Raw genomic sequence first — 57,671 nt, 5'->3', positions numbered from 1 at the left:
TTTGTTACCTATGGGCGCAGCCATTTGGTCGTCAGGTTTGGCCGATATGCCGTCTTTTCCATTGCGGTTTTTTCTGCAGTTTTTCAAAAATCATGGTTTACTGAATGTGGCAGACCGACCGCAGTGGTCGGTCATTAAAGGTGGCTCACGAGAATACGTGCGTGCTTTATTAAATACTCTGGACTCAGAGCAGGTAAAACTTAATAGTCCGGTTACGTCTGTCAGCCGTGATGCTGAAGGGGTTACTTTGGAGTTTACCGATGGGCGCAGTGAACGCTTTGATCAGGTGATCTTTGCTTGCCATAGCGACCAGGCGTTGGCGCTGTTAAAAGACCCGACAGAGGCTGAGCGTCAGGTTTTAGGCGGTATTGCATATCAAAAGAACGAAGTGATTCTGCATACAGACCAACGCATTTTACCCAAACGTAAAGCGGCGTGGGCTGCCTGGAATTATCATCTGGCAGATGCAGAATCTAGTCACGCTACACTAAGCTATAACATGAATATTCTGCAGGGTATTGAAGCACCTGTAACTTTTGTGGTGACGCTGAACCATGGTTGGGCTATCGATCAGAGCAAAATTTTGAAGCGTTTTCAGTACGATCATCCGGTGTTTAACCACTGCACTATTGCGGCGCAGCAACGCCGTACTGAAATTAATGGCGTCAATAACAGCTGGTTCTGTGGTGCCTATTGGTACAATGGTTTTCATGAAGATGGCGTACGAAGTGCAGTCGATATAGCCAGAGCCATGGGAGTGGAGTTTTGATCGGTCATGCGTTATTAACGGGTGAGGTAGGGCATAAGCGCTATCTGCCCAAAGTACATGGCTTTGACTATCAGGTGCACTATTTTTGGCTGGATCTGGATGAACTAGACAGCATCCCGGTTAAAGGTTGGTTATGGTCACAAGCACGATTTGCGGCCTGTAGTTATCGCCGCAACGACTATTTGCCTGGAGCCGCAGATTTAACCGAAGCTGTGCGGCAAAAGGTGCGGGATTTAGGTTTTACAGACACTGTAGCTAAAGTCTGCATGATGAGTCCGCTGGCAAACTGGGGCTATTATTTTAGTCCGCTGACCTTGTACTACTGTTTTAATGCTGCAACGCAGCTGGTAGCTTTGTTGGCTGAAGTTAGCAATACGCCCTGGAATGAGCGACATTATTACCTTGTGCCTGTAGAAGACACAGAAAATTCGCATTATCAGCATGATAAGGCTTTTCATGTCTCACCTTTTAATCCAATGGATATGCAATACCACTGGACAGTGATCACTAATTCAGAAAAACTAGAATTAGCGATCACTAATTTTAAAGGTGGGAACAAGGTGTTCGGCGCCTGGTTTCATTTGGTGCTACAGCCTTTTAGTCTAACGGGACTTAAGGACTTATTGATCCGCCGTCCATGGCAAAACGTACAAGTAATGACACGAATTTATTGGCATGCAGTAAAACTGCTAATCAAAGCAGTACCTGTGTATGGCCACCCTAAGTCAAAGGAAACACCAAGATGACGGTTTCGATCACCGAACAATGCCCTTTTCAGAATTTAAGCTGGTTTGATAAAACCTGCCGCAAGCTGGTGCTGACGCATTTAAACCAGTTGCACCATGGTGCTATTTTATTGGTCGAAGGCCAGGAAAAAACCCTGCTGGGTGATGCCAAAGGTGAATTACAATGCACGCTGACTGTGTTAGACCCGGATTTTTATCAGAAGATGATGTTTGCAGGTTCCGTCGGTGCCGGTGAATCTTATACGTTAGGGCAGTGGCGCTGTGACAATTTAACTGTGCTGGTGCAATTGATTGCCCGTAATGCCTCCTTGTTGGATAAATTGGAATCAGCATGGGCACGTTTAAGTAAACCGGCACTGAAATTACTGGACTGGCGCAATCGTAATACCAAAGAGCAATCACGCAAAAATATCTCTGCGCATTACGATTTAGGCAATGCCATGTATCAGCTGTTTCTAGACCCAAGCATGATGTATTCCAGTGCGGTTTATGAGACTGAAAGCTGTACACTGGAGCAAGCTCAGCTGAATAAACTGAAATCTATTTGTGACAAGCTGCAGTTAAAAGAGTCAGATCATCTGATTGAAATTGGCACCGGCTGGGGCAGTATGGCTATTTTTGCCGCCCGTAACTACGGCTGCAAAGTCACCACCACCACCATTTCGCGTGAACAGCATGACTATGCAGCACAACAAATCCGGGAAGCCGGCCTGGAGTCGCAAATCACGTTGTTATTTCAGGATTACCGCGATTTAACAGGTACTTACGACAAACTGGTATCTATTGAGATGATTGAGGCTGTAGGTGATGAGTTTTTAGATCAATACTTTGCTAAATGCTCCAGCTTATTAAAAGAAGATGGTTTGATGGTGTTGCAAGCCATCACCATAGCCGATCAGCGTTACAGTCACTATGTCAAAGAAGTCGACTTTATTAAGCGCTATATTTTCCCTGGCGGTTGTTTGCCGTCCATACAGCGCATGAGCAATGCAGTGGCAAACTACACTGATTTAGTGCTGCGTCAGGTGCAGGATATCGGTCTGGATTACGCCCGTACCTTGCAGGACTGGTGTCATAATTTTATGGCGTCACGTGATAAATTACACCAACTGGGTTATGACGATCAGTTTATCCGGCTCTGGCACTTTTACTTGTGTTACTGCGAAGGTGGCTTTTTGGAAAGAGCCACAAGCGCAGTACATTTAGTCTTCACTAAACCAATGAACAGGAACAAAATCTAACTTTTCGTTGCTTAATAAAGCACGGTCGTTTATAACTTTCTACGGATTAATCTAGTAGAGTCTGTATGACGACCGTGACCACTCCCCAGCCCCAAACTGATATCAGTGTCCTTCACGCTCAACTTCAGCTGTTACAGCAAGAAAATGCCAGACTAAGCTTAATTAATCAGTTTGCCATTGATCTGCATGAGTTGACGGGCGCGGATGACATTCTTAATTATGCTGCGAAGCATGTCGTGGCAGGCTTAGGTTTTGTCGATTGTGCCATTTTTATTTTGGCGACTGATCGGCAAACCCTGGTGCGCAGAGCCGGTACCGGGACCCGCGACTTACCCTCCCATTTAGGTATTGCTGAACTGAAAGTAGGCCATGGTTTGGTGGGGTATGCTGCCAGTACAAAAAACTCTGTATTGGTCTCTGATACCCGGAATGATCCGCACTATATCGCTGACTTAGTTCCCAGCTTATCTGAGCTGGTGGTGCCTATCCTGGATGGGGATGAGTTACTGGGCGTGATTGACTGTGAACATTCTCACATTAATTATTTTACCGTTGAACATCAGCAAATTCTGGAAGTTGTGGCCTCCATTCTGGCCAGTAAACTCCGAAAATCGCAGATGCTGGACACCTTAGAGTCGTCGGTCAGTAAACTTGAATACGCAGAAAGATTACAAAAAGCCTTATACGAAATTGCCTCCTTCTCTTATTTTGCCAATGACTTCTCCAGCTTCTACAAAAGAATGCATCAGATTGTAAATTCGCTGATTTATGCACCCAACTTCTTTATTGCTTTGTTTGATGATGAAACCGAATTATTGCAGTTTCCATACTTTGCCGACACCGAAGACACCTTGCATCCGGATCAGGTGTTTGGCAAAGATGTGTTGGAACACAGCCTGACCGGGCATGTATTTCGGACCAATAAACCGCTGCTGATCCTGCGTGAACAAATAGCCGACTTTGAACGCGAGTATGATGTCAATGCGTATGGTTCTGAGCCCGAGGCCTGGTTGGGTGTGCCTTTTCAGTCCAGTGACACTGTGCGTGGTGTGGTGGTAGTGCAAAGCTATGTCGCTAATATTCAGTACACTGAACGTGATCTGGAATTGATGAATTTTGTCTCCCAACATATCTCCAATGCGCTGGAGCGGGTCTTTTCCGAAAAACGTCTGCAGCATCAGGCGCTGCATGATGCGTTAACCGCTTTGCCCAACCGCAGTCTGTTGATGGACAGAATTGGTCAGGCCTTTAAACGTATGCAACGATTTCCAGCCAATCATCTGGCAGTGATGTATCTGGATTTAGATCGTTTTAAAACAGTGAATGACACTTTAGGTCATCAAGTCGGCGATGATTTTCTGATCCAGGTTGGACGGGTGCTGAAACAATGTATGCGTCAGACCGATACGCTGGCCCGTTTAGGTGGCGATGAATTTGCTGTTGTTTTGGAGGATGTGGCAGGACTTTGTGATGTAACAGATGTGGCTCAACGTATTATTCAGGCGCTGCAGCAACCTTTGCTGGTGGGTGAACATACGTTGCTGACCTCTTGCAGTATTGGTATAGCGTTAGCCAATTCCGGAGATCAACTGCAGTCTGCGGACGAGCTGATTCGCCGCGCTGATATCGCCATGTACCAGGCCAAACAGGATGGTCGTGGTGTGTACCGTATTTATTCTGCGGATATGCAGGCACAGGAGAGCCAGGAGTTCAGGCTAGGACTGGAGATCAAAGCCGCTTTGGCGCAGCAGCATTTTGTGCTGAATTATCAGCCCATTATCAGTCTTGAAACCGATGACACTCTGGGATTTGAAGCTTTAATTCGCTGGACTCACCAGACTCAGGGCCTGATCACGCCGGATCAATTTATTCCTTTTGCGGAAAAAAATGGTTTGATAGGTCTGATTGACCATTATGTGCTTAGGCAAAGTATCGAACAGATCCGTCTGTGGAAAGAAAATTACGCCACGCCTTTTTATGTCAGCGTCAATGTGTCAGGTTTGGCATTTTCAGAGCCGGATTTCGCAACAGCTGTGATCCAGAAACTGGCCGAAGCGGATGTTCCTGCCCGTTATCTGGCGATTGAAATCACTGAACGGGCACTGATTGAAAATATTGAACAAGCGCGTTTGTGTTTAAAACAGTTGCGCCAGCATGGTGTAAAGGTACTGCTAGATGACTTTGGCACCGGGTATTCCAGTTTAAGTTATCTAAACGAATTTAAGCTGGACGTGCTGAAAATCGACCGCTCTTTTATTGCCAATATGAAACCCCGAATTCAGGACAACCCTGTGGTGAATACTGTGATTGCTTTGGCAAAAACCTTGAATTTAAAAGTAGTGGCAGAAGGGGTGGAAACCAGTTTACAGCGGCAGTTATTAAAAGAACTAGGTTGTGACGCCGGACAGGGCTATTGGTTTGCTAAGGCGTTGCCTGCTAATGATGCAGTGAAGTGGCTACGTTAAACCTAGCCGAAATGTAGGGGCGGGGTTTATCCCCGCCCGTATCCGGTTAAAATTCGATTTCAAGCAGGCCACATCAAACCAGACGAATAGCGTCTGCTTCAATAACGATTTTTCCCGCTTTGTACAAAGCGCCTATGGCTTGTTTGAACATTTTTTTACTGACACCAAACTCACCGTAAATCTGCTCCGGCGTGCTTTTATCCGATATCGGCAAGCTGCCGCCTTTGTGCTTTAAGCGCTCTAAAATCACATCAGTAAAAGCCTGAGCTTTTTCATAACCAGGTTTATCCAGCATCAAATCAATACGGAAGTCGTCACGCATTTTTTGCACATAAGCTGTGCCTTTGTAGCCGATACGCAGTGGTTTAAACACCTGATTTTTATACAATAAGCCCCAGTGCTGATGATCCACTACTACTTTGTAGCCAAGGTCAGTCTGAGAAGCGACATAAAACTGTACTTCATCGCCTGGTTGATAATCCGGCGTATCTTTGCCTATGTATCTGTCCAGCTTGGCTGAGGCGACAATACGGTTACTTTTATCAACATAACAGTACACCAGGTAATATTTATCCAGCTGCATCGGAATTTGTTGTTCGCTAAAAGGCACCAGCAGATCTTTTTTCAGGCCCCAGTTTAAAAAGGCGCCTACCTTGGTGATAGCCACAGCTTTGAGCTGTGCTACTTGACCGACCATCACATAAGGTTTTTCTGTAGTGGCAATCAGCTGATCTTCAGAATCCAGATACAGCAGTACTTCAAGCACTGTACCAATCTCTGTGCCGGCAGGCACATAACGTTTAGGTAATAAAATATCACCCCAGCTTAGGCCATCTAAGTACACGCCAAATTCGACCTGCTTTTTGACTGCCAGTTTGTTCAGTTTGCCTAAAGCGAGTTGGGTCATGTGATTACTCCGATGCCAGCAAAGCTGGGTTTGACTGTTGAATAAATTGTAATTGAACCTGCACGCTCTGGGCTGCATTGCCAAACCAGACCTGGCCTTCATTAATAGTGCATTGCAACTGCATAGTGCGGTCGCATAATTTTGCCAGCTCTGCTGTATCTCCCGGGGAGACGGCTACTATGGTCAGGTTTTTTAACTGACTCAGGGCTTTTTGTTCAGAGCTGTACCATTTATCCACTGCAGTGCCGCCGTAAGCGACTAAAAGCAACTGCTCTGTTTTATGGCTGGCGCGACGTAAACGTTTTTCTTCCGGCAAACCCAGTTCAATCCACAACTGATAATCACCTGTCAGGTTTTGACGATAAACAGCTGCTTCATCGTCATCGGAAATACCTTTACCGAAGGTTAAATCTTCATGGGCACACAAAGCGAAGGCCAGCAGACGTAACATCATACGCTCTGTGGTTTCAGAAGGGTGCTGGGCTAACGTCAGGTTATAGTCCTGATAATGATGGCGCGACATGTCGGCCACAGCAAGGCTTGCTTTAAAAATGGTTGCCTTTAAGGCCATAACAAATCCGCGGAACAAATCAAAAGGGCGCTAGTGTACCTTGTTCGTCGGAATAATGCAGCTTGTGTGAATAGCCTGAGATGGAACGACTCAGGCTTGTAGTTGATGATGCTGCTTTTGCCGCAGTGCGATACGGTTCCATGCTTTCTCATGAAAAAAGTAAGCGACAGTATTGATGGCTGGCTCTATGGTCGCGACTAAACCACCCACCAACAGATCTCCGGTTAATACATAGGTGACGCTAAACGCGACGGTAAAATGCAATACAGCAAAAGTCATAGTTTTTAACATGATGTGGCTCCAGATGCCTTAATATGTAATGAGCTTAGCCTGCTGTACTATTCATCGAAAACGAATTAATCCAATCATCGCTATCGTTTTTTATGTTCAGCCGATCCTGAAGTGATATACGAACGTATTGTGTGAGACAACAGGAGCATAGGATGAATTCACTAGAAGTTTTTTATGATGGCGGTTGCCCCTTGTGCCGGCGCGAAATTAATTACTTTCGTGCACTGAAAAGTAGGGTGCCTATTATCTGGTCGGATTTAACCGATTTACATGCACAGCTGCCACCAGAATTGGACAGATGCAGCGCACTTGCGCGTATGCATGTGCGGGTAAACGGCCAGGTCTATTATAAAGGCGCGGCCGCTTTTGCTATGCTCTGGTCGCAATTTGCTTATTGGCGTATGCTTGGACTCTTACTCAAAGTACCGCCCGTTACCTGGTGCGCTGACCGGCTGTATAGCTTGTTTTTGAAACTAAGGCCGTACCTCCAGCGCTGGGTGCAAAAACAGGAGAAACCCTGATGGGGTTAGATTGTCGTGAACTTTTGGATGTCAAAGAGTATGAGTTTTTAATCAACTGGTTTATGCGTCAGCAAAAGCAGCACCAGTTGGCTGAATTGAACGAACCATACAGTTATGATGGCTATTCTTTGTATGATCAAAAAGTGAATCAACTGATTGCTGAAGCCAGCATCGCCTTTGTGGAGACGTTCCAGCGGGAAGCACCTGCTTTGGTCTTTACTAATTTATTTCATTTGGCTGAGCTTGAGTTGCAGGGCAAACGTGATCGATTGATCAAAGCGCCAAAAAGGCTTCAATAGGTGTAGGCAATAAAAAACCACCGCTCGGTGGTTTTTTAAAAGCTTGTTTTGCAGTTACTGCTGTTGCACCCGTTTTAATGCGTCGGTCAACTGAGGGATATCCAGTTTTTCATTCAGTGGCACCAGAGTGCCTGCAGACCAAACACCGTAACTGCCATCATCCCGCACTAAAATCATTTTGTCCTTTTTAAAACTGACCATCTGGTGAGGTAATAAATTCAGCTTTGGATAAGCAGAAGGTTTGAACCAATTATCACCAGGCCAGTTGCTGTGGCAGCCGACCTGAGCCAACAGAGTCGGGATCAAATCCAGATGTTGGGTCACTGTATTGGATATAGCCCGATGTAAAGCAGGCCAACGGCTGTAAAGCTGAGCGGGTGCCAGATCAAATTGTGAATCTGCTGCTTGTTGAGTCAAGACTAACAGATGTTGCCCTTGATCGGACTGAACTAAGTCTGTTGCTAAATCGCTGCTGAATTTTATCTGCACTGGAGCAGCTGCATCTGGGGTTAAGGCTAACCAAGGCAGTAGTTGTTGGAATTGTGCATCACTGGCGCTGATACTCAGTTGTCCGGCTGGCACTTGCGCCATCCAGGCTGGAGCTTGTTGTAAAACGCTCATCATGTCTTTATTCAACTGCATGCTGCCATAAAGTAAATTCAGCAATGCACTGGGTGCTTCGACCGGCGCAAAATGTTGTTGATGTGCTTTAAAGTTCTGTTGCTCTAAAAGTGCAATGTCAGCAGCAGATAAAGCGGGCACAATCAGTACTGTAACCGCGTCCCTTTGTTGATTTGTACATAGCAAAGCTTCTGGTTCACGCCAGTTGGTAGGGCGCTGCAACTGTTCTGCTTTATTTTCTTGTAAGCGGGATAAATCCAGCACTTTGTACTTAGCTAAAAAAGTATTGGCTGTCGCCGGATAAGTAAAAGGCAACACATTGTCCTGTTTCAGCACATCCAGATCCAGCTGGGCATCGGCCCAGATATGCAGGCTGTGGCTGGTCACAAAACAGCCTAAAAACAGATAAAGTGCGGGTTGACCTATACCAGATGCTTGCAGTCGCGGCACTTTTTTCCAGCATAAGTTACTCAGCACCAGTTCTATGGCTAATAACAAAGCAGCGACTACAGAAGTGATCAGAATAAAATTACGTAGATTGGTCACCACCTGCTGACGTAATAAATCTATGGTTTGTTCGCTGGAGGCGCTGCCGACATGGTAGCCAAGGGCGTGATACACATAAGCATCAAAAATGAGCGCAACCAGACCTAAGGTGGCTAAAGCAGCTGCTATACCGCGCACATGGCGCTGGTATGGAAAAATCAGAGTGACAGGGAATATCGTCAGAATAAAAAATAAAAAACACAAAAAGGCGGTGTGGCCCAGCCAGTTGGTCACCAGATACAACCAGCCGGTGATACTTTGTGGCAAAGGTTCTGCCCACCAGTAGGCTGATGTGATCACCAGCGCCAGCAGGATATTAAAAAAAGTAAACCAGTGACCCCAGTTCAGCAGGCGGTTTACTTTATTGACCAATGACAGGTTTTGTTCCAGCACCATAGAGTTATTGTTTCTTGCTGTTGACGGCGTCTTTGAGCGCCTGACCAAAATGAGTCACCACATCCATACGCTGAGCAGCAGGAACACTGGTATTGATAATATGACTGATGGTATTGCCTAAACACATCAGGCTTAATTCTGTCGTCGCATCTTCTGAGCGTAATTGCTCCAGCAGAGTGTTAACGATCTTTTCAATTTGGTCGGTCGAATACTTTGATACAATAGGCATGAAGGTCTCTGCTCGAAATAAAATGGAACAGCGGGGAATACTAGCAGAATTAGCTGAGAACAGGAAAATATATGTCCGTCGATGTGTTACATCTGGCAATAAATTTTATCGAAAGTACTGAAAGTGAGCAGTTGCAGGCGCAATTTCGTCAGGAGTTGGTGCCGGTATCGCAATCTGTGGCGCATTTAATCGAGCAACTGCATTTAGCCTATAACGGCAAACCAGCCAAGGGCTATGCCACTTTTGCTGACGACTTACAGGACAGAATGGCGTTGCCTTTAGCCCAGTGGCAAGCTCAGGAGCGCAGCTTTTTGCAACTGGCGGAACAAGCCACCAGCCAGTTGGTGGTGCAACTGGTGCAGCATCAAATTCAGGAAACCGGTTATTTTATGCTCTGTCATTATCGGTATCTGGCGACGGAATATGTGCTGGTCACTTTATTAGGCAGCAAAGATCATTTCAGTGTCACGCCTGAGTTATTGCTCAGCACCGATCAGCATCTGGATATAGCCCGGATGCAACTGGCAGCCCGTATCGATTTAACCGAATACCAAACCAGTCCGGAGCAAAACAAGTACATTTCCTTTATACGTGGCAGAGCAGGGCGTAAAGTCGCTGACTTTTTCCTCGACTTTTTAGGTTGTGCTGAAGGCATGGTCGCCAAAGAGCAAAGCAAAGTGGTGCTCTCTTCTGTTGAAGAGTATTTATCGGCCTCTGATTATGATGCCAGTGAAAAGTCCGCAGTGCGTAAACAAGTCTATGACTACTGTGAAGAGCAAACCAAACAAGGTTTGGATGTGCATTTACAGGAACTGTCGGCCACTATCGACAGCAGTGATGCCCGTGCTTTTACTGATTATTGTGCAGAGCAGAATATTGAAGTACCAGACCAATTCCCTGTGGATGTAAAAGAGTTAAAAACCCTGGTGAAGTTTTCAGGTGCTGGTGGTGGCGTCAGTATCAGCTTTGAACAAAAGCATTTAGGCGATCGTATCCGCTACGATATAGAAAAAGATCTGCTGATTATTCAGGGCGTGCCGCCGAACCTAAAAGATCAGCTGCAACGCTTTTTAAAAGGTTTTTCCAGCTTTGACAACAAAGGCTAAAATGCCAGCTGAAAAATGCTAGTCAGTGCCACCACCGCCATCAGAGCCACCCTCTGATGAGTTGTGGTGGTCAGTATCAAGCTGTTTGTTCTTGTGTACTTCTGTACCGCTGCCCGCCACTATAGTTCCGGTGACACCACCTTCAGTGGTTTTTTTCTGTTTGATTTCTTTTCTTGGTTTTACCTGCTGGCGTTTTTTATTCAGGCGCAGCAACCACAAATTACCCAGCACCAGGCCAAAAATAATAAGCAGCATCCACCATAGGTTTAGGGTCATATTTAATCCTTACAAATAGTGCAGACATAACGCTGAAAAATCAGCGGCAGATGTTCAAGCAACAATGCTTTATCCGGCAGTTCACTTTGAGTGATAGCGTGAGCCAGCATGCTGTGCTCAAAGGAGTTTAAAAAAACCTCGGCCAAAGGACGATAGCTTAAATGCCAGGCTTCTTTTGCCACGCCGCCTTGATCGTATAAATAAGGCCGGAAAAAGCCAAAGTCGGCAGCACGTTGCTGTAACCATTGGTCCAAAGCGTAAAAAGGACCACCTTGCTGATACTCAGCATCCAGTAATTGCACTTGATAATCAGCTGCTACTGCTGCCTTGTCAAATACATCCAGATCCGTGCCCCAGTGATGACGACTGGCGCCGGGCAAAGCTGAGTACAACAAAATAGCTTCTACTTTGGCAAAGCCAGTTAAGTTATGGATATCAACTTGTTGTTGGGCTTTGTTATAAACAGCGCGCTCACCGCTATATTTAGCTGTCCAAATGCGCGCTTGTTGAGCAAAAGAGCGATAAGACGATACGAGGGCTAACTCGATACCATCCAAAGCCGCAGCCTGTTGCATCTTCTGATATGCGGCTTTGACGTCCGGCAATAAACGATGTCGCTGCTCCAGTTCAACCAGAGCAGTTTCATCAAAACCTGTCAGAAGCCTGGCCAGACTCATTTGGCGACCAGTTGTTGCAAAATATGCTGGTACATATCGGCTAGAGGCTCTAAATCAGCGACTGCTACAGATTCGTTAATTTTATGGATGGTGGCGTTGCAAGGCCCTAATTCCAGCACCTGCGCACCAGTAGGCGCGATAAAACGACCATCAGAGGTACCACCAGTTGTTTCCAGTGATGGCGCATAACCTTTGACTTGTTGCACTGCGTGCACGGCAGCAGCCACCAGTTCACCGCTATCAGTCAGGAAGGGCAGGCCGTTGAGGATCCAGTCGATGCTGTAGTTCAGGCCATGTTTTTCTAAAATCGCCAGAACCCGCTGTTGCAACTGTTCTGCTGTCACTTCAGTGCTGTAACGGAAGTTAAAGGTCAGTTGCACATCGCCAGGTACCACATTAGTGGCACCAGTACCTGCATGAATATTGGAGATCTGAAAACTGGTGGCAGGGAAATAAGCATTGCCTTGATCCCAGACCGTTTGAGCTAATTCTGCTAGCGCAGGAGCTGCTTTGTGAATAGGGTTATCCACCAGGTGTGGATAAGCCACATGGCCCTGAATACCTTTAACGGTCAGATAACCTGTTAAAGACCCCCGACGACCATTTTTAATCACGTCGCCCAATTGCTGGCTGCTGGATGGCTCACCCACTAAACACCATGTTATTTTTTCCTGACGGCTCTCCAGCACTTCGATCACTCGTTTAGTGCCATTGATAAATGGGCCTTCTTCATCGCTGGTAATTAAAAATGCGATATCAGCTGTAAGCTCTGGATTGGTCGCTAAAAAACGCTCTGTTGCCACCACCATAGCAGCCAGACTGCCTTTCATATCTGCAGCACCACGGCCATACAGCATGCCATCCCGAATTTCAGGCGCAAATGGCGGGCTGGTCCACTGATCCAGTGGTCCTGTTGGCACTACGTCGGTATGACCGGCAAAACAGAACAAAGCTTTGCCCTGACCTCTGCGAGCCCATAAATTGAGGGTGTCTTCAAAGAACATTGATTCGATAGTGAAACCTAAAGCTTCAAGGCGCTTTGCCATTAATTGCTGGCAACCTGCGTCTTCCGGCGTGACCGACTGGCGGCTGATCAAGTCTTTGGTCAGATCTAATACTGCTGTACTCATGCGGAGATCCCAAAAATTGTCTGATAATTTTGTTCTGAAAAACCAAGATGATACTGGCCATTGTGTTCAAGCACAGGTCGTTTAATCAGCGCAGGTTGCGCCAGCATCAGTGCTACAGCTTTTTCTGCCGTCATGTCTTGTTTGTCTGCATCCGGCAAAGCTCTGTAGGTGGTACCTTTGGTGTTCAGCAGCTGTTGCCACTGCAACTGCTGCATAAATTCTGCTAAAAGTGCCGCATCAATTCCATCCTGACGGTAATCAATATACTGGTGCGATAGCTGCTGCTGGTCCAGCCATTTGCGGGCTTTTTTAATAGTGTCACAATTTTTAATACCATAAATACGGGTCATGAAGCTATAAGTCCTAAGCGCTAACCAATTGAATAGCCAGCAAGTCATCTTGTAGCGCCTGATGATAACCTGCACGGCAATGAATACTATGAATTTTAGAATGAGGTGCAATACGTAAAAACAATCCAAAGCTCTGGCCAAGTTGACTCAGCAGCGCCTTGTCATAATGCAGCAGTGCTTGTCCTGCCTGAACATTGGCTTGTTCGCCTACCAGCCAATGAAATCCCAGGCCCTGTTTATCCTGACAGTAGAGAGGAAAATCCAGTACCAGTTTCAACCCGCTGGTGTGAATAAACTGCAGATGTTGACCTGTATGGTTTTTCCGGCTGAATAGAGCGGTAAAAGGGCTGTATAAAGTGGTTCCGCGCAACTCAAGCCAAAGTCCGTCGCCTTGTAAGCCTGACGCCATCAGGGTATCGGGGCTTGCCATACGATTGTGGCTGAACGCGTCGACCGGACTTCTGACCCGTAATTTTAACTGTGGGTCCAGACTGGTATGCCAGTGCAACAGACTAAAAGGGCTGAACATGGGCAAAAACATTTAAAGGAGCGTGGCTTGATAGTAACGAAAAAAACAGAATTTGGCGAAGACTTCCTGAAATAGGTGATCTAATTATTTTTCCGGGCATTTAGTCAGTTGGCAGAACTTGTGCGGAGCAGGGTAGTCAAACAAAACTGCGTGTTTCTTTGATTTGAACATAAAAATGTCATGAAAAGCTGATAACTGCAGGTCATTTTTAATGACAAAACGATGTAAGCCTTATGCATTCTTCATTACGGTTGTCCACAGATTCTGTGGATAACTTTGTGTGTTGTTATGTTTAACTGTTTTAAGTTTATGAATTTATTGATTAAATACTAATGGCACAAAATTTGTTTAGTTTAGCCTTCAGCAAATAGTTGAGCAAAGGCAGGAAAGTGATAGTTTTCATCTTCAATCTGAAACTTTCAGCGTAAAACATTTGGACTATGTTTGTTTTAAAAATGTTGCCATTTACGCGATTTAATCTCCTAACCAGAGAATATTTCAAAGGCAGGTCGATTTTTCCTTTAGTTTCAGCCAAAGCTGGACGATAGTAAGTACAGGGGGTAGACTCAGAACTAACGACCTTGTGGTAAATACACCGATCATCAAGAGGAGTGCCTGCGATGTCAGCTACGTTTTCGACACTCAAAGCGGGGATGCAGTACAGCCGCGACTGGCCTGTAGTACCTCAATTAAATGCAGTTTTTCCGGAAAACAAAATTATCCGCATGACTGTATTTGCGCAAAAAACACTACCTGTTATAGCTGTGCTTGGCGCTGTAGTGCAGTTTAATCAGCTTGGATCAAGCCAATTGCCGCTGATCCTGACCATGATGCTGTTTATTTTATCTATGCCGTTTCAGGGCTGGTACTGGCTGGGGAAAAGAGCTCAGACCGAATTACCGCCTGGCCTGAGTAGCTGGTATGGTGAAATTAAACAAAAGATGCAGGCGCAAGGGCTGCAAACTCAAAATCCTCAACACAAGTTGCGTTATGCTGATTTGGCATTGTTGCTAAAACAGGCATTTGGTCAACTAGACAAAACCTTTCTTCGCGACTGGCTTTAAGCCAGTCGTCTGCTTTATTTCCCAGACAAATAAATCCGCTGATAGTAGGTATAAACCCACTCTGGTTTGTAAATCACCAGCAGGGTCATTGCCATGCCATTGAGCAAGGCTTCCGGCAAAGCCGCCAGTGGAATAAAAATTAAGTAACTGTCGTAGAGCTGATGCGCACTGTATTGATCAGCCTGATACCAGGCCTGCAGCAGCATAAAGAGCACTAAACCCAAAGCGCTGTTTAAAAAGGCCCCGATAAATAAATAGATAAACAGATGTCGCTGCACATAGTGGAAACAGAAAAGGTAAACGCCATAATTCAGCGCCAGTACGAGCCAACCACAAACTAAAGCCCATAGCAATTGATCCAGGCTTTGTGTGCTCATCAGCCACTGCAGTGCCATTACCAGCACAAAAAGCAGGCAACTTAAGCGCAAACCAAATAACAACATCAAAGTAGTCAGTGCCAGAAAATGAATAGGTAACGCATCCAGCACAACAGCATCTGTTTGCCATAACAAGGCAAGCACGCAAACACTGGCCCCGGCCACAGGCTAGGGCACGGATTTGTGCGGCAATTCGCGCCAGAAGTCGCGGCTGAATACCAACCCTGCAAACAACAACAGGCAAAATGCCGCCAGCATCAGTTAGCTCAGATCAAAAGTCGACCAGACAGGCGCATGATCAGAAGGACGCTCTGAAGCGCGCAGTTCATAATCTACGTCACTTTCTGTGCACAAAGCGGCCAAAGGTGGAGTCGCCATTACCACGTCGATACGCAGGCCTCTGTTGTCATCAAAACCTTTAGAACGGTAATCAAACCAGCTGTATTTTTCAGTGGCATCCGGATGCAAAGCACGGAAGGTATCTATTAAACCCCAGCCTTTTAATGTCGCTAGCATTTCACGTTCTTCCGGTAAAAATGAACATTTGCCTTCTTTTAACCAGCGTTTGGCATTGGCGGCACCTATGCCGATATCCAGATCTTCAGGGGAGATATTAATGTCACCAATAACAGCAACATAATCATCCGGGCTGTGGTGGTTGATTAAATACTGCTGCAGGTCGGCATAAAACTTTTGTTTGGCTGGGAATTTAGTTTCATGGCTGCGGTTTTCACCTTGCGGGAAATAGCCATTTAATAAAGTCAGGGTTTTGCCGTTGTCCAGCGCAAAAGTGCCAATCAGCATACGGCGCTGAGCATCTGGCGCATCTGTTGGAAAACCATACAACATCGACAGTGCAGGTTTTTTACTCAGAATAGCCACACCGTAATGGCCTTTTTGGCCAAAATAATACAAGTGGTAGCCAAATTTCTGCATATCTTCCAGCGGGAATTCATCATCATGCACTTTAATTTCCTGCAAGCCGACAAAATCAGGAGAATGTTTGGCCAGTAAGGCTTCGATTTGGTGAGGTCTGGCGCGTAAGCCATTTATATTAAAAGAGATAATTTTCATGATGATGCTCTGGTCCACATAAGAGTAATAGCGTTTGAGCTCTATACTAGCATTTTGTCTGCCCTGACGTGAACCGCTGCTTGCTCAGTGCGCCGACAAACTTTAAGCTATGCCTTTGCCTTGATGAGTCTGATGTTGTGAGTTCTGAATTACCAGCCTATCAGTTAAAGTTTTCCGCCAGAAGACGCAGTATTCAACTGAAAATTCAGTCAGGACAGCTATGGGTGTCCGCCCCAACAGGCTGCGATCTGCAATTTATTCAGCAGCTTATTCAGCAGAAAAAAGACTGGATTGATAAACATCTGGGTCAGCAGCAACACACTTCAGAACCGGGCTGGCTGGTGCAGCGGCGAATTCCTTTATTCGACGATAAACTAGAGCTAAAAATTGTACAGGATACTGTGAACCAATTTAGTCTGGACGGCGATTGTTTATGGCTGCAGTTATCAAGCCGAAACAAAAACCAAAGCCAGAGTAAATGGATAGAAAAGTTGGTGACTGAATTTTATCTGCAGCAGGCGAAGCTCTGGTTTGAGCAAGAGGTGCAGTTTCAGCAGCAACGGATGTCACTTTCCTGTCGCGACGTGCGGGTTTGTAATTTTAAAGCGAAATGGGGCAGTTGTGATTCATCCGGTGTACTGAGTTTTAACTGGCGCTTGCTGATGGCACCGGCCTGGGTGGCTCAGTATGTGGTGGTGCATGAACTGGCACATCTGGTCCATATGAACCACAGTAAAAGTTTTTGGGCTTTAGTTAGCCAATTTAACCAGGACGCGGCCAAAGCCCGGCTTTGGTTAAAACAAAATCAACACTGGATGCAGTTGTAGAACTCAAATCATCGCAGTGTTCGCCAAAATAATGCACGAAAAGTACAGTAGTGAGCGTAAAAAAAAGAAAGCCGACCCATAAGGCCGGCAAAGTTTACATCTTGGGAGAATAGAATGGGATGATTCACCAGGTCAGACTCTGGCAGTTACAAAAGATTCCATTTTATTTTCGTTTTTTTGATCTTTGTGCTTTTCTTTGCAGTTTGTTGGCTTTAATGCCCAACAGAAGCTTTCCAGCAGCCCGTGTTTTCTGTTTTAATTCGCAGCACAACCTCACTTCGCAGTGAAACCAATCAACAGCAAATTGGCCAATCAGAGCCGATATTTTCTTTTCAGGACCACAACATGACGAACCCTCTACGTATACAACAGCTGATGAAGCTGGTCGATTTAACCCGTTTAACGGATCAGGATAATGCTGATGCTATGCAGCAATGGCTGGAACAGGATGTGGCCGGTGCAGCAGTTCTGCCAGCAGCTGTTTGTGTCTATCCGGATTATCTGGCACAGGTAAAAAGCTTTTTGCAGCAGCGCCAGCTTGCAGTACAGCTGGCTACTGTGGTTAATTTCCCAGCCGGTACTTTGCCTTTATCAGAAGTACTGGAACAAATTCAGCAGGCCCTGCCCGCTGGTGCTGATGAAATTGACTGCGTATTGCCTTACCAGACTTTATTATCTGGTCAGACAGAGCAGGTTCGACATTTTTTAGCTGAAGTACGCCAAGCCACAGCTGGCGTTTGTTTAAAAATTATTATTGAATCCGGTGAATTAGTCACTTGTCAGCAAATCAGCAAGGCCACAGAGCTGGTGGTGGAGTCGGGGGCCGATTTTGTTAAAACCTCGACTGGCAAAGTCAAAGTTGGAGTTACTGAAGAAGCGGCCCGTATTATGTTGGCTGTTATTGCTGCCGCTGACCGTCCTGTTGGCTTCAAAGCCTCTGGTGGTGTGCGTTCAGTGGAGTTTGCTTTAAAGCTGGTGGGATTGTTTGAAGAGCTGACAGGTAATCTGGCCACCCCAGCCTATATGCGTTTAGGCGCCAGTGCGTTGCTAAATGATTTAAGTCAGCGATTGGATTATTAAAATCTGCTTGTTTTCAGCCGCTGAATTCTGTTCTAGCGGCTGTAACGTTTTTCTTCTTTGAGTTTATTAAACTGTTGCAATAACTCCTGATGGCGCACTCTGTGGTGTTCCGGTAGCGGCATATTGTCGACAATTCTGAAGGTTTTCCGGCATTTTTCCGCCAGTTCCAGCGGTTTTTTCCGTTTTGGATCCGCCATCATCTGTATAGCAGTCTGAATATAGTTCAGCGCACTGCCAGTGTTCATTGGGGCAACTTCCAGTGCTTGTTCAAAGCGGATCAAAGCCTGCTCGTAATTGCTTTCTTTGTAGAACTGAATACCTTGTTTATTGAGTTCGTTAAAGCTGGCCTGACGGCTCAATGAGCGGCTTTGTTGTTCGCTGAACAGTTTTTCCAGTATAGGATCGATAGCGCCGGACAAGTTTTGTAGCTTCTGCGTCAAGGCTGATGCCTGTTCAAACTCACCAATCTGGTTCAGCAACAATACAGCATCTGCAGCACAGTGCGGTATAGGTGGAAGTTCATCCGGTTTTTCCGGGTCGATCTCTGGGTTCATTTGCGAGGTAACACGATCAGACACAGTGGCAAAGGTTTTTTTCGCCAGATATTGTTGGCCGCTTAAAGACTCTAAACGAGCCTGACATATGGTTTCAAACAAATCAAAGTCAAAGTCACGAATGACGGTATCTTCACGTTTTGCTCTGTGAATAGCCATCAGCGCTTCTTGCTGGTACTTGTTGCGTTGATTCAGCTCTTCAGACCGCGAAGCCGCATCAATCACAGTACGGATGTAGTTCAGCAGGTGTACCACTTCCTGACGGGCAGAACGTCTGGTGATTTCGTAAATTTGTTTACTGGCCTGCACCAGATTGGCCAAATCGTCCATTTCCCTGGCGATGTCCATTAGCAAATTTTGCCGACTGACAGAAAAAGGCGAAATAACGATAGCCTGAGTGATCACCACCATGGCCTCTTCCATCAAACCCTGAGCTATCAAATTGCGGGCTTTCAGATCATAAGCTTCGGCAAAGTATCTGTTGGTATCAATAGCTTCATTACAAAGCTCCAGGCTTTCTTCATAACGTTCTTGTTCAAAACACAAGCGAGCCTGCAGCAATAAAGCCCAATTCGTGCGACTAAAGGCCAGTGTTTCTGAAAGCAAAGCTTCTGCTTCCTGATACTGTTTGAGTTTTAAATGAGTTTCGGCCTGAATACGGCCACACAAAGAATGATAACGGCTGGCTTGTTCACGTTCTTGCTTACAGGCTTCGATCACCAGTTCGGGTTGTTCATCAAACATGGCCTGATAAATAGGTGCAAGCTGCTTTTTCTTATTTTGAATTTTAACCAGACGAGTGCGTAATACACTTTGCGAAAAGGGTTTGATGATGTAGTCGTCTGGTTCTGCTTCTACAGCGCCTACTACCATAGGCACCTGATTTTCACCTGTCACTATCATATATACAGCAGCAGGATGCAGCAGTTTTTTCTCGCGCAAATCTTCTAGTAACTGACGGCCGTTTTTGCCTGAACCTAAGTTGTAGTCCACAAATAGCACGTCGTAAGAGCCATGCATGCACTTCCACAAGGCCTGTTCGCCGGTCAGAACAAAGGCAATATTGGTTGCACCCATCGAGTACAGTATGCCTTTGAGCAATAGCTGGAAGGGGCGTTGGTCATCAACAATCAGGACTCGAAGATTTTCGAGAGTTTTGTACGACATTCAGCAAACCTATCGATTCAATTATCGCAAGTGTTGATAATATGTTTGATTTTAGCAAGGAAAATTTAGAGACTTATTTTTGAACTGTAATGCAGAAGGAAAATGGTGGAGGGGGAAGGATTCGAACCTTCGAAGGCAGTGCCGGCAGATTTACAGTCTGATCCCTTTGGCCACTCGGGAACCCCTCCACAAGTGTGGTGCGCATCTTATCAAAAAACATTTTGATGTAAAGAAAATTACTCAACTTTTTTGTCTGACTGCCGATAAAGCAAACAATATGATGTTTTTGTGCAGATTTTATGCTGATAAATGAGTGGCAAACCGGTATTCGGTTAAACGAGGCAATACAGCAACACCGGTTCAGTGATTTTTCGCTGTGGCTGGCTTTTCTGTCGCCTGCTGTCGATGAATCTGCTCAGTTTTATACTCCAGATACACAAAGTGCCAGATTCCAACCGGATCTGTACCAGCAACTGGGTATACAGCAGGCCAGACCTTTTAGTTTTCAACCACAAGACGAACAGCATTTAAAGCAACAGGCGACCGCCTTCCAGCAAGGTGGAGCTGTCGCTTTGCGTTTAATGCACTCGTTACAAGGTGCACCTTTGGTGATGGAAGACAATAAACACAAGCTGCCGGATGAGGTGAAGTCAGGTTTAAGTTTGCATGCAAGACGTCATGTGGTGCAGCAAAAGCCAGAGATGATGCAGGCCGATCCTACCGCTTTGTATGAGATTTTAAATCAGCTGCACGCCTGATACTGAGTTAAATCCGATGTTGGCATTTCTTAAATTTAAGGCCACTGCCACAAGGGCAAGGATCGTTGCGGGATACTCTGACTGAAGGATGTTCTGTTAATACACCACTGCAATACACCCAGCGGCCTTGTTCCAGTTCAAAATCTGATACTTCATCCAGCAGTTCTAATTTATCGCCTGCCAGATAAGAGGCAATAAAATGCACCTGGTTGCTTGTTAATGTCTGCTCGGGTTGTGGCGGATCAGATAGAATTTTTAGCCCAATAAAATGCACTGCGTTGGCGAAGTCGGCAATATCTGCCTCATTGTGTAACGAGCGGGCAGTGGAATGGTAAGTCTGCACTATATAACTGTAGCACTGCGGATCTTTGGCATGATGGCAATAGGCGCTGTACCGTGAACGCATTAGTTGCTCCGGGCTTTTTGCCACAACCTGGCCACAGATCAGCGGTTCACAACAGCTGGAAAACTTTTTACCTGAACCGCAATAACATGGAAAAGACAACACATCCGTCACTTTGTTTACTCACTCTGCTTTTGATACTTCCACAAAGCCTCAATAAACAGCTTCAATGAAATACATCAATTAATCACTTTCATCAGAGCTTAGTGTAAGCAAAACGGTTGTCAGGGCCAAGCCGGTTATTTGTTATATCCGGCTTCAGGACTGTATTAATGACTAACAGCAATACGCTGATTCATGCGCTGAGCTTGTGTGGCGTCGCTGCTTAACTGGTAAAAACAGGTTTGGTGCTGTTCTGCCAGTTGCTGATAATGCTGCAGTGAGCTTTCGCTGAACTGATCCTGCCATACCACTACGGCACTACAAGTGCTGCTGCTTAAGGCGTCACTCAAGACTGTATGAATATTGCTGATTTGTTTTTGCTGGATCATCAGCACTTTGGACATATCTAGATCAAAACCACTGAAGGTCGATTTATCCGGCAACTGATTGGGTGCCAGTAACAACACCCAGCCTGAGTGTTGTTGATGCTGCTGAATAATAAACAGCAATTCAGGCAAGGCCAGCTGACCCGCAGTCACCTGCAGTTTTTGATAAAAAGCCGTTTGACCGGTTTTATGCTGTGACTGATTTGGGTTCAGTGAAGAGTAAGTCTGAACTGCCTTATTTAAATTCAACATAGTGATGCTCCAGTACTGTTTGTATTTACAGTGTATGGATATACAGTAGTTTTCTGTTGTTTAAAAAGCAAGCTCTTTTTACAAAGTTTTTGCTGGTTTTTTGCTCTTTTTGAAAAGATTCCTTGTTACTTATTGTTTTGTAAGATAATTTTTTCAAATCGTTCAGCAGCTAATTGTTGAGCCTGCTGTTGGTCCACTGCAGTTAAGTGTTTACACAGTACTGTACAGGCCTGTTCAGCTGTATTGTCTTGCTGTAAAGCCGCCAAAATAAACCAGCTGTAAGCCAATACGGCAGACTTAGGTACACCAGCGCCTTTTAAGTAACAGTGACCTAACTGAACCTGCGCCTGTAAATGACCTGCATAAGCAGCACGACAGTAGAAAGTAGCAGCCTGATACCCATGCTGTTGTTGTGATAAAGCGACAGCCTGCTGAAAAAGTTGTTCTGCGTCTTGTTGTGTTGTGTGCTGAGCGTCAGTCTGAATGACCAAAGCCGAGTCATTTTGCGGTAAATACGACAACATGCTGCCAGGTGATTGCAACAAAACCTGCAGTAGCTGCTGATGTTCTTTTAACTTGGCGTCCACTTCAGCCAAAGTTAAATCATCAATACCTGTAAATTCTGGGCTTAAAAGCTGTGGTGTTGTCATAAATACAAAATCCGGTTTTGAAAAGCGCGCTATTAGACCCAAGGCATAGGGCAGGGTCAAGTTATTGAGTCTGCTTTATACTGCCTTCTGTCAATTTTCTGACGATAAAGCCAGCCGTGACCTATTGTCTTGCCAGAATCGCGCCAAATCTGTGGTTTGTATCTTGTCGCAGGAGAAGACCATAGTCATATGGTTGTCACACAGGCTTCTTACACTTCACATATTGAAGTTGTATGAGCGCAGTACCATGTGGACAGATGAAAGTTACAGGCAAGAACTGGTCAGTATTTTACAGCAGCGTAAGTTGCAGCCGCTGTTTCAGCCTGTACTGGATTTTAATACCGGCCATATTCAGGGCTATGAAGCGCTGATCCGTGGGCCATCAGACAGTCCACTACATTCTCCTCTGGTGTTATTTAAAGTGGCGCATCAATGCCAGCTTTTGCCTGAATTAGAAATGCTTTGTCGTGAACTGAGCATTGCGGCTTTTTCCGCAGCTGCTGTGCCAGGCGATTTGTATTTAAACGTCAACCCACTGTTATTACTGTCGAATGATCATCCATCCGGGTTAACCCTGGCTCTGCTGAAACAGTATCAATTGGACCCTAGCCGGGTGGTGATTGAACTGTCGGAGCAATATCAGGTAGATGACTCCTCAGTGCTGGTGAATGCAGTGCATCATTACCGTGAACTGGGTTTTCGTATCGCTATCGACGATTTAGGCAGTGGCTTTTCCGGTTTAAAACTCTGGTCTGAGCTTAAACCCGATCTGATTAAAATTGACCGCTACTTTATCAGTCAGGTGCATGCCGACCCGACCAAAAAAGAATTTGTCCGCAGTATTATTGCTTTGGCAAAAAGCACAGGCTCAGCTGTAGTAGCCGAAGGTATTGAAACCCGCGAAGAGTTGCTGCTGTGTCAGGAACTGGGGGCCGATTATGGTCAGGGCTATTTATTAGGCCGCCCTCATGCGGTGATGAGTGCTGTGGTCACGGGTAGTTATCAGCTCAATCCTAATCAGGGCAGTGCGCCAGCTAATTCAACTGAGCAGGTTGGCGCTTTACTATTAACAGTGCCTGCGGTCGCCAGTGTCACCACTGTGGCACAGCTGTTTGATATATTCAGTAAAAACCCACAGTGGTCCAGTCTGGCCGTGGTTGAAGACGAACAGCCTGTGGGTATTATTCAGAAGTCCGTATTGTTTGAACTGTTCTCAAGCCCTTATGGCCGTGCTTTGTATGAAAAGAAAACGGTCAAAGCCCTGATGGATCAGGATGCGGTGATCGTAGACGAGCATTGCAGCCTGGATCAATTGAGTCAGCAGGTGACCGATCAGGATGATGAAGGTAGCTGGTATTTTATTGTCACCCGCGATCAAAAGTATCTGGGGTTAGGTTCGGTGCGGGCTTTATTAAAACGCATCACAGAGAGCAAATTACAAAATGCACGGTACGCTAATCCTCTGACTTTATTGCCAGGTAACGTACCCATTTATCGTGAAATCGATGGGCTATTGCAGCGGCGTAAAAGTTTTCATATCGCCTATTTTGATTTAAACGACTTTAAACCCTACAACGATACCTATGGTTACAGCAGAGGCGATTTAGTGATCCAACTGGTGGCTGAGCTGCTGACCAGTATAGCCGGGGCAGGTGGTCATTTTGTTGGGCATGTGGGTGGAGATGATTTTGTCGTCATTTTCACCAGCGAAAACTGGCAGGAGTTATGTCAGCAGGTTCTGAATGAGTTTGCCGAGCGGGTGCTGTTTTATTATGAAACTGCTCATGTGCAGGCTGGAGGCATTCGCAGTCAGAATCGCAGTGGCGAGCAGGTGTTTTATCCTTTACTCAGTCTGGCGGTTGGGGTAGTGTCTCCCGACCCGAGGTTATGTGTCTGTCATCATGATGTGGCTGCTTTGGCCAGTGATGCCAAAACACAGGCGAAAAAACCACAGGGCAATTTTTTGTTTATCTCACGCCGACGCGGGCCTGGCCAGAATGCCTTAGTCAACTAATGACTGGCTAGACCAATTTGAATCGTTGTCTGAGGTACACTGCACCACTTCGATAGTCGTCAGGACGGGGATCCATGTTTTTACAGCAGTTTATTAGTGAGCATAACCACGAAGTCAGTTTTAGCCGTCAGCAGGCCTGCCGTTTTGCCAAGGAAGTGGCGACAGATTTTAACCCTATCCACGACGCCGACAGTAAAAGATTCTGTGTGCCTGGTGATTTGTTGTTTGCTCATATGGTCAGCAAACACGGTTTAGCGCAAAAATTACATTGCACCTTCGCCGGTATGGTCAGCTCAGATGTGCTGTTGCACTCAGAGCAGCAAGGTGATGAATGGCGTTTGTGTGATCAGCAGCAAAAGAATTATTTGATTTTGCGCCAGCAAGGTGAAATTCATCATGATTTGGGCTACATCGAATCCTTAGTCAAAGACTATGTGCGTTTCTCAGGCCAAAACTTCCCACATATCCTGCAGCCTTTAATGCAGCAGCATCAGGTGATGATTAACCCACAACGTCCGCTGGTGATTTACGAAAGCATGACGCTGGAATTTGACCGTTTTTCAGCACAATCGCCTGAATTACGTTTAGCCCACAATGGCTTAACAGTCGAAGGCAAACGGGGTTTAGCCCGCTTAGGTTTTGAGCTGGTCGAAAATGGTGAAGTGATAGGCCGTGGCGAAAAGCGTATGATTTTAAGCAGTCTGCAGCCTTATGAAGAAACAGTGATGCAGCAAATGGTCGATTTTTACAACGAACGTAAAACTCAGTTTCAGCACGCGGTTTAAGGCTGTGAATCTGGCGCAGCTGGCTTGGATTGCATCAGCGCTTCTGCTAATGTGCCGCGAAATAACCCCTTTTAGTTGAGGTCGCTGATGTATTACATGATTTGTTCGGAAGATGTGCCAAATAGCCTGCCATTACGTAAGCAAGTACGTGAACAGCATTTAGCCCGTTTGCAGGAATTAAAAGCCCAGGACCGTTTATTAATTGCAGGCCCATTGCCAGCAGTTGACCTGGAAGACCCGGCTGAAGCAGGTTTTACCGGCTCTTTAGTGGTAGCGCAGTTTGAGTCTTTAGAACAGGCCAAGGCCTGGGCAGCTGCAGATCCATACATAGCAGCAGGAGTGTACGCCAACTCAGTAGTGAAGCCATTTAAAAAGGTGTTGCCTTAAGTATTGAAGGCGCTGACTGCTTAGCCAAATAGCTCCCAAAAATCCCCGACATGTTCGGGGATTTTTTGCTTGTAGCTCTTTGCTGCTTATTTTGCAGTTAGAAAGGCGATAACAGAGAGGCTGGCGCTGGCAAGCTAAATTGATACTCCGCCGTTTGGTAGCGCTGAACTATACGGCTTAGCTCGCCATTGTCGTATAAAAGTTGCCAGGCTTTTGCCAGTTGCTCTAATTGCTGCGGGCTTAGTGTGTGGCGGTTAAAGCCAAAATACACAGGGCTTTGATACACCTCAAACAAGGGTTCTAAGCCAACTGTTGACAAGCCAGCCTGCTTTTTCCAGTAGTGATAAGCCACAATATCTTCCAGCACGCCATGCACACGACCATTGAGCAGCAACGCCTGTTTATCCTCATTACCTCGAATAAACACAAAACGAGTGCGATTTTTTGCATCGTTTAAAATGCTGTCCAGCTCATCGCCGTAATAAGCGCCGTTAAGTAACGCAATAATGCCCGATGTGCCAGTGCGTTTTAGCTCGGTCAGATTGGTTAACCCCGGAAAAGCCTTTGCTATTCCCACCAGATAGATAATTTCTTGCTGATGCGGGCCAATAAATACAAAGTGTTTGCTGCGTTCGGCGTTGTAACTTAAGTGGCTTAACACATCCAGTTCGCCCTGTTCAATCAGCTTTAACGAGCGTAACCAAGGGCTATGAATAAACTCCAGAGTACAATCCACTTCCTTTGCCAGACGGGTCAGCAACTCAACATTCAGGCCGCTCCAGCTTTTACCCTGCTGAATAATATAAGGCGCAAAGCTGGTTTCAATGCCCATACGCAAGGTGCAGCTTTGTGAGCGAAAACTCATCAGTAAACAGACTATGGCGGCAAGAAAAAGCTTCATAAAGCCCTTATCAAGGCAGCGAAGGTATAACTGAACTATATACGCAGCAGCGCAAGCTTGCCTTTGGGCTCTAACATTTTTGCGAAAGACGGGCAGATTGCCGCGATAAAGCCAGGCGAAAGAGCTAGATCAGGGAGTATGCCGCATTCAGCAGACAGCGCCGAACTTTAGATGTTTCAAGATTAGAAAAACTATATAAATTAATCGGTTATATACCATCACTATTTTTCTACTGTAATCAACTTGTAAGCCAAATGTAGTTGGATTGTCATTTAGAGTCATTACTTTAATCCGCTGTTCCCTTCACTCAGATGGATTTTAGTCATGACGTATTCCAGACAAAAACAATTTAAAAAGAAGATGTTAAGCTCGTTAGTGCTGGCGAATTTGGCCAGTGGCGCATGTACAGTTATGGCGGCAGAAGGCGATGAAGCCGCGATAGAGCGTATGACAGTGACCACACAAAAGCGCGTGCAGTCGATTCAGGATGTGCCTGTGACTGTGTCGGCTTTTAGCGGTGAAATGCTGGAGCACTTAGGTATTGCTGATCTGGATGTGTTGTCCGATATCACTCCGGGTTTAGTGATTCAGGAGCAAAGCCCAAACAACCCGGGTTTTGTCATTCGAGGTATTACCTCAGACAGCGGCTCTGCTCAGGCTTCCCCGCGTGTTTCTGTCTATTACAACGGCACTGATATTTCCCGCTCACGGGGTTCTTACTTCGAGCTCTTTGATATTGAACGGGTTGAAGTAGTGAAGGGGCCACAAGCGACTTTATTTGGTACAGCTGCTTCTGTGGGGGCTTTAAGTGTCACCACCCGTAAACCTCAGGAAGAGTTCGAAGCTGGTGTGACTTTAGGTGCAGGCAATTTTTCTGCAAAAAATGTGAATGGTTTTATCACGGGCGGCGAGCAAAAAGTACAAGGTCGTCTGGCTTTTACTTATAAAGAACGTGATGGTTATGTCGACAACATTGCTCAAAACCAGCCGGATTTACATGGCATTGAACGTACCGGTATTCGCCCTTCATTGCGTATTACCCCGAATGAAGATTTAACTGTTGATCTGGTGTACAACTATGAAAAAAATAACGACACAGGCACAGCCTTTAAAAGTCGTCGTTTTGCGCCAACAGGGGGCGATACCAGCCCGTATAGCTTCGTAGAGGCCAGTGGCAGCCCTTTAGCACAACAAGTATTTGGCAAATCTGATTTGGGCGTAGAGCGCACTGTCAAAGACTTAAATATGACAGTGAACTGGGATTTAAACGAGCAGTGGCAGTTAACCAGTATCAGCGCTAAACGTAGTTTTGATTCACTGGAAGTTTTTGATGCAGACGGCACCCAAGCCTGGTTTTTAGAATTTGCTGAAGATGCGGTTGGCGATCAATTCAGTCAGGAATTACGCCTGAACTACAGCGGCGACAAGCTCAATAGCTTTTTTGGTGTCAGTTACTTTGACGAAGATGGTTCTCAGTTAGTGCCTTTTAGTACAGAGGAATCCGTTTATTTGAACTGTGTCGGAGTTTTGGCCGCTTATAATCAGCCTTGTATTAACCCTGACGGCACAGTGAATATTTTGACTCCACTGCTAACTCAAGGCCAGTTGCAGTTATTGCCTTATCAGGGCAGCTATCAGAATTTTGGTGAAAATAAAGCCTTTTCGGTTTTTGCTGATTTCAGTTATGCAGTGACAAAAGAGTTAGAGCTGACTGCAGGTTTACGTTATGTCGATGAAGATAAAACCAGCCGTTACGCGTCAAACTTTGCTAATTCGTTCCTGACAAAAGCACCGCTATTGCCCGTAGTTTCAACCAATGGTCAAATTTTTATTGCCGAAGGCAGCTTTGACGCCTGGTTACCACGTTTTAACGTACTGTATCGTCTAAACGAACAACTGAACGTCTACGCTACTGTTTCAAAAGGCCGTCGTTCAGAAGTGATGGATGTAGGTTCTGCCAATAGCGCGGCTGGCGTAGTACCACGAGTGACCGAGATTCCGGCCGAGTATATCTGGAACTACGAAGCAGGTATCAAAGGCAGCACGGCAAACAACGAGCTGCGTTATGCGGTATCGATGTTCTATCAGGATTATCAGAACTTCCAGGTCAGCCTGCGTGATGATGCGGGTAACACCTATACAGCCAACGCCGGTAATGCGAAAAATATCGGTATAGAGACCGAGCTGAGCGTTACATTAACCGACAACCTGGACTGGTTTGCCAATCTAGCCTGGATTGACGCAAAAATTGATGATGACAGCAGCAACGGTAACTTAGCGGGCAACAGATTCCGCCTGCAGCCGGAATACACGGCAGGCACAGGCCTGATGCATAGCTACGAACTGGGCGGCGAATATCAACTGAACAGCTCGTTGATCTACAGTTTTCGCAGCGATATTTTCTTTGAAGAAGCTAACGCTCCAGTTGCAGGTTTTGATATCAGCCAGGGCGCAGTGCAGCTCACCAGCTTGCGTGTAGGGCTGGAGAACACTCAGCAACACTGGTCTGTAACTCTGTATTCCAGCAACTTATTTGATAAAGAATATCTGGTGGATGCAGGCAACACAGGTGGTGCTTTTGGTTTCCCAAGCTTTATCCCGGGTGCGCCAGCATTTTTTGGTATTGAGTTCACCAAAAGCTTTATGTAGCAGCTGTTAAAAACCAAAGCTGCGGTGGGAGAGGGCCATAAAATTCAGGCTTTCCCTGCCGCAGCTTTTATTCTTTCTGACTCAGACACTCTGTGATTTTTTAAGGAGCCTTAAATGCGCCTCTTTCCTATATCCTTTTTAACCTTAGCGTTATCCATCACTGGCGGCAGCTTGTTGTCTGGCCATGCCACTGCGAATACTGTTGCTATAACAGCCGCGGAGCAGTTGTACCAGCCACAACCTGCACAAATGCAACCGCAACTGGCTGCGACAGGTGAACATAGGGTAGGTGTGACTAGTTTAGGTATCACCAACCCGGCGCAATTAAACCTGTTGACCCAACAAAAACAAGACCGTGAAATGCTGCTGGAGCTGTGGTACCCGGCAGAAAAAACTCTGCCAACTGGTGCTTTAGCGCCGCAAGCGACTTATGACAATGTCACCAAAAGCCATCAGCCTTTTAGTATTCAGGCCAATGCACTGCGGGACGCCAAAGCCAAAACCGGGCAAAACTACCCGCTGGTGGTGTTGTCGCATGGTTATGTGGGTTACAGAACCTTGATGTTTTATCTGGCCGAGCATTTAGCCTCACACGGTTATGTGGTGGCCGCTATTGACCACCCACAATCGACCAATGCCGAAGTGGATGCCATCAAAGCGCCTTATGCTGGTTTTCCTGCTACTTTGTACCATCGCTCCCGTGATCAGCAGTTTGTATTGTCTTACTTTCGCGAGCATCCAAAGGCGTTAGAAGGTGTGATCAATACTGATGCAGCAGCTGTGATTGGTTACTCAATGGGCGGTTATGGCGCTATCAATACAGTAGGTGGCTGCTTTAACTTTACCGAGCAAAGTGTGCAGGCTTTTACCGGCAGTAAAGATCAGGCAACTAACGCGGCATTAAAGCAATTGCTGAATAGTTGCGCTGGTGGGCAATACCCTAAAACTTTGGACCAGCTAAAAGTAGACCCAGCCTGGAAAGCGGCTATCGCCATAGCGCCATGGGGAGGTCAGCATAAGTTGTTTTCAGCCGATGCGCTGGCTGCTATTAAAGTGCCTATGCTGTACTTTGCTGGTGATCAGGATGATGTGTCAGGTTATGAAGGCATGCAGTGGCTGTATAACCAAACGGGCCGCCAAGGCAGTAACAGTAAATATATGCTGACCTATCACAATGCCCGTCACAATATTGCCCCTCATCCGGCTCCTGCTGTTGCACGGCAAAACAAAATGGACTTTGGTCATTACCACGACGCCAGCTGGTCGGCGCAAAGCATCAACGACATCAATAAACATTTTGCGTTGGCGATGCTGGACTGCCATGTTAAAGCCATCAGCGCGCAATGTGAGTACTTGAAATTAGCACCAACTCCTAACGATGCCGCCGCTAAAGCGACGGAAAACAGCAGCGGTTGGTTAGGTTTTCCAGCACGTTATGACACAGGCTTGTCCTGGCAGTATCAGTTACAAAAGTAGCTTGCACTGGTCGCAAAGCGGCAGTGCAACAGGACGTTAAAATCTGTCGGGCCACAGGGCAGGGCTGCTGTGCCTCGACAGATTAATGCTGAGCTTTGTTAGCCTTTTGCAGTTAAATAGCTTTCAAAAACAACGAAATACCTTTACCTTTTATTCAGAGCTTGTTGACAAAAATAAAGGGTAAAAGGAATTGGATATGCTAGCTAAAGTATTAGGTGTGACTGTGTTTCTGCTGCTCAGTCAAAACAGTTTTGCCACCACTGTTGATGCTGGCATCAGTATCAGTAAGGCTTTGCAACATGAAGCCCGCACAGCAGAAAATAAAAAACGCGACGTTGCAAGAAAACCCGAACAGACATTAGCGTTTTTTGAAGTGACACCACAAAGCACTGTAGTCGAAGTCTGGCCTGGTTCTGGTTGGTATACCGAAATTTTAGCGCCGCTACTGGTCGAAAAGGGCAAACTCTACGCCGCCCATTATTCCGATAAGTTCACCTTTCTAAGCGCTGCCTATATGGAAAAAGGCCGCGCAGAATACAAAGCAAAACTTGCATCGCACCCCATCTACAAAAGTGTCACAGTGACCGACTTTGCGCCTTTGGCGGATATCGCCATAGCGCCAGCAGGCAGCGTCGATGTAGTGCTGTCTATCCGCAATCAGCTCTATTTATTTGACGGCGAAACTTCGTTAAAACATGCGTTAGACAACTTTTATAAAGCGCTGAAACCTGGAGGTGTATTAGGTGTAGTAGCGCCGCGTTTGCCAGACAATTTACTCAATACAGACTGGAAAAAAACCGGTTATGTGCCAGAGCAGTTATGGTTAAAACTGGCCAAAGAAGCCGGATTTAGCTTCGAAGCAAGTAACGATATGCTACTCAACCCAAAAGACACAGCCGATCACCCATCAGGAATCTGGTCTTTACCGCCTACTTTAGCCGGAACTGAAGAAGAAAAAGCTAAGCATCTTGCTATTGGTGAAGTAAACCAAATGGTGCTGAAGTTTAGAAAGCCGAAGGAGTAGTAGGGTTTTTGTGGTTGCTTGGCTGACTTAGGTTCGATGATTTGTAGGTTGTGCTTGACGCAGGTTGCACTCGCCGCAAAGCGGTAGTGCAAAGTGGCTAATGCTAAAGGAGTAGGCTTAGCCATAAACAGCTAATTCTCTATTTTTAGCCAAAAAAGGCTAACCCCCTATTTTTAGCTAAAACCGCTTAATTCCCATAATTAGCCAATAATGGCTAAATTTGATTTTTTAGCTAAAAATGGCTAAATTTGTATCTGGATGTAAAAAGGAGTTTTAATGTGGAGATTAGCCATAAACCTATCGCAGTGATCAGCGGCGACATTGTCAACTCAACTAAGTTAACCTCTGAGCAGTTTGAAAAACTACTTAAACGAATCAAAGATATTCAAACATGGATCAGCGTAGGGCATTCATCAAATGCGCACAGTATTGAGCGTGGTGATGAGTTTCAGTCCGTGGTACATGATATTGAATGCGCTCTGAGATACACCATCATTTATCGAATTGGTATTAAAGCGCTTGGCAAAGAATTTGATAGTCGCATTAGCTTTGCTATTGCTTCTAATGCAGATCTGCGTGAGTCGGTCTCGGAATCAATGGGGAAAGCATTTGTTCTTTCCGGGCGTGGATTAAAAGCCTTGAAGAGCGACAAGTTGGTTTTTAACTCTGACCGCTTTGAGCTCACTGAACACTTTGATTTGCTCTTTAAGTATCTTGACAGACAACTCACTGAATTAACCTCGCGCCAATGTGAAGTCATGCTTCCGATGCTCCAATCAAACGAAGGGTTGTCGATTAATGAGTTAGCAGAAAGGCTTGATGTCGCTACTGCCACTGCGAGTAAGTCACTTAAAGCTTCAGGTTGGCCGCTGATCAGTGAACTGAATTTGCGGTTTATTAACCAGGTGGCGGGGCTCACCTATGTCTGATTTTTTGAGTGTTCTAATACCCTTCATGCTGATGCACATCATCTGCGACTTTTACTTGCAGCCAAAGCTATGGGTCGAAGCCAAAAAAGCGAACACTTATCGCTCACCTGAGTTATACCTTCACTCACTACTACATGGCTTTGCTTCATTAATTCCTGCAGTGATCTTAGCTGTTGATTGGCGCACCGCTGCTTGCGTGGTTGTTATAGTTGCAGTAAGTCATTTTATTATCGATCTGTGGAAAGTAAGTACACCACGTGGTGAGACATTTTCCTATTTTGTTATTGACCAGACTTTGCATCTGTTGATATTAGCGGTCATTGCTTTTCATATAGCAGACAGTGTAACTATTGAGGCAGTGCTAAAACATGAAAACTTCCCTGATGCAGTGATGCTGCTTTTTGGTTACCTTCTCATTCTCAAACCAACATCAATTGTGATTGCCAGCATCTTAAAAAAGTATCCACTATCAGGTAGCGCTGGAGACGACACTACTCAAGTCAGTGGTATTGTCGCTGGTGGTGAGTTAATTGGTTATTTAGAACGCTTGTTAATACTGACTTTTACCCTTGTGGGCAGTTATGAAGCAGTGGGATTCGTATTGGCAGCCAAGTCAATATTTAGATTTGGTGAATTGAACAAAACAAACGACCGAAGCATGACTGAGTATGTGTTGATTGGATCATTGGTATCGGTGGTGATCACAACATTGGTGGGAACCTTATTGTCATTTGGTTTAGATGTGAAAATTAAGTAGGCGAAAAGCTATTTGGCTGCTTATGGCTTAATGCCTCAATAAGTTCGAATCTTAAGGGATAGCTGCCTTCTGTTTACCTCAGGTTGTTCTTGGCAACCTAACCTTGTTATCGTTGTTAGGATAAGCTGTTCCTGCGACAACCCCAGATTTCCAACAAAACCCAATAGGCGTATGCAACTCACTGTGGCAAAATCAGTTTTATAGCTTAAACAGCAAACGAATAAAGACTAACGGAGTACTGTCGCATTGGCACTTGAGCCTGGTTTTTTAGTGATCCATTCCAATCAGCTGGAGCAGCTGCGCTCGCTTCTGGTGCAGTTTTGTCAGCGTTATCCGCTTTCGCCCTTAGAGCTTGAGCAGGTGCTGGTGCAAAGTAATGGTATAGCGCAGTGGCTGAAACTGGCTTTTGCTGCGTCCCCAGACGAAGCCGATCCCTATGAGCGTGGTTTGGGCATAGCTGCCGCTATGCAGGTGCAGTTGCCGGGCCGTTTTATCTGGAGCATGTATCAACTGGCGCTGCCAGAGCAGCAACTACCTGATTTATCGGTCTTTAGTAAAGACAGTTTACGCTGGCGTATTTTCCGTTTATTGCCTGCTTTAGTCACACAAGATGAATTTGAGCTGCTGCGCCGTTTTATCAGTGACGATAAAGATCAGCAAAAACGCTCACAATTGGCGCTGAAACTGGCGGATTTATTTGACCAGTATCAGGTGTACCGTGCCGACTGGTTGGCTGATTGGGCTAAAGGGCTTTATCGCCTGGCGCAAATGGATGGCGATGCGAAAGTGATGCCGGATGATCAGCTGTGGCAAGCCAAACTCTGGCAGGCGATTTTGGCAGAGTTGCCAGCAGAACAGCAGCAACAAAGCCGGTTTTCCTTGCATCAGGCCTTTTTACAGCAAGTAAAAAGCTGGACAAAAGCGCCGAAAAATTTACCACGCCGTGTGATAATTTTTGGTATCTCGTCTTTGCCGCAACAAATGCTGGAAGTGCTGTCAGCTCTCGCGCCTTATTGTCAGATTTTATTGGCGGTGCTGAACCCTTGTCAGTTGTATTGGGCTGATATTATTGCCGAAAAAGACAAAGTAAAAGCAGCGCAAAGACGCCAGCCGGAGAAGGCCGGTTTTTTACCTTTTGCCAGTGCCGAGCAGTTATCAGGCCAGGCGCAGCCTTTGCTGGCCGCCTGGGGAAAACAGGGGCGGGATTATATTCGCTTGCTGGATCAGTTTGATGAAACTGCTGCCCATAAAGAGCTGTTTGCTCATCAAAAAGTCGATTTATTTGAATCGCCCAATACCAGCCATTTATTAGGTCAGTTGCAGGACGATATTTTGCAGCTGCGATCCATCACAGAAACCCAAAGCCAGTGGCCAGCCTTAACAGCTGAAGCGGCGCGCAGCATTAGTTTTCAAAAAGCCCATAGTCCACTTCGCGAAGTAGAAATTCTGCATGATCACCTGCTGAGGCTCTTTGCCGAAAACCCCGAGCTGGGTGCTAAAGATGTGATGGTGATGGTGCCGGACATTAATTTGTACGCGCCTTTAATTGAAGCTGTGTTTGGCAAAGTGCCGATGGGCGATTTGCGCTATATCCCTTACAGTATTTCCGATCAAAACAGCAAAAAACAGCAACCGTTATTGCAGGCTTTAGAAGTGCTGTTAAGCCCGGAGCAGCAACGCTTAAACGCCAGCACCGTATTCGATATGCTGGATATCAGTGCCTTGCAGCAACGTTTTGGCTTAAAAGCAGCAGCTTTGCCCAAGATTAAGCAGTGGATTGAAGGGGCTGGTATTCGTTGGGGGCTTGACCAACAACACCGTCAGCAGCTGGGTTTACAGCATGGTTTTGAGCAAAACAGCTGGCTTTTTGGTATTCGTCGTATGCTGCTGGGGTATGTGGCGGGTGATACAGCACCATGGCAAGGCATTGCGCCTTATGCTGATGTGGCAGGATTAGAAGCAGCCGAACTTGGCCCTGTGCTGGTGCTGCTGCAAAAAATTAACGAGTTATGGCAACAACTTCCCCTAAAGCGCAGCCCAGATGACTGGCATTTGCTCTTTACTCAGCTGCTACAAGACTTTTTTGCACCCGATGAGCTGGAAAGTCAGCAGCTCGTGCAGCAATTACAACAGCAACTGCAAAGTTGGCTCGACAACACCACAGGCGCTGAACTTAAAGAAGAATTAAGTTTACAAATTGCCCGTCAGGCTTTGTTAGAGCCGATGCAGGCTGGTGGTTTGCAGCAGAAGTTTTTTAGTGGTCGTGTTAATTTCGCCACCTTGCTGCCGATGCGCTCTATTCCTTTTGCGGTGATTTGTTTGCTCGGTATGAACGATGGCGCTTATCCACGGGTGCAGCAGCGGCAGGACTTCGACTTAATGGCGCTGGATTATCGCAGTGGCGACCGTTCACGCCGTGATGATGACCGCTATTTATTACTCGAAGCTTTATTGTCGGCCCGCCAGCAGTTTTATATCAGTTGGGTAGGTTTTAGCGTCTTTGATAACAGCGCGCGCGCACCTTCTGTGTTGGTCAGTCAGCTGCGTGATCATTTGTCTACAGGCTGGGCTATGGCTGATGGCTCCAAACTGTTGGAGCAAATCACTGTTGAGCACCCCTTACAGCCGTTTAGCCGCCGTTACCGTGAGGCAGGAGCAGGCCTTGTTAGCTATCAGCAGGAATGGGCCAGCTTGCATCAAAAAGCCGCAGCGGTAGAGCAGGGCGAGGCACTTGAAGTACTTCACGATTTACACTGGACTTTAAAACAAGCCAGCGATTTTATGCGTGAGCCGGTGCGGTTCTTTTTTAATGAACGCTTAAAAGTACGGCTGGAATTGCCGGAACTGGCCAGTATTAACGATGAAGTTTTTGCTTTGGATCCGCTCGAGCGCTGGCAAATGCAGCAGCAGCTGGTGGCGGAGTTAAAACGTTCTATTGAGCAAAAAGAACAAAGCCAAAACTGGCAACAACAGACGGAACAGCAGCTGGAATTATTCCGCTTGCAAGGCCGCTTGGCTGTGGGTTCAGGCGCTGCATTAATGCAACAGGATTTGGTGGCAGGGCTTGAAGAGCTAGCCGCTGGCTATCAGGATTTTTTAAGCGCTTTTCCAACGGCCGATGCTAGTTTTTATCCGCTGCGTTTTGTTTGTCAGCAGGGTGAGCTGGTTGAGCATTTAACAGGTTTTAGGCGAAGTGCGGACAACTCAGCTTTGGCCTATGCCGAGCTGTTGCCGGTAGCCCTGATTAAAGACCGAAGCATCCACTGGCGGCATTTAGTTGCGCCTTATCTGAAGCTGCTTTTATGCTGTGCCAGCGGCGTGCCGCTTAGGCTTTATGTGCTGTCCCGAGTGGGGCAGTTAGTGCTGCAACCTATTGAAAAACAACAGGCAGAACAGCAACTGGGGCAGATTTTACAGCTAATGCAACAAGGCTTATCAGAACCTTTAGCGCTGGAGTTTAATGTAGGTGTCGAACTGGTAAAACAGCTGGAAAAAGGCGCAGCTTTGGATGACAAACTGCAGACGAAGCTGGAGCGTGTGTACGTGGGCGATGACTTTAACGCAGGAGCCCTGCAACGTAGCCCTTATTTACAACGCGCTTTTGCGCAGTTTGAGGCGCTTTGGCAAAAGGGTCAGTTAGCAGATAACGCCAGCGCTTTATATGGGCCATTAATCGCGGTGAGCTACAGCGAGGTGTCAGCATGAACCAGACCGAACTCTTTAGCGCCGACAAGCCAAGTATCGCCAATCTGGATTTATTGTCCTTCCCGTTATCCGGCAGTCAGTTGATTGAGGCCAGCGCGGGTACAGGCAAAACCTTTACCATAGCGGCTTTGTATCTCCGTTTGGTATTGGGCCATGGCACCAGTAAAGCCTTATTACCGCCCGATATTCTGGTGGTAACTTTTACCGAAGCAGCAACACAAGAGCTGACCGAACGTATAGGCCAGCGTTTAGCCGATGCTGCTCGTTATTTTCGTGAGCAGACAGACGCTTTAAATAAAGAGCAGGCGGATCCCTTTTTACAAAGCCTGCGCAGTGAGTTTACTCCTGAGCAGTGGCCGCATTGTGCTTATCAGCTGGAGCTGGCTGTGCAGTATCTGGATGAAGCAGCGATTTCTACTATTCACGGCTGGTGTAATAAAGTACTGGCTGAATTTGCGCTCTCGAGCGGCTATTTGTTTGAACAAAATCTGGTGACAGATGTCGAGCAGTTGCAGCTGGATGTGATCCGGGATTACTGGCGTAATTTTTATTATCCCTTGGCGGAAGAGCATATAGCCACCGTCTGGCAACAGCTGCAAAACCCTGAAACCTTGCGCAAAAAGATTCTGCCGCTAATCAGCCATCTGTCGCTATTTACTGAACCTGCGACACCAGCCGTGTTATTGCCTGAAGTCAAAGCGCAGCGTAAGCAAAAGCTGGCAGAGTTAAAAGCGCCCTGGAATAACTGGGTGAGTGAAATCCGTATTTTGCTGCATACTGCTATTGAGCGCAAAGAAGTGGATGGCCGTAAATTGCAGGCGCGTTATCTCGACAGCTGGCTGGCAAAATTAGTGGCTTGGATCACCGATGCTGACATGGTCGACCCAGATTTACAAACAGGCCAAAGCCGCTTAACACCAGAAGGTTTAGCGGAAGCTTTTAAAGGCCCTGTGCCGCATCATCCTGCTTTTGAAGCTATGGCAAAACTGGGTGATGCACTGGCGGCTTTGCCGGATCCGGAGCAGGATTTAGTGCTGCATGCCGCCTTTTGGTTTGCGCGGCGTTTCCATCAGTTGCAATTAGAGCGCTCTGAACTTGGTTTTGATGAGCTATTAAGCCGCTTGCAGCAAGCGCTGCAAAAAGATGAGGGGGGCTTATTGGCCGAACGGCTACGACGTAAATTCCCGCTGGCGCTGATAGATGAATTCCAGGACACCGATCCTGTGCAATATCAGCTGTTTGATGCCATTTATCAGCTGAATCAAAACAGAAGCGATTGCGGCATTTTATTGATAGGCGACCCAAAACAAGCCATTTACGCCTTTCGTGGAGCTGATATTTATAGTTATTTAGCCGCCAAACAAGCCACAGCAGGCAGGCACTTTCAGCTACCGAAAAACTTCCGTTCTACCAACGAAATGGTCAGCGCGGTCAATCACTTATTTAGCTACGCCGAACAGCGTGCTTTAGGCGCTTTTGTATTGGGTCGACCGGATTTATTAAGTTTTTATCCGGTAGAAGCTGCAGGGCGTAAAGAGAAATTTGTGGTGGAACAAAAACCGGCTACAGCGCTGGAGTTTTGTATTAAAGAATCCCCCGATGGCAAAGCCTTTAGTAAAGCAGCCTGTTTAGCGGAGATGGCGCAGGCCTGTGCTGAACAAATAGCAGTATTTTTAACCGGCAGTGCGGCAGGCAATACAGGCTTTGTAGAAAAAGGGCAGTTCACAGCACTTAAAACCAGCGATATAGCGGTTTTAGTCAATAACCAGCAGGAAGCCAATGCCATTAAAAAAGCTCTGGCAGAGCGTGCTTTGGCGTCAGTGTATTTATCCGATAAAGGTGCTGTATTTGAAAGCCCTGTGGCACTGGATTTATTGCTATGGCTTAGAGCATGCGCTGAGCCACAACGTGAAGCTTTAGTGCGCTCTGCGCTATCGAGTTGGAGCTTATCGTTAAATTATGCTGAGCTTGAGCAACTGCTGCAGGATGAACTACGTTGGGAGCAAGAGCTGGCGCGTTTTATGGCTTATCAGCAACTCTGGCAACAGCAAGGTGTGCTGGTGATGTTATGGCAGCTGATACGTGATTTTGCTGTGGCTGAGTTTTTACAGCAGCAGCCATCAGGCGAAAGGCTACTGACCGATATTCTGCATTTGGCTGAGCTGTTGCAGCAACGCTCCATGGAGCTGGAAGGTCCGGCTGCGCTTATTCGTTATCTGGCCGAACATTTGGCAGGTCAGGGCGATTTAGCGGCTGAGCAGCAAAAACTGCGTTTAGAAAGCGACGAAGCCCTGATTAAAATTGTCACCATTCACAAATCCAAAGGTCTGGAATACCCGCTGGTGTTTTTGCCTTTTATCGCTTTAGCCCGTGCTGTAGATGCCAACAAAGGCCCTGTCACTTACCACCAGGATGGTGAACTGACAGTGGTGTTACAAGCCAATGAGCAGCAAGCTCAACAAGCAGAGCGTGAACGTTTGGCCGAAGATATGCGTAAGCTTTATGTGGCATTAACCCGGGCGCGGCATTATTGCTGGGTCGGGCTGATGCCGGTGAAAGAGCAAAGCGCTATAGGGTATCTGCTCTCAGATGATGCGCTGGTGTCGCCAGTGGCTTTGCCAGAGCAGTTATCGCCATTACTGAAACAGCTTGATATTCGTCTTGCAGAAAATTTATCAGAGCAGCGGACTCAAGTCGCAGTGCTGGATCAGGCGGGCGAGCTATTGCCTTATGCCCAAATGACCCGTTCAGTCAAAGAGTTGTGGTGGATAGCCAGTTACAGCGCTTTGCTGGAGCAACATCAGCACGACAGTAAAGCGGCGGAGTTATTTCAGGAATTGCAGCAGGAGCTGGCACCAGAGCAATTGCAGGAGCAAGTGGAGCTAACAGAACCTAAAGCTATCACTTTGGCTCAGGGATTTGTGCGCGGCAGTCAGGCCGGTACTTTTTTGCATGATGCGTTGGAGTGGGGCGCAGTTCAGGGCTTTGATCTATTAGCGCAGCAGCCGGATTTATGGCAACCAGGCCTTACCCCTTTAATGCAGAAATATGGCTTGTTGCAGCAACTGCCGGAAGACAGATGGCAAATCCGTTATTGGGCTGAGCAACAAGCGCCTTATCCTGAAACTGACCATTTAGCCGATGCGATATTGCCTTTACAACAGTGGCTGACGGAGTTGATTCAAACGCAACTTTGGCGGAACAACAAAACCAGCTTAAGCAGCCTTACACAAGGCAGTTACCGGGCTGAACTCGAATTCTGGCTTGCCGTACAGCACTGCAGCAGTGCGCAGTTGGACGCCTTAGTGCAGCAGTATCTGTGGCCCGAATTGCCACGACCAGCGCTTCGTACTACGCAACTGCAAGGCATGCTGAAAGGTTTTATCGACTTAACTTTAGAGCAGGATGGCCGTTATTGGGTGCTGGATTACAAATCGAACTATATAGCCGATGGCCAGTACGACAACCCTGCTTTAACTCAGCAAATGCTGGCACACCGCTACGATGTGCAGGCGGCCTTGTATGCAGTGGCTATCCATCGCTTATTGCAAAGCCGCCTGGCGGGTTATCAGGCAAGCGAACATTTAGGTGGCGCTTTGTATTGGTTCCTGCGTGGTGTGGCTACAAACAAAGGTGTGCTTGCTGTGGATATTCCGCTGGAGTTGGTGAACAAGCTGGATGCTCTGCTGCAAGGTCAACTGGTCGCTAAGGAGCTGGCAAATGTCTGATTCAGAATTATTGGAACTACAGATGCAGGGCAAAGACTGGCGTGCTTTGGATAAAGCCCTGGTGACCTTTTTCCGCGAGCAGCAACAACTACCAGCTGCGCTAGCACTATTGATTGGCCAGTGCAGCTTTGCGCTGGCGCAAGGCCATTTGTGTTTACCACTTAAACGTATGCCACAGCATTCTGAACAGGAATGGCAGGCTTTGATGGCGCTTTATCCTGATTTAATTCAGCTGATTGAGACTGGCAATCAGCCTTTTGTTTATGCCAATAATGCTTTGTATATGAGGCGTTATTTTAGTTATCAGCAGCATATAGCGTTTTATCTACAACAGAGCAGCGAACGTAGCCAACAGCTGCGACAGGCTATTAATCCGGCTCTGCTGAATCAGCTGCTGGATCCATTATTTCCTGTCACTGCGGCAACACAAGCTGCACCTGACTGGCAACGTTTATCCTGCGCCATAGCAGCCAGCAGTAGTTTTAGTGTGATCACAGGCGGTCCTGGTACTGGCAAAACCACCACAGTCGTTAAGTTGCTATTGGTATTGCAGCAATTACAGCAGCAACAAGGCGCTGCGCCTTTAACCATTCAACTGGCGGCTCCTACAGGAAAAGCTGCAGTGCGGCTTCGAAGCTCCATTCGTAATACGCTGGACAGACTGCCAGCATCGGCAGAGATAAAAAGCCAGGTACCAACGGATGTATCTACTTTGCATAAGCTGCTAGGCGCGCGCGCACAAAGCCGGCAGTTTAAACAAAATGCTTTTGAGCCTTTGGCGCTGGATTTATTAGTAGTGGATGAAGTCTCGATGTTGGATGTCGAACTGATGGCGGCTTTATTGTCAGCCTTACCGGCCCATGCAAGGTTGATTTTATTAGGCGATAAAGATCAGCTGGCCTCAGTAGAAGCGGGTGCTTTAATGGCAGAGCTTTGTCAGTGGGCAGAGCAGGGACATTATTTAGCGGAAACCGCAATCTGGCTCAATCAATTATCTGCTGTCGCTATTCCGGCTGCTTTAATCAGCGCTACAGGTAAAGCGCTGGAGCAGCAAATAGGCATGCTTCGCGTCAGCCATCGTTTTGATCCACAGAGTGGTATCGCCAAACTAGCCAATGCGGTGAATGCTGGTGATAGCGCTGAAGTTGCTGCTATTTGCCGCGCTGATTATGCCGACTTGCAGTATCTGGAAGCGACAGACTTTAAGCAACTCAAGCAGTTTGTTTTGACAGGCAAAGCAAAAGCAGAGCAAAAAGAAGCAGCGGGTTTTAGTTTTTATTTGAACACAGTGCGGCAAAGTCCGCCTTTAGAAGCAGAAGATCAGGTCATTGATTTATGGGCACAGCAAGTACTGGCTGATTTTGCTGCCTTTCAGTTGCTTTGTGCTGTGCGGCAAGGGCCTATGGGCGTTGAGCAAGTGAATCTGAGCGTCGAAAAAATGCTGCATCAGGCCGGGCTTATTCAGCAAAGCAGTCAGCACAGCAGCCACTGGTATGCCGGACGGCCTGTGATGGTGACACAAAATGATTATGCGCTGGGACTAATGAATGGCGATGTGGGTATTTGTTTGCTGCGACCTTATCAGGGCAAATTGATGCTAGCTGTGGCTTTTGCATCAGAAGACAGCAGTAAAGCGGTGCGCTGGGTTTTGCCTAGTCGCTTGCAGCAAGTTGAAACGGCTTACGCTATTACTGTGCATAAATCTCAGGGATCAGAGTTCCGTCATGCAGTGTTGGTATTGCCAGACAACTTCAGCCCGGTATTAAGCCGTGAGCTGATTTACACCGGTATTACCAGAGCGGCGAAACTTTTTAGCCTTGTCTGTGCCAAACCGGACTTGTTGGCCTTAGCTATTGAGCAGAAGGTTCAACGTCACGGCGCCGTCAGGCTGTAATGCGGGTGTTTACTAATTGTCTAGTACGGAAGTCGATAACAACGCGCTTCAGCAAGGGCGGCTTTGCTGGCAGAAAACAATAATGGAGTAGTGATGGATTTTTGGTTGTTATTTAAAGCTTTTATTCTGGGTATAGTTGAGGGTTTAACAGAGTTTTTGCCCGTATCCAGCACTGGCCATTTGATTGTAGTGGGCGATTTGATCGGGTTTTATAACGAAGGTAAAGTCTTTGAAATTGCCATTCAGCTAGGTGCTATTCTGGCTGTAGTATTTGAATACCGTCAGCGTTTTATCCAGGTTGCCACAGGCATTACTCACGATAAAAAAGCGCAGAATTTTGTACTGAATTTATTTGTCGCTTTCCTTCCTGCCGCCATCATTGGCTTGTTGTTTATTAAATACATTAAGTTGTATCTGTTTAACCCTATTACCGTAGCGACTATGCTGGTACTGGGTGGTCTAGTAATTTTGTATGCGGAGCGCCGTACTCATCAGGTGAAGATTCATGATGTGGATGACATCAGCTGGAAAGACGCGTTAAAAGTAGGTTGTGCGCAGATCATCTCGATGATCCCCGGCACCTCACGCTCAGGTTCAACCATTATTGGCGGTTTGTTTTTTGGTTTTGATCGTAAAGTAGCGGCAGAGTTTTCGTTCTTTTTAGCTGTGCCTACTATGTTTGCTGCGACCTTCTATGACTTGTTTAAACACCGCGATGTATTGCAGTTTGACCAGATGCCTATGTTTATCGTTGGTTTTGTCACGGCATTTTTCAGTGCTTTATTGGCAGTACGTACCTTTGTGCGTTTTGTTTCGAACCACAGCTATGAGATTTTTGCCTGGTACCGTATCGCCTTTGGTTTGGTGATTCTGGCGACCTGGTATTTTGGTTGGGTAAGCTGGAGCTGATTTTCTTGCAGGTAGCAAAAAGGGCACTTTAAGTGCCCTTTTTGCTACCTGCCCATTCAGTCCGATGAACTTAACGGCCTAAGTATTTATCCAGAGTTTTATATAAACCTTGCCACATGGTTTGGTTTTTCTGCTTCAGTTTGGCGGCGTTATCGGCCAGACGAGGCGCGATTTCTTCCTGTTCAGCCAATAGCTGACTGACTTTTTGTGTCAGGCTGACCGCTGAGAGTTTTTCCAGGCAGTAATCCGCCATGCCAAAATCAGACATCATGGCGTGGTATTTGTGGCTCCAACTGGTGGCGATACAAGGCACACCCTGACTCAGCGCATTAATAGCACCATGGAAACGTGAGCTGATAGCGACAGAGCTTTGGCCGATAAAAGCTTTGACGGCCAATGGGTCTTCAATCTGAATAATTTCACAAGGGGCTAAACGGGCAATTTCCTGACACAGCAGTTGATCTTCTTTGCCTTCGTGATTGACCAGTACCACAGCGTAACCTAATTCCACCAGCTGATTGGCTGCAGCAGCAAAAGCTTCCACATAGTTAGTGCGTTCGGCTTCAGCATTGGCGTGGTTAAACTTAGACACCACTTTGCTGTTAGGAATTAAAGCCGCAAATTTGCCTTCAATTTCAGGCAAAGCAGTGGTGCTGTGGCCTTTTAAACCTACTGTAAAGTCAGGGGTTAATTTAACCGAATCCGGCAGATTGGCTTCACAGCTTTGCAGATGGCTGAAGGACACCGGGTCGCGCACATAAATCAGTGCTGCGCTGTGAATAATGTCACGCATCGCTGCTTTGCTTTCGTCACTGCTAAAAGGGCCAAAGGCTTGAGGCATAAAGACAAAAGGTTTACCTGCATCTTTAAAGCGTTTTACTTCACGGGCGGTATTTTGCAGAAACTTCAAAGGCCACTGGTCGCCATAGGCAAAACCGCTGGCTTCTAAAATCACGTCGACATCACGTTCAGTCACCATGCCATAACGTTTCATCAGATTACGTAAAGAGCCAGGTAATTTGCCAAACCATGGGGTTAAATCCAGACCTTTACGGCGGAATGACACCTTTTGCCATGCACCTAACAAGGCACGTTCGCGATAGGGCAGGTTAGGACCAGGCGATAACACCAACTCTGTGTTGTTTAAGGTTTTTAAACCCTGTAAACAGGCCAGCAACATCAGGTAAGCGCCTTTGTTGCGGAACTGCACGCCTTTGATTTCGACTAATAAGGCTTTTGATTCAGACATAAGTTAATAACTCCGTAGCGGTTTTCTTCTCGGAGTGAGGGATCAACGCCTGCGGATCAGGGTAACCCACAGCAATCAGCATCACGACTCGTTCGAAAGGTTGTAATTTCAGTAAGCGGCCAATTTTGGCTTCATAGTTTTCTATATCAGGCCAGTTGATGGAGCACGAGGCCAGGCCCATAGTCTCTAATGCCAGCATCAATTGCATATTGGATAAGCTGGCGTCGATATAAATCACGTGGCGGTCGCGCTCAAAAGGATAAGCACTTAAATCACCAACCACAGCAAGCAAGGCAGGAATGCCATTGGCATAACCCACAGTGCCCATAGGCAAGTTTGCTAACTTATTCAGCATCTCGCCTTCTGTCGCTGCGATATAACGAAACGGCTGACGGTTACAGGCACTGGGTGCCTGAGCTGCAGCAGCAACAGCTTGCTCCAGAACGGCTTTAGGCACGCTCTGAGGTAAAAAGGTACGAACTGAACAGCGCTGCTGGCACAAAATTAAAAACTGCTCGTAACTGATGTCAGCTCTGGGTCTTTGCTCGTAAGGGGCTGGTGCTGAAGGACGGCTTTGCTCTAACCGTGGCGTGATCTGAGCTTTTAAGGCGGCAAAAGTCACAGGTTGACTGGCACCTTCTGGCCATTTTGTCACTGAAAAGTAGCTGTCCATCACATCGTGACAGTATTTTAGCAGCACTAAATCTAAGGCCTGATGATCGGCCAGCAGGTTTTGTAATGCAGTCAGAGTTTCGTCAATATAGTCCAGCGCAAACAAAGACTTGCGCGGCACCATACTTAAACCTTTTTCCAGCCGGTGGATATTGCGGCGTAAAATAACTGTCGCTATGCTGCTGCTCTCTTCATGCAGATGATAATGATGCCGACCCGCTGCTGTGGCATGTTGCTCACGGCGAAAATGTGGGTTAAAAAATGCGTAATACAGCGTTGCTGCCAGACGGCTTTTTGCTGCGTAAGGTAACAAGACCTTATCGAGCTTTTGCCTGATTTGTTGGAGTTGTTTTTTCATACCGTCTCTTTCTCTACCACCACACCGGACTTGTTTACCTTGATCAGTTGCCATAACTGACGACGGGTTCTGCCGGAAAAAAATAAAAAGAAAAATGAAGCGTAGGCATAAGAAATCAGCGTTGCCCAGGCTGCACCATCAATGCCCATAATGGGAATAAGCCACCAGTTCAGCAGCACGTTTAACACTGCACCTACGCCATGACTGGCCAGAGATAAAGGCTCCTGGCCGGTAATAATTAAATGTTGTCCTATCAGGTAACGGATAAAAATAAACACACCGGCCCAGATATGAATTTGCAGTACTGAAATACCTGCCTGAAATTTTTCACCAAAGATCAGTGGTACCAAAGGTGGTGCCACAATAAATACAACCACAGCTATCATCAGCGCCATTGCAAAAAAGTAACCAGTGTATTTACGTAGCAATAATAAATAACCTGACCAGCTGACCTGATGGCTTTTCAGAAGCTCAGGATAATAACGCACTGCTAATGTCGCTGGTATGACATACCACAGCTCTGAAATGCGGCTAACAGCTGCGTAAACACCAGCGGCTTCAATATCAATCAGGCGTTCAATCATAATCAGATCGATACGCAGATAGACTACAGATAAAATACCTGAGACCCATAACCAGCTGGAGCGGCGCAATAACTCCTTGCCATGTTGCCAGTTAAACCAGGCCGGTGTTAAACGGCCGGAGTCTTTGTTGTGGCCTTTATAAATCTGATACTGCAATACGCCGACAGCGGCAAACTCCAGACCTACGATCCAGAACAAAGCGCCAATGCCTAAGCCATACCAAAGCACTGCCAACTTGGCGACCAGACCCAAAATCCCCAACGCCAGTTTGCTATAGGCGAGGGTGCGGAAATGGCCTAAATAATTCTGGTGGTATTCAAATAAAATAAAAGCATTAAACAGCTGACCGACAAAAAGCACCGCAGCGCCCAACTGATAAGGTTCAAATTCTGTTGGCAGATACCAGCTAAAACCAACAAACATCAAAGCAGCAAATACAAATCCTGCTATTAATCGAAGCCAGGTGGCAGTAAATAAGATCTGCTGGCCTGTGCGTGGGTCAGTGGCAGACTGCACCGACTTTTGCACCAGATTGTTTAATCCTAAATTGGCTAAAGGCGCTAAAAATGCGCTCCAGGTCATGACGATAGCGTAATAACCTGTGGCTTCTGGTCCCAGCATGCGCGCCACAATAATAGTGATTAACGCACCTGCAGCCAGCTTGACTAAACGTTCACCCAATAAAGCAACGGCTTTGGCTTTGGCAACTTTAACTAAAAACTTAACCACGTCGTTTCGCTTTGTAACGTTTAATAGCACGGGTAATGCGCCAAATATGCTGCAAAGTGTATGAATAAACACTGAATACTATCAGGAACAACAGCAACATAATTAAATCAGGCACCATCAGGTACTCGCCAATGATGCCCAAAGTGGCCAGCATACAGGAGAAGCTACTGATCACCACCAACGCCTGACGGGAATTTAAGCCAAGGCGCAGGAAGATATGATGCAAATGTTCACGGTCGGCTAAAAAGGGCGACTGACCTTTACGAATACGGCGCAGCATAATAGCCACCATATCCATCAGCGGTACCGCAATGACCCAAAGGGCAGTGACAGGGCGAAAGCTGGCTGTATCACTTTGGGTGCCGATGATCAGTAACCAAATCACGGTTAAACCAATCAGCATACTGCCGGCATCACCCATAAAAATTTTACCTTTGCCTTTGCCAACCACATCCAGGTTAAACAGCAAATAAGGAATAAGCGCAAATACCAGCACCATAGGTAACACTGCATGCTCCAGCTGGCCACCCATCCCCATCATTAAGGTGACGGAAACAAAAGTAACACCACTGAGCATGCCGGCCAGACCGTCGATGCCATCAATCATATTAAAGGCATTAATGGCAGCAATAACGGCAATCAGTGTGATGGGGATCCCCAGGTAACCTAAAGTGACATCACCCAGCGAAAACAAATTGCCTAAATTACCCAAATGCAGTTGCAGGCCATACACCATAGCTGAGCCAATCAGCAACTGGACACAAAGCCGTAATTTGACGCTCAGGTCCATAAAATCATCAAACACCCCCAAAATGACAATAGTGCCGCCACAAAGCAGGTAGTAATAATGAACATCTTCTGGCAAACCAAACCAGGCTAAAGTCAGTCCAACGCCGGTAAATATAGAGATGCCACCTATCAGTGGCACAGAACCTGTGTGCTGCTTGCGGCCCGCGGGTTTGTCCACCAGCCCCACTTTGACAGACAAAGGGATCAGAATAAAAATGGCGGCTAAGGTAAGAACAAAGGTGGTAATAAACAGTTGCAGATGTTCTGTCATGTGGTTTCCGTCGGCTTTTTGGCCTGAAATAATGCGAACTGACTTAAACTAAATTGGCCTGATTATAGGTGAAGAACAGAGGGCTGACTACGGCGTGTGGGAGATAAAATTGAAAGGAATAACGACTTTGTCAGAAAATAATGCTCTAATTGTTATTTCTGTCACACTTGCTGTGACCCTATAACGTCCTGATAGATTTTTACGCTGTTAATCAAGACGTTGGCGAACCCTATTTCTTTAGAAGAGCTCCGATCTTTATGGTTTTCATCCATCAGGAGTTGGGCTGTTGACGCAGGATACCGGCTGTGACCAAAGCAGTATTGATTATCACCAATATGGGGCCTAAACCCTCTGCACCTTTTCAGGGCCAGTTTGTAAAAAATCAGGTGCTGGCATTACAGCAGCGTCGGACTTTGGCTTATTTTTATATGAGCTGGCATAACGACAGCTTGCTGAACAGGCTGTTGAAATACCCGGTGCTGTTTTTACAGTTTTTCTGGTCTTATATTCTGAGTTTTAAAAGCTTCGATGTTATTCATGTGCATTTTTTTTACCCAACCATCTGGCTGGCTCTGGCTTATAAATACCTGCGCAAACCTTCGGTAAAAATAGTTGTCACTTGTCATGGCAGTGATATTTACCATTATCAGCCTTTTGGTTTTTTATACCGCTGGTGCTGTGGTTTTGTTGACCAGTGGATTTTTACCAGTGAAAAACTGCAGGCGAAAAGCTATACCGCAGCACCTAAAGCCGCCATATTATCTGCCGGCATTGCACAAGTTTATGCGGATGCACAACAACTCAGCAGAGCAGAAAAAGACATTGATCTGCTGTATGTCGGAGCTTTGGATAAAAACAAAGGCATGGATAGGCTGATTGCCCTGTTACCGCAACTGGCAGATAAAACCATTTATGTGGTAGGCACAGGGGTTTATCAGGCGCAATTTGAGCAGTTAAAAAAAGACTACCCCAATTTGCAGCTGGCAGCTGGCCAAAGTGCAGAACAACTAAAAGCTTTATACCAGCGCAGCAAATGTTTTCTAAGCTTATCGCGTAATGAATCTTTTGGCCTGGTGATGACGGAAGCCATGGTCTGTTATACCCCGGTGATTGCCACCCTCACTGATGGGTCGGCAGAGCAGTTGGGTGCTGACTCATTTTGGGTGTTAGATCAGACAGATGAGCAAGTTTTACAACAGAACTTGCTGAAAAAAATTCAGCAGCTATTAAGTTTGTCAGATTCAGACTATACCGCATTGCAGCAGTCAGCTCATCAGCATGCAAAAGACTGTCTGGTTAATGATGTGGCGGCAAAAATACACCAGCTCTACAGCGACCTGGGGTTATAAAACAAATAACTATAGTGAAGGTAAATACAAGCATGGCAATTCAACCTGAAGTAGTCCCAGTGGGTGGCATAGGGGTGATGGCATTCAGCGATATGGCTGAGCTGGTCAATTACGTTATTCAGGACGATGGTACAGTCTTTGCCGGTTCTGCTATTGCAATGAACCCGGAGAAGGTGATCGCTGCCAGTAAAAATCCTGAATTGATGGGCATTCTGAATAAGGCTGATATCCGTTATGCCGATGGTATGGGTGTAGTCAAAGTGATGCGGCGTAAATTAGGCCGTAAAGTCGAACGTATTCCCGGTTGTGAATTGTGGCAGGCGTTAATGGCCAAAGCCTCTGTGACTAAAACGCCGGTGTTTCTGGTGGGTGCCAAGCCACAAGTGATGGCTGAAACTGTGGACAAACTGACAGCCATGGGCGTCAATGTGGTGGACTCGCAAGACGGTTATTTTAAAGATGAAAATGAACTGATCCGCCGTATAGCGCAAAGTGGTGCCCGTATTGTTACTGTAGCTATGGGGTCACCCAAGCAAGAAATTTTTATTGGTAAATGCCAACAGCAACTGCCTGATGCCTATTATATGGGTGTTGGTGGTACTTATGATGTGTTTACAGGCCATGTGCAGCGAGCGCCGGCTTTATGGTGCAAGTTACATTTAGAGTGGGCCTACCGGCTGTTATCTCAGCCGTCCCGTATTGGTCGTCAGTCAAATCTGGTGACTTATGCCTGGTTATATTTAACCAATAAACTCTGATAACAACGATTAAAACAAAAAGAATCATAAAAAGAATCACAGAGAGAAGCATAGTGCAGCAACAGTCCGCTTTACCTTTGATCAGCGTCTATATGCCCACGTTTAACAGGGTAGATATGGTGCAACGTGCCATTGCTTCAGTACTGGTGCAGGATTACCCCAATCTGGAATTACTGGTGGTGGATGATGCTTCCACAGACAGTACCTGGGAGACTTTAAATCGTGTTTATGCTGATGAGCCCAGGGTGCGTCTGTTTCGTCAGGACAAAGGGCAGGGCGCTTGTGCGGCTCGTAATCTGGCGATAGCTGAAGCCAAAGGTGAGTTTGTCACTGGCCTGGATGATGATGACGAGTTTTTACCTCATCGTCTGACGTCTTTGTATCAGGCCTACGACGATCAGTATGCTTTTGTCTGTTCCAGTTACTTTTGGGATTACGGCACTATCCGCAAGCAACTTTATCCTGAGTCTGCCATTGTCGGTCTAAACGAACTTTTGGATGTGCATTGTTTATCCAATCAGGTGCTGGTAAAACGCAGCCGCATGCTGGCGCAAGGTGGTTTTGATATTGGACTGGCCGCTTTTCAGGATTACGATATGTGGATCCGCTTAGTCGCTGCATACGGCAAAGCCCTGCGTTTGGCCGAAGCCACTTATGTGGTGCATGTCGGGCATGAACTGGGCCGTATTACCACCTCACCCAAACGCCTGGCCGCACAAAGTTATTTTGTTGAAAAACATCTGCCCTTGATGAATGAGCGGAATAAACAAAACCAGCAATTTTATCGTTTGGTGATGGAGCAGCAACAGCTGTCTTTTGGTCGTTTGCTGTTTTTCTGCCGTTATGGCTTGTGGTCAACGAAGATCCGTTATTACCTGAAACAAAAATTACAATGGGCGATTAAATTCCGTCAGCAGTTGTTGAGCAAAGGCATCAAAGGGTTGTTTTCGAGAAAATGAGTCAGAATTTATTAGCTCACGCCAATTTTGTCAGCCTGAGCGCTGTATTGCTCCGACGGTTTTGGTTGCTGTTACTGGCTGCAGCGGTTTTAGGTGCGGCGGCATTGTATATAGTGCAACTCAGCACAGCTGTGTCTTATCAGGCAACTGCTGTTGTCACCTTAACCGACTGGCAAACCGAACGTTTAACGCGACGTGATGATCCAAACGACAAAAATCCGGCCAATGTGGGGGGCGCTTCAGCGGATGCCATGTCCAGAGCTTTGTTGTGGTTAAAAGCCCCTGACTTTTTTCAGTCGCTGGCCCGTTCAGTGAATGCGCAGCAGTTAAGTGTGGAACACAAAAGGCGCGGTAATCTGGTGACCTTGAAGTGGAAAAGCAATTCAGCAACCAATGCAGAAACTGAACTGGCGTTGGTACTCGGACTCTGGGATCAGCGTTGGCGCCAGCAGTTTATTCAGCAAAAACAACAAGAGTTAGCGACCTTACAACAAGTGCCGGTCACCGATCTGGTAAAGCAACAGCAAAACCGCACACAATACGAGTTGGACTACGCGAAAAAAGCTCAACCTTTTGCTTTGCACCTGTTAGAGAGCGCAAAAGCACCAGAACAAAGTGAGCGTCCGGCTTTGTGGCTGATGTTATTGTTTGGTGCATTTTTTGGCTTTAGCTGCGCTTTTATTTTGTTGATGTTATGGCGGCTTTAATGCGGTTATCTGCGTATTTCCAGCAGGTGTTGCCGCTGGATAAACTGATCCTGTTATTGTGCAGCTGCTATTTATTAGTCGATGCTTTTAATGGCTTTTTACTGAATCAGTTTGGCCGCAGCTTTGGTTTTTCTGCGCTCTACAAGCTGCTGATCCTAAATCTTATGCTCACCTGCTTGAGCCTGCGGACTGCAAAGGCCTTTTTGTTGTTTCCAGCCCTGTTTGTGCTGCTGGTGCCAGGGCCTTTTTACAGCTGGCTACAATTGGGTGGTTCTTTAGCTGCAGATATGGGCTTGATGCTCAAACTGATTTCCCCTTTTATCGCTTTTTATTATTTGCTCAGTCTGGCTCAGCTGGATAAAGCCTTTGCGCTGAAATCCATGCATCAGGTTTTTGTAGTTAATTATCTAATTGTATTAGTTAATTTTGTTCTTGGTGCCCTGGGTTATGGCTACACCTCTTATTTGCCGCAACAACATCTGACTCAGGTCGATTTGGGCAGCAAAGGTTTTTTTAATGCGGCGAATGAGTTGTCTGTGGTGCTATTGGTGTTATCCGCCTGGTTATTGCAGTACTACTGGCGTCAGCAAAAGCTAATTTTTTTGGCGGTAGCTGTCAGCTCAGTGTGGTGCGCCAGTTTAATGCTGACCAAAACGGGTTTGCTTGGAACCATTATTTTGGTGTTATTGATCCCGCTGATGCCGCAGCTTATCCGTCTGAACTGGTCGCGTTTGGCACTGATGTTAGTGCTGTTGATAGTTACGGCTATCCTATTGATTTGGCAAGCGCCTTTACTGTTAAGTCATCTGGGGCTGGCCGAGAAATTACAGCATATTTATCAGCAGCAAGGTTTATTGGGTGTCTTGTTATCTAACCGCGACAAATATGCTGCAGAGATCTGGCAGGTGGTGAGTTTTTATTACAGCGAAGGCCACAGGTTTTTTGGGGTTGGGCTTATTGGTGTCTCAGAACATCTGTGGAAGTACTGGGCTGAGTCGGATCCTTTTGATTTATTTATCTTTTATGGTGTCGCTGGTTTGATGTTTTTTTTGTGGATTTTTACAGGCTTTATTGCTCAGAATTTAAAGTTAATCCGGCTTTTTTCCAGCGATTTAGCTGCAACTTTAGTGTTGTTAAATCTGTTATTGCTTTTGGTGGCCTGTATTGCAGGTCATGTCATCAGCTCTGGTATGTTGTGGCCTGTCTGGGGTTTTATAAATGCAGCGGCTTTGATCCATTGCTCAGCTGATACAACAGCAAAAAAGGCGGAGTTTGTCCATGTTACGCAGTGATTTTGCGCAAAAGCTGCTGAATAACAGTCTGGCTCATGGTCTGAACTTCGGCTCGCGTTGGTTACTGAATCTGGTGGTTGCGCGACAACTGCTGGCGACCGATTTTGGTGTCTTTAGTTATGTCTATATGCTGGCGAACCTGTTTTTCCCAACCATAGCTTTTGGTGTCAGTTTTTACCTGATCCACTATTCCGCCAAACAGCAACAAATCAGTTTGTTATTCAACAGTCTGGTGCTGAGCTTTCTGGTGTTTTTGTTGTTGTGTTTCGGTGTTGTGGCTATCGATTATTGGATCAACGACAGCGTGCCTTATTACCTGTACCTGCTGAGTTTACTGATAGGCCTGGTTTGGGCTGTCAGTCAGGCCATATTTTGTTATCTCAAAGGCCGGCAGCAGTTTTTTGTCGAAGTAAAATCACAGTTTGTCGGCGCTTTAAGTCTGCTGGTGGTGGTGGGGTTGTTATTCGGTGGAGTGATTACAGAACTGGATTCGATGCTCGAAGCTGTGTTGGTCGCGAGTTTGTTGCCTGTGGCTATGGGGTTGAATGTGCTCTGGCCTGAACTGAAAGCTGGTGTTGGCCCTTATCTGCGCAATTTCAGCACTTACTTTGGCTGGCAGGATATACGGCATCGGCTGCATTTTGCATTGCATGATGTATTCGCCATCATTATGACCAATATTCCTTTTATTTTTCTGGCCTTGTTCAGTACTTTGGTAGCGCTGGGGCAATTCAGAAAACTCTTTATTTTATTTATGCCTATTACCTTATTGCCGGTGATATTTTCGCAGGTATTTTTAAGTCGTTTAAGCCGTCTGACGGAGCTGGGCGCTAAGCTGAAGTTTTTTCGTAAGGTGTTTCTGTTCACTTTACCCCTGTTGTCTTTGCCTTATTTAGTGATGTGGCCTATCGGCGACTGGCTGTATCAGATCTCCTTTAATGAGGCATTGGATCCAGAGCATCTGCTGATGCTACATCTGGTATTAGCGACTTTGTGGATCACCTTACTGAAAACTTACTTTGAAGTGCTGCTGACCTCATTAGGTGCCAATCAGTACAAAGCCATGTTGGTCACTTTTGCTGTGATGTTTACAGCGCTGGCTTATTGCTGGTTTAACTATCAACTGACAGTGGAATTAACGGCCTGGTTGTTTTTAGCTGGAAACCTGTTAATCACTTCGATGCTGGTACTTGCTTGCTTGTGGCAAATCAGAGTGCAGCAAAAGCGTCAGACAAAAAGCACGGCAGGTTAGGCAATGGCTTCCGTTGTGCTATGGTTAAATTCAGTTCAGTGTAAATAGAGCCGGGGTTGCTGTGTATAAAGTTGTGATCATTGCGGCTTTGTTCTGCTGCCAAAGCCTAATCGCAGCGCAGGTAACCTGGCTTAAAACAGACTGGCCGCCTCATCAAATCACCACTGGAGTTTATCAGGAACAGGGCACCTTTGATGTACTGCACAAACTGTTGGTCGCACAGCTGCCTCATCTGACACACCAGATCAAAGTTGTAAATTTACCCAGACTGGAACAGGCTTTTTTGCAAAATAACTACAGTGTGTGCACTTTTGGTTCCATTTTCACTGAAAAAAGAGCAAAAACCCGTTGGTACTCTAAAGCAGTGACTGTACTACCTGGTTTAGCTGTGCATTTTCGGACTTCAGCAGCACTGCAGCAGCATACTGCTATGCAAGCTGATGGCAGTATAGACATACGCCAACTGGCGCAAGATAAGACCTTACTTGGAGCTTATCAGCCTAACCGTTTTTATCCTGCCTCTGTGATGGATGCTACGCAGTACGCTAATTTTATTCCTCATGAGTTTACCAGTGAAGTGAATGCTGCAGCGCTGCTGTTATCAAAGCGAGTTGACTACGTGGTGGAATATCCGGAGAGGATGGCCTTTTATCTGAAGCACTACCCACAAAAATTGCAGATCCAAAGCCGGGCAGTGGTGGATGCGTCGCCTTATGTGGTGTCTTATATTACCTGCAACAAAAGTCCGGCTGGGCAGCAATTGATTGCTGAAATAAACCAAGCGCTGATGGCGTTGTGGCTAACACCAGAATACAAAACGGCGATGTTCAGCTGGGTAGACGCAAGCAATACAGAGCGATTAGAAAAGGTCTATCAGGACTATCTGCATAAATCAGCGGCAACAACTGAACATTGAATCTGAGGTTCTGCATCCAATAGAACAAACTAAAAAGGCCGGTGATTTCACCGGCCTTTTGTCAAATTTATCAGTAGTGACTGATACTTAGTGAGCTGAGCGTAACGGACCTACCACGTTAATCAGGCTATTTTTACTGAAATCCAAATCGCCAAAACCTTTGTGGTTTACCAGGATCACAATAATGTCCGCTTTTAAACCTTGTGCTACGGACACCAGTTCGACATTTGAAGCCAGCTTGTTGGTGTGTTCCACGTTCGGCTCTACCGCATAGATTTTACCCTGATAAGCTGCGGCTAAATCATTGACGATGTGCAAAGCCGGGCTTTCACGTAAATCGTCGATATCTGGCTTAAAGGCTAAACCAAAACAGGCCACAGAAGGCTTGTGCAAAGCGTGATTAGCTACAGTAGATAAAATTTTCTGCAGTACCCATTGAGGTTTAAAGTCGTTGACTTCACGGGCTGTGCGAATGAGTTTCGCTTGCTCTGGTGCTGAGTGCACGATAAACCAAGGGTCAACAGCGATACAGTGCCCACCTACACCTGCGCCTGGCGTCAGAATGTTTACGCGAGGGTGGCGGTTCGCCATTTTAATCAGTTCCCAAACGTTAATCTTCAGCTCGTCACAGATGACCGACAACTCGTTAGCAAAGGCTATATTGACGTCACGGAAGGCGTTTTCTGTCAATTTCGACATTTCGGCGGTACGGGCGTCAGATATTAAACACTCACCAGTCACAAACGTCTGATACAGAGCTTTGGCTTTTTCAGAGCAGGCTGGTGTTAAACCGCCAACGATACGGTCATTGGCAATCAGTTCATACACAACACGACCAGGTAATACACGTTCCGGGCAATAAGCCACGTGAATGTCAGGCTGAGAAGAGTCAGTTGGTACTGTTAAATCCGGACGGGCTTCACTTATCCACTGGCAAATTTTTTCAGTGGTACCAACAGGGCTGGTCGATTCCAGTACCACTAAGTTGCCTTTGGCCAGCACTGGCGCAATAGATTTCACCGCCGCTTCAACATAAGTTAAATCCGGTGACAGATCATCAAAAAATGGCGTAGGTACTGCAATCATAAAGGCATCTGCAGCCACAGGACTGGTTTGGGCTGATAAGTAACCGCCTGTTACAGCGGCATGTACCAGCATGTCCAGCTCAGGTTCCACAATATGAATTTTACCCTGATTGATGGTATCTACAGCGTGTTGATTCACATCTATACCAATAACCCGCAGCTTGCGTGATGCCAACATGGCTGCCGTAGGCAAGCCTATATAGCCTAAACCAATCACCGATACCGTTTTAAACATACTGAACTCCATTAACCTGCAATATTGGTTTTTATTTGCCGACATCTTATCACAGCACGCCAGAAAGCTTAGATGACAGATAGCTGCTGTTGAAGAAAATTTTTAATAAAATAACAGTGTTAGCTGAATGGTGACTGATTAGGTCTGTGGTATCGTGGCTACCAGTTGCTGATACAGTTCAGTGGAAGGAATCAAAGTGAAAGATTTTTTAGAACCTTTTTTATATCCGCAGAATATATTTCTTTGGTTATTTTTTTTCGCCTGCTTGTACTATCGCCGCAAAGGGCTGTGGTTATTGCTGATTTGGTTTTATCTGAGCGGTAATACCCTGCTGGCAAATCAGGTGCGGGAATGGTACGGCTCGCAGATCAGCACAGCTGAATTACCTGTCAACTTTGATGGTGATTATGTGCTGCTGGGCTGTGGTGGCAATGAACATAGTTTGCCGGATTGTGCTATCAACAGGATCAATCAGCTGTCTTTAATGATTAATGCACAGCAGCGCCCGGTCCATGTTTATATGACCACGCTTTACTGCGCCCCTTATGAAGCCTTGTTAAAACAAAAAACAGAGTATGCTGCTATTTCGTGTTTTGATGGCGGTGCGACTACTTATCATGAATTTGCAACCTTAGATAAAAAGCTGGATAAAACTAAAAATTATTTGTTTATCAGCAGCGATTACCATGCGCTTCGGGTGAAGAAATTATCGCAAATGCATCAGTTGAATGCACAGGTGTATGCTGCATCCAGTGCAACCTTCAGGCCGGTAAATTGTGGCTGGAACTGTTTATTAACGGTGAACCTGTCGAACTATGATTTGTTTTCAAAGCTGGCTGCTGAAACCGCAAGTTTGCAGGTGTATTGGCTGACTAAAGACTGGACTGAGTGGTATACCCCGGGTTCTTGATGAGGTCTGCGGGTCATGATTTCGAGAAAGAGAA

53 protein-coding genes and 1 tRNA gene (1 of these 54 running past the window's edge) are annotated in these 57,671 nt (G+C 46.3%); 31 read left to right on the top strand and 23 right to left on the bottom strand.

The genetic code is table 11. The features are described from left to right. The 4 genes from LSG37_RS00270 to LSG37_RS00255 form a co-directional block, all read left to right on the top strand. Positions 1–769, top strand: the 3' portion of a protein-coding gene (locus LSG37_RS00270; RefSeq protein ID WP_233077864.1) for an NAD(P)/FAD-dependent oxidoreductase. The gene continues 485 nt to the left of window position 1, outside the view; the window shows 769 of its 1,254 coding nt (coding positions 486–1,254); the start codon falls outside the window, past its left edge; it ends in the stop codon at positions 767–769. Then, the gene (locus tag LSG37_RS00265; RefSeq protein ID WP_233077863.1) at positions 766–1,515 is read left to right on the top strand and encodes a DUF1365 domain-containing protein; all 750 of its coding nucleotides are present in this window, start codon (positions 766–768) and stop codon (positions 1,513–1,515) included. The genes LSG37_RS00270 and LSG37_RS00265 overlap by 4 nt, the downstream gene beginning before the upstream one ends. Next, entirely contained in the window at positions 1,512–2,756 is a 1,245-nt protein-coding gene (locus LSG37_RS00260; RefSeq protein WP_233077862.1) for an SAM-dependent methyltransferase, read from the top strand. Before LSG37_RS00265 ends, LSG37_RS00260 begins: the two co-directional genes overlap by 4 nt. A 65-nt stretch (positions 2,757–2,821) precedes the next feature. After that, positions 2,822–5,221, top strand: a complete 2,400-nt coding sequence (locus LSG37_RS00255; RefSeq protein ID WP_233077861.1) for an EAL domain-containing protein — start codon at positions 2,822–2,824, stop codon at positions 5,219–5,221. A 73-nt stretch (positions 5,222–5,294) separates the two neighbouring features. Here LSG37_RS00255 and LSG37_RS00250 read toward each other — a convergent pair whose 3' ends face one another. The 3 genes from LSG37_RS00250 to LSG37_RS00240 all read right to left on the bottom strand — a co-directional run bounded on the left by LSG37_RS00250 (position 5,295) and on the right by LSG37_RS00240 (position 6,990). After that, the gene (locus LSG37_RS00250; protein WP_233077860.1) at positions 5,295–6,128 is read right to left on the bottom strand and encodes a CvfB family protein; all 834 of its coding nucleotides are present in this window, start codon (positions 6,126–6,128) and stop codon (positions 5,295–5,297) included. Between the two features lie 4 nt (positions 6,129–6,132). Beyond that, positions 6,133–6,699 (bottom strand): YaeQ family protein, encoded by a 567-nt coding sequence (locus tag LSG37_RS00245; protein ID WP_233077859.1) that lies wholly within the window; start codon positions 6,697–6,699, stop codon positions 6,133–6,135. A gap of 90 nt (positions 6,700–6,789) precedes the next feature. Continuing rightward, positions 6,790–6,990, bottom strand: coding sequence for a DUF2061 domain-containing protein (locus LSG37_RS00240; protein ID WP_233077858.1), 201 nt, complete (start codon positions 6,988–6,990; stop codon positions 6,790–6,792). A 152-nt stretch (positions 6,991–7,142) separates the two neighbouring features. Between LSG37_RS00240 and LSG37_RS00235 the strand changes: the two genes are divergently transcribed. Beyond that, entirely contained in the window at positions 7,143–7,511 is a 369-nt protein-coding gene (locus tag LSG37_RS00235) for a thiol-disulfide oxidoreductase DCC family protein (RefSeq protein ID WP_233077857.1), read from the top strand. Further along, complete coding sequence (locus tag LSG37_RS00230) at positions 7,511–7,810, top strand: hypothetical protein (protein WP_008898194.1); 300 nt, start codon at positions 7,511–7,513, stop codon at positions 7,808–7,810. The genes LSG37_RS00235 and LSG37_RS00230 overlap by 1 nt, the downstream gene beginning before the upstream one ends. Before the next feature lie 54 nt (positions 7,811–7,864). On the opposite strand, the gene LSG37_RS00225 is transcribed toward LSG37_RS00230, so the two are convergent. Continuing rightward, positions 7,865–9,373, bottom strand: a complete 1,509-nt coding sequence (locus LSG37_RS00225; RefSeq protein WP_233077856.1) for a DUF3413 domain-containing protein — start codon at positions 9,371–9,373, stop codon at positions 7,865–7,867. Positions 9,374–9,377: 4 nt separating this feature from the next. Beyond that, positions 9,378–9,602: a YejL family protein gene (locus LSG37_RS00220; RefSeq protein WP_127021904.1), complete on the bottom strand. Its 225-nt coding sequence runs from the start codon at positions 9,600–9,602 to the stop codon at positions 9,378–9,380. Positions 9,603–9,673: 71 nt separating this feature from the next. Between LSG37_RS00220 and yejK the strand changes: the two genes are divergently transcribed. Continuing rightward, complete coding sequence (gene yejK, locus LSG37_RS00215; protein WP_233077855.1) at positions 9,674–10,708, top strand: nucleoid-associated protein YejK; 1,035 nt, start codon at positions 9,674–9,676, stop codon at positions 10,706–10,708. An 18-nt stretch (positions 10,709–10,726) separates the two neighbouring features. On the opposite strand, the gene LSG37_RS00210 is transcribed toward yejK, so the two are convergent. The 5 genes from LSG37_RS00210 to LSG37_RS00190 are packed head-to-tail and all read right to left on the bottom strand — an operon-like array spanning position 10,727 to position 13,670. After that, positions 10,727–10,984, bottom strand: coding sequence for a Protein of unknown function (DUF2897) (locus LSG37_RS00210; protein WP_008898198.1), 258 nt, complete (start codon positions 10,982–10,984; stop codon positions 10,727–10,729). 2 nt (positions 10,985–10,986) lie between these two features. Beyond that, the gene (locus LSG37_RS00205; RefSeq protein WP_233077854.1) at positions 10,987–11,661 is read right to left on the bottom strand and encodes a M15 family metallopeptidase; all 675 of its coding nucleotides are present in this window, start codon (positions 11,659–11,661) and stop codon (positions 10,987–10,989) included. Further along, complete coding sequence (dapE, locus tag LSG37_RS00200) at positions 11,658–12,791, bottom strand: succinyl-diaminopimelate desuccinylase (protein ID WP_233077853.1); 1,134 nt, start codon at positions 12,789–12,791, stop codon at positions 11,658–11,660. The genes LSG37_RS00205 and dapE overlap by 4 nt, the downstream gene beginning before the upstream one ends. Further along, on the bottom strand, positions 12,788–13,141 hold the full coding sequence (locus LSG37_RS00195) for an ArsC family reductase (protein WP_233077852.1): 354 nt from the start codon (positions 13,139–13,141) through the stop codon (positions 12,788–12,790). The genes dapE and LSG37_RS00195 overlap by 4 nt, the downstream gene beginning before the upstream one ends. 13 nt (positions 13,142–13,154) lie before the next feature. Next, entirely contained in the window at positions 13,155–13,670 is a 516-nt protein-coding gene (locus tag LSG37_RS00190) for a PTS glucose transporter subunit IIA (RefSeq protein ID WP_233077851.1), read from the bottom strand. Positions 13,671–14,290: 620 nt separating this feature from the next. Here LSG37_RS00190 and yfbV point away from each other — a divergent pair. Further along, a complete protein-coding gene (gene yfbV, locus LSG37_RS00185) occupies positions 14,291–14,734 on the top strand; it encodes a terminus macrodomain insulation protein YfbV (protein WP_008898203.1) in 444 nt (147 codons plus the stop codon). Positions 14,735–14,748: 14 nt separating this feature from the next. On the opposite strand, the gene LSG37_RS00180 is transcribed toward yfbV, so the two are convergent. Further along, entirely contained in the window at positions 14,749–15,255 is a 507-nt protein-coding gene (locus LSG37_RS00180) for a hypothetical protein (RefSeq protein ID WP_233077850.1), read from the bottom strand. A gap of 117 nt (positions 15,256–15,372) precedes the next feature. Next, positions 15,373–16,185 (bottom strand): exodeoxyribonuclease III, encoded by an 813-nt coding sequence (gene xthA / locus LSG37_RS00175; protein ID WP_008898205.1) that lies wholly within the window; start codon positions 16,183–16,185, stop codon positions 15,373–15,375. A gap of 137 nt (positions 16,186–16,322) precedes the next feature. Here xthA and LSG37_RS00170 point away from each other — a divergent pair, with 137 nt between their 5' ends. After that, a complete protein-coding gene (locus LSG37_RS00170; RefSeq protein WP_233077849.1) occupies positions 16,323–17,012 on the top strand; it encodes a M48 family metallopeptidase in 690 nt (229 codons plus the stop codon). 345 nt (positions 17,013–17,357) lie between these two features. Next, a complete protein-coding gene (deoC, locus tag LSG37_RS00165) occupies positions 17,358–18,092 on the top strand; it encodes a deoxyribose-phosphate aldolase (RefSeq protein ID WP_233077848.1) in 735 nt (244 codons plus the stop codon). Between the two features lie 32 nt (positions 18,093–18,124). On the opposite strand, the gene LSG37_RS00160 is transcribed toward deoC, so the two are convergent. Both LSG37_RS00160 and LSG37_RS00155 read right to left on the bottom strand, forming a co-directional pair. Then, a complete protein-coding gene (locus tag LSG37_RS00160) occupies positions 18,125–19,813 on the bottom strand; it encodes a response regulator (protein ID WP_233077847.1) in 1,689 nt (562 codons plus the stop codon). 103 nt (positions 19,814–19,916) lie between these two features. Then, a tRNA-Tyr gene (locus LSG37_RS00155) sits at positions 19,917–20,001 on the bottom strand. 111 nt (positions 20,002–20,112) lie between these two features. Here LSG37_RS00155 and LSG37_RS00150 point away from each other — a divergent pair. Then, on the top strand, positions 20,113–20,571 hold the full coding sequence (locus tag LSG37_RS00150; RefSeq protein ID WP_233077846.1) for a VC2046/SO_2500 family protein: 459 nt from the start codon (positions 20,113–20,115) through the stop codon (positions 20,569–20,571). A gap of 7 nt (positions 20,572–20,578) precedes the next feature. Here LSG37_RS00150 and LSG37_RS00145 read toward each other — a convergent pair whose 3' ends face one another. The 3 genes from LSG37_RS00145 to LSG37_RS00135 all read right to left on the bottom strand — a co-directional run bounded on the left by LSG37_RS00145 (position 20,579) and on the right by LSG37_RS00135 (position 22,364). Continuing rightward, positions 20,579–21,001, bottom strand: coding sequence for a YchJ family metal-binding protein (locus LSG37_RS00145; RefSeq protein ID WP_436286412.1), 423 nt, complete (start codon positions 20,999–21,001; stop codon positions 20,579–20,581). 242 nt (positions 21,002–21,243) lie between these two features. Further along, positions 21,244–21,714, bottom strand: a complete 471-nt coding sequence (locus tag LSG37_RS00140; RefSeq protein ID WP_233077844.1) for a cell division inhibitor SulA — start codon at positions 21,712–21,714, stop codon at positions 21,244–21,246. Between the two features lie 125 nt (positions 21,715–21,839). After that, the gene (locus tag LSG37_RS00135; RefSeq protein ID WP_233077843.1) at positions 21,840–22,364 is read right to left on the bottom strand and encodes an SEL1-like repeat protein; all 525 of its coding nucleotides are present in this window, start codon (positions 22,362–22,364) and stop codon (positions 21,840–21,842) included. A 247-nt stretch (positions 22,365–22,611) separates the two neighbouring features. On the opposite strand from LSG37_RS00135, the gene LSG37_RS00130 reads away from it, so the two are divergent. From LSG37_RS00130 to LSG37_RS00120, 3 genes are all read left to right on the top strand, one after another. Further along, the gene (locus tag LSG37_RS00130) at positions 22,612–24,378 is read left to right on the top strand and encodes an EAL domain-containing protein (RefSeq protein ID WP_233077842.1); all 1,767 of its coding nucleotides are present in this window, start codon (positions 22,612–22,614) and stop codon (positions 24,376–24,378) included. 74 nt (positions 24,379–24,452) lie between these two features. Continuing rightward, the gene (locus LSG37_RS00125) at positions 24,453–25,163 is read left to right on the top strand and encodes a DUF3581 family protein (protein WP_233077841.1); all 711 of its coding nucleotides are present in this window, start codon (positions 24,453–24,455) and stop codon (positions 25,161–25,163) included. Between the two features lie 87 nt (positions 25,164–25,250). Beyond that, positions 25,251–25,550: a YciI family protein gene (locus LSG37_RS00120; protein ID WP_233006836.1), complete on the top strand. Its 300-nt coding sequence runs from the start codon at positions 25,251–25,253 to the stop codon at positions 25,548–25,550. A gap of 97 nt (positions 25,551–25,647) precedes the next feature. Here LSG37_RS00120 and LSG37_RS00115 read toward each other — a convergent pair whose 3' ends face one another. Continuing rightward, a complete protein-coding gene (locus LSG37_RS00115; protein ID WP_233077840.1) occupies positions 25,648–26,451 on the bottom strand; it encodes a substrate-binding periplasmic protein in 804 nt (267 codons plus the stop codon). A 324-nt stretch (positions 26,452–26,775) separates the two neighbouring features. On the opposite strand from LSG37_RS00115, the gene LSG37_RS00110 reads away from it, so the two are divergent. From LSG37_RS00110 to LSG37_RS00070, 9 genes are all read left to right on the top strand, one after another. Next, positions 26,776–29,100: a TonB-dependent receptor gene (locus tag LSG37_RS00110; protein ID WP_233077839.1), complete on the top strand. Its 2,325-nt coding sequence runs from the start codon at positions 26,776–26,778 to the stop codon at positions 29,098–29,100. A gap of 114 nt (positions 29,101–29,214) precedes the next feature. Then, a complete protein-coding gene (locus LSG37_RS00105; protein ID WP_233077838.1) occupies positions 29,215–30,576 on the top strand; it encodes an alpha/beta hydrolase family protein in 1,362 nt (453 codons plus the stop codon). Between the two features lie 196 nt (positions 30,577–30,772). Then, a complete protein-coding gene (locus LSG37_RS00100) occupies positions 30,773–31,600 on the top strand; it encodes a class I SAM-dependent methyltransferase (RefSeq protein WP_233077837.1) in 828 nt (275 codons plus the stop codon). A 278-nt stretch (positions 31,601–31,878) separates the two neighbouring features. Beyond that, a complete protein-coding gene (locus tag LSG37_RS00095) occupies positions 31,879–32,529 on the top strand; it encodes a hypothetical protein (protein WP_233077836.1) in 651 nt (216 codons plus the stop codon). Beyond that, the gene (locus tag LSG37_RS00090; protein WP_233077835.1) at positions 32,522–33,286 is read left to right on the top strand and encodes a DUF3307 domain-containing protein; all 765 of its coding nucleotides are present in this window, start codon (positions 32,522–32,524) and stop codon (positions 33,284–33,286) included. The genes LSG37_RS00095 and LSG37_RS00090 overlap by 8 nt, the downstream gene beginning before the upstream one ends. 246 nt (positions 33,287–33,532) lie before the next feature. Further along, positions 33,533–36,991, top strand: a complete 3,459-nt coding sequence (gene recC / locus LSG37_RS00085) for an exodeoxyribonuclease V subunit gamma (RefSeq protein WP_233077834.1) — start codon at positions 33,533–33,535, stop codon at positions 36,989–36,991. After that, positions 36,988–40,719 carry an exodeoxyribonuclease V subunit beta gene (gene recB / locus LSG37_RS00080; protein WP_233077833.1) on the top strand — a complete coding sequence of 1,244 codons (3,732 nt, stop codon included), beginning with the start codon at positions 36,988–36,990 and terminating at the stop codon, positions 40,717–40,719. The genes recC and recB overlap by 4 nt, the downstream gene beginning before the upstream one ends. Further along, positions 40,712–42,613 carry an exodeoxyribonuclease V subunit alpha gene (gene recD / locus LSG37_RS00075; protein ID WP_233077832.1) on the top strand — a complete coding sequence of 634 codons (1,902 nt, stop codon included), beginning with the start codon at positions 40,712–40,714 and terminating at the stop codon, positions 42,611–42,613. Before recB ends, recD begins: the two co-directional genes overlap by 8 nt. A 93-nt stretch (positions 42,614–42,706) precedes the next feature. After that, positions 42,707–43,522, top strand: a complete 816-nt coding sequence (locus tag LSG37_RS00070) for an undecaprenyl-diphosphate phosphatase (protein WP_233077831.1) — start codon at positions 42,707–42,709, stop codon at positions 43,520–43,522. 70 nt (positions 43,523–43,592) lie between these two features. Here LSG37_RS00070 and LSG37_RS00065 read toward each other — a convergent pair whose 3' ends face one another. Genes LSG37_RS00065 through wecA form a run of 4 tightly spaced genes read right to left on the bottom strand, consistent with a single transcriptional unit; the run spans position 43,593 to position 48,174 of the window. Beyond that, on the bottom strand, positions 43,593–44,771 hold the full coding sequence (locus tag LSG37_RS00065) for a polysaccharide pyruvyl transferase family protein (protein ID WP_233077830.1): 1,179 nt from the start codon (positions 44,769–44,771) through the stop codon (positions 43,593–43,595). Next, positions 44,764–45,801 carry a nitroreductase family protein gene (locus LSG37_RS00060; protein WP_233077829.1) on the bottom strand — a complete coding sequence of 346 codons (1,038 nt, stop codon included), beginning with the start codon at positions 45,799–45,801 and terminating at the stop codon, positions 44,764–44,766. The genes LSG37_RS00065 and LSG37_RS00060 overlap by 8 nt, the downstream gene beginning before the upstream one ends. After that, positions 45,798–47,114: a flippase gene (locus tag LSG37_RS00055; protein WP_233077828.1), complete on the bottom strand. Its 1,317-nt coding sequence runs from the start codon at positions 47,112–47,114 to the stop codon at positions 45,798–45,800. The genes LSG37_RS00060 and LSG37_RS00055 overlap by 4 nt, the downstream gene beginning before the upstream one ends. Beyond that, entirely contained in the window at positions 47,107–48,174 is a 1,068-nt protein-coding gene (wecA, locus tag LSG37_RS00050) for a UDP-N-acetylglucosamine--undecaprenyl-phosphate N-acetylglucosaminephosphotransferase (protein ID WP_233077827.1), read from the bottom strand. The genes LSG37_RS00055 and wecA overlap by 8 nt, the downstream gene beginning before the upstream one ends. Before the next feature lie 305 nt (positions 48,175–48,479). Here wecA and LSG37_RS00045 point away from each other — a divergent pair, with 305 nt between their 5' ends. The 7 genes from LSG37_RS00045 (at position 48,480) to LSG37_RS00015 (ending at position 55,407) form a co-directional block, all read left to right on the top strand. Continuing rightward, positions 48,480–49,523 carry a glycosyltransferase family 4 protein gene (locus LSG37_RS00045; protein ID WP_233077826.1) on the top strand — a complete coding sequence of 348 codons (1,044 nt, stop codon included), beginning with the start codon at positions 48,480–48,482 and terminating at the stop codon, positions 49,521–49,523. 32 nt (positions 49,524–49,555) lie between these two features. Further along, on the top strand, positions 49,556–50,281 hold the full coding sequence (locus tag LSG37_RS00040; protein WP_233077825.1) for a WecB/TagA/CpsF family glycosyltransferase: 726 nt from the start codon (positions 49,556–49,558) through the stop codon (positions 50,279–50,281). A 53-nt stretch (positions 50,282–50,334) separates the two neighbouring features. Next, positions 50,335–51,240 (top strand): glycosyltransferase, encoded by a 906-nt coding sequence (locus tag LSG37_RS00035; RefSeq protein ID WP_366515534.1) that lies wholly within the window; start codon positions 50,335–50,337, stop codon positions 51,238–51,240. Further along, complete coding sequence (locus LSG37_RS00030) at positions 51,237–51,947, top strand: hypothetical protein (protein WP_233077824.1); 711 nt, start codon at positions 51,237–51,239, stop codon at positions 51,945–51,947. The genes LSG37_RS00035 and LSG37_RS00030 overlap by 4 nt, the downstream gene beginning before the upstream one ends. After that, complete coding sequence (locus tag LSG37_RS00025) at positions 51,947–53,239, top strand: O-antigen ligase family protein (RefSeq protein ID WP_233077823.1); 1,293 nt, start codon at positions 51,947–51,949, stop codon at positions 53,237–53,239. The genes LSG37_RS00030 and LSG37_RS00025 overlap by 1 nt, the downstream gene beginning before the upstream one ends. Continuing rightward, positions 53,226–54,491 (top strand): lipopolysaccharide biosynthesis protein, encoded by a 1,266-nt coding sequence (locus LSG37_RS00020; RefSeq protein ID WP_233077822.1) that lies wholly within the window; start codon positions 53,226–53,228, stop codon positions 54,489–54,491. Before LSG37_RS00025 ends, LSG37_RS00020 begins: the two co-directional genes overlap by 14 nt. A 61-nt stretch (positions 54,492–54,552) precedes the next feature. Beyond that, positions 54,553–55,407, top strand: a complete 855-nt coding sequence (locus LSG37_RS00015; RefSeq protein ID WP_233077821.1) for a hypothetical protein — start codon at positions 54,553–54,555, stop codon at positions 55,405–55,407. An 87-nt stretch (positions 55,408–55,494) separates the two neighbouring features. Here LSG37_RS00015 and wecC read toward each other — a convergent pair whose 3' ends face one another. Next, positions 55,495–56,727 (bottom strand): UDP-N-acetyl-D-mannosamine dehydrogenase, encoded by a 1,233-nt coding sequence (wecC, locus tag LSG37_RS00010; protein ID WP_233077820.1) that lies wholly within the window; start codon positions 56,725–56,727, stop codon positions 55,495–55,497. Positions 56,728–56,923: 196 nt separating this feature from the next. Between wecC and LSG37_RS00005 the strand changes: the two genes are divergently transcribed. Further along, positions 56,924–57,637, top strand: a complete 714-nt coding sequence (locus LSG37_RS00005) for a hypothetical protein (protein ID WP_233077819.1) — start codon at positions 56,924–56,926, stop codon at positions 57,635–57,637. The last annotated feature ends 34 nt before the right edge of the window (positions 57,638–57,671 follow it).

The organism is Rheinheimera soli, from assembly GCF_021290985.1.
Lineage (GTDB): Bacteria > Pseudomonadota > Gammaproteobacteria > Enterobacterales > Alteromonadaceae > Pararheinheimera > Pararheinheimera soli.
This window is presented reverse-complemented; position numbering and strand designations above follow the sequence as displayed.

Excerpts from the sequence above, each read along its gene's own strand:
- LSG37_RS00260 (WP_233077862.1), top strand. The coding sequence starts at position 1,512 with ATGACGGTTTCGATCACCGAACAATGCCCTTTTCAGAATTTAAGCTGG.
- LSG37_RS00255 (WP_233077861.1), top strand. The coding sequence starts at position 2,822 with ATGACGACCGTGACCACTCCCCAGCCCCAAACTGATATCAGTGTCCTT.
- LSG37_RS00250 (WP_233077860.1), bottom strand. The coding sequence starts at position 6,128 with ATGACCCAACTCGCTTTAGGCAAACTGAACAAACTGGCAGTCAAAAAG.
- LSG37_RS00245 (WP_233077859.1), bottom strand. The coding sequence starts at position 6,699 with ATGGCCTTAAAGGCAACCATTTTTAAAGCAAGCCTTGCTGTGGCCGAC.
- LSG37_RS00240 (WP_233077858.1), bottom strand. The coding sequence starts at position 6,990 with ATGTTAAAAACTATGACTTTTGCTGTATTGCATTTTACCGTCGCGTTT.
- LSG37_RS00235 (WP_233077857.1), top strand. The coding sequence starts at position 7,143 with ATGAATTCACTAGAAGTTTTTTATGATGGCGGTTGCCCCTTGTGCCGG.
- LSG37_RS00230 (WP_008898194.1), top strand. The coding sequence starts at position 7,511 with ATGGGGTTAGATTGTCGTGAACTTTTGGATGTCAAAGAGTATGAGTTT.
- LSG37_RS00225 (WP_233077856.1), bottom strand. The coding sequence starts at position 9,373 with ATGGTGCTGGAACAAAACCTGTCATTGGTCAATAAAGTAAACCGCCTG.
- LSG37_RS00220 (WP_127021904.1), bottom strand. The coding sequence starts at position 9,602 with ATGCCTATTGTATCAAAGTATTCGACCGACCAAATTGAAAAGATCGTT.
- yejK (WP_233077855.1), top strand. The coding sequence starts at position 9,674 with ATGTCCGTCGATGTGTTACATCTGGCAATAAATTTTATCGAAAGTACT.
- LSG37_RS00210 (WP_008898198.1), bottom strand. The coding sequence starts at position 10,984 with ATGACCCTAAACCTATGGTGGATGCTGCTTATTATTTTTGGCCTGGTG.
- LSG37_RS00205 (WP_233077854.1), bottom strand. The coding sequence starts at position 11,661 with ATGAGTCTGGCCAGGCTTCTGACAGGTTTTGATGAAACTGCTCTGGTT.
- dapE (WP_233077853.1), bottom strand. The coding sequence starts at position 12,791 with ATGAGTACAGCAGTATTAGATCTGACCAAAGACTTGATCAGCCGCCAG.
- LSG37_RS00195 (WP_233077852.1), bottom strand. The coding sequence starts at position 13,141 with ATGACCCGTATTTATGGTATTAAAAATTGTGACACTATTAAAAAAGCC.
- LSG37_RS00190 (WP_233077851.1), bottom strand. The coding sequence starts at position 13,670 with ATGTTCAGCCCTTTTAGTCTGTTGCACTGGCATACCAGTCTGGACCCA.
- yfbV (WP_008898203.1), top strand. The coding sequence starts at position 14,291 with ATGTCAGCTACGTTTTCGACACTCAAAGCGGGGATGCAGTACAGCCGC.
- xthA (WP_008898205.1), bottom strand. The coding sequence starts at position 16,185 with ATGAAAATTATCTCTTTTAATATAAATGGCTTACGCGCCAGACCTCAC.
- deoC (WP_233077848.1), top strand. The coding sequence starts at position 17,358 with ATGACGAACCCTCTACGTATACAACAGCTGATGAAGCTGGTCGATTTA.
- LSG37_RS00160 (WP_233077847.1), bottom strand. The coding sequence starts at position 19,813 with ATGTCGTACAAAACTCTCGAAAATCTTCGAGTCCTGATTGTTGATGAC.
- LSG37_RS00150 (WP_233077846.1), top strand. The coding sequence starts at position 20,113 with ATGCTGATAAATGAGTGGCAAACCGGTATTCGGTTAAACGAGGCAATA.
- LSG37_RS00140 (WP_233077844.1), bottom strand. The coding sequence starts at position 21,714 with ATGTTGAATTTAAATAAGGCAGTTCAGACTTACTCTTCACTGAACCCA.
- LSG37_RS00135 (WP_233077843.1), bottom strand. The coding sequence starts at position 22,364 with ATGACAACACCACAGCTTTTAAGCCCAGAATTTACAGGTATTGATGAT.
- LSG37_RS00130 (WP_233077842.1), top strand. The coding sequence starts at position 22,612 with ATGTGGACAGATGAAAGTTACAGGCAAGAACTGGTCAGTATTTTACAG.
- LSG37_RS00125 (WP_233077841.1), top strand. The coding sequence starts at position 24,453 with ATGTTTTTACAGCAGTTTATTAGTGAGCATAACCACGAAGTCAGTTTT.
- LSG37_RS00120 (WP_233006836.1), top strand. The coding sequence starts at position 25,251 with ATGTATTACATGATTTGTTCGGAAGATGTGCCAAATAGCCTGCCATTA.
- LSG37_RS00115 (WP_233077840.1), bottom strand. The coding sequence starts at position 26,451 with ATGAAGCTTTTTCTTGCCGCCATAGTCTGTTTACTGATGAGTTTTCGC.
- LSG37_RS00110 (WP_233077839.1), top strand. The coding sequence starts at position 26,776 with ATGACGTATTCCAGACAAAAACAATTTAAAAAGAAGATGTTAAGCTCG.
- LSG37_RS00105 (WP_233077838.1), top strand. The coding sequence starts at position 29,215 with ATGCGCCTCTTTCCTATATCCTTTTTAACCTTAGCGTTATCCATCACT.
- LSG37_RS00100 (WP_233077837.1), top strand. The coding sequence starts at position 30,773 with ATGCTAGCTAAAGTATTAGGTGTGACTGTGTTTCTGCTGCTCAGTCAA.
- LSG37_RS00090 (WP_233077835.1), top strand. The coding sequence starts at position 32,522 with ATGTCTGATTTTTTGAGTGTTCTAATACCCTTCATGCTGATGCACATC.
- recB (WP_233077833.1), top strand. The coding sequence starts at position 36,988 with ATGAACCAGACCGAACTCTTTAGCGCCGACAAGCCAAGTATCGCCAAT.
- recD (WP_233077832.1), top strand. The coding sequence starts at position 40,712 with ATGTCTGATTCAGAATTATTGGAACTACAGATGCAGGGCAAAGACTGG.
- LSG37_RS00070 (WP_233077831.1), top strand. The coding sequence starts at position 42,707 with ATGGATTTTTGGTTGTTATTTAAAGCTTTTATTCTGGGTATAGTTGAG.
- LSG37_RS00065 (WP_233077830.1), bottom strand. The coding sequence starts at position 44,771 with ATGTCTGAATCAAAAGCCTTATTAGTCGAAATCAAAGGCGTGCAGTTC.
- LSG37_RS00060 (WP_233077829.1), bottom strand. The coding sequence starts at position 45,801 with ATGAAAAAACAACTCCAACAAATCAGGCAAAAGCTCGATAAGGTCTTG.
- wecA (WP_233077827.1), bottom strand. The coding sequence starts at position 48,174 with ATGACAGAACATCTGCAACTGTTTATTACCACCTTTGTTCTTACCTTA.
- LSG37_RS00040 (WP_233077825.1), top strand. The coding sequence starts at position 49,556 with ATGGCAATTCAACCTGAAGTAGTCCCAGTGGGTGGCATAGGGGTGATG.
- LSG37_RS00030 (WP_233077824.1), top strand. The coding sequence starts at position 51,237 with ATGAGTCAGAATTTATTAGCTCACGCCAATTTTGTCAGCCTGAGCGCT.
- LSG37_RS00025 (WP_233077823.1), top strand. The coding sequence starts at position 51,947 with ATGCGGTTATCTGCGTATTTCCAGCAGGTGTTGCCGCTGGATAAACTG.
- LSG37_RS00020 (WP_233077822.1), top strand. The coding sequence starts at position 53,226 with ATGTTACGCAGTGATTTTGCGCAAAAGCTGCTGAATAACAGTCTGGCT.
- wecC (WP_233077820.1), bottom strand. The coding sequence starts at position 56,727 with ATGTTTAAAACGGTATCGGTGATTGGTTTAGGCTATATAGGCTTGCCT.